The sequence below is a fragment of the Kitasatospora phosalacinea genome (assembly GCF_000717185.1).
Lineage (GTDB): Bacteria > Actinomycetota > Actinomycetes > Streptomycetales > Streptomycetaceae > Kitasatospora > Kitasatospora phosalacinea_A.
The window spans coordinates 1-55,101 of sequence record NZ_JNYE01000004.1 but is presented as its reverse complement, the minus strand read 5'-3'; the positions used below and the strand labels follow the sequence as shown (position 1 = coordinate 55,101).

The 55,101-nt window shown below is 75.0% G+C and carries 58 protein-coding genes, 1 pseudogene and 1 riboswitch (1 of these 60 only partly in view); of the genes and pseudogenes, 31 read left to right on the top strand and 28 right to left on the bottom strand.

From position 1 onward, the window contains the following. A protein-coding gene (locus tag OO57_RS02920) for an amidase (RefSeq protein ID WP_063737481.1) crosses the window boundary here: on the bottom strand, positions 1-104 show its beginning. The gene continues 1,222 nt to the left of window position 1, outside the view; the window shows 104 of its 1,326 coding nt (coding positions 1-104); the start codon lies at positions 102-104; its stop codon lies beyond the left edge, outside the window. 127 nt (positions 105-231) lie between these two features. Between OO57_RS02920 and OO57_RS02915 the strand changes: the two genes are divergently transcribed. Further along, positions 232-1,218: an aldo/keto reductase gene (locus OO57_RS02915; RefSeq protein ID WP_033250643.1), complete on the top strand. Its 987-nt coding sequence runs from the start codon at positions 232-234 to the stop codon at positions 1,216-1,218. Between the two features lie 88 nt (positions 1,219-1,306). Next, complete coding sequence (locus tag OO57_RS02910; RefSeq protein ID WP_033250642.1) at positions 1,307-2,050, top strand: SOS response-associated peptidase; 744 nt, start codon at positions 1,307-1,309, stop codon at positions 2,048-2,050. A 7-nt stretch (positions 2,051-2,057) separates the two neighbouring features. On the opposite strand, the gene OO57_RS02905 is transcribed toward OO57_RS02910, so the two are convergent. Then, positions 2,058-2,258, bottom strand: coding sequence for a hypothetical protein (locus OO57_RS02905; protein WP_033250641.1), 201 nt, complete (start codon positions 2,256-2,258; stop codon positions 2,058-2,060). A gap of 106 nt (positions 2,259-2,364) precedes the next feature. Between OO57_RS02905 and OO57_RS02900 the strand changes: the two genes are divergently transcribed. Continuing rightward, positions 2,365-3,606 carry an ADP-ribosylglycohydrolase family protein gene (locus OO57_RS02900; RefSeq protein ID WP_063737480.1) on the top strand — a complete coding sequence of 414 codons (1,242 nt, stop codon included), beginning with the start codon at positions 2,365-2,367 and terminating at the stop codon, positions 3,604-3,606. Positions 3,607-3,630: 24 nt separating this feature from the next. After that, positions 3,631-4,407 (top strand): HAD family hydrolase, encoded by a 777-nt coding sequence (locus OO57_RS02895; RefSeq protein ID WP_033250640.1) that lies wholly within the window; start codon positions 3,631-3,633, stop codon positions 4,405-4,407. A 76-nt stretch (positions 4,408-4,483) separates the two neighbouring features. Here the strand turns inward: OO57_RS02895 and OO57_RS02890 are convergent, their stop codons facing one another. The 4 genes from OO57_RS02890 to OO57_RS02875 all read right to left on the bottom strand — a co-directional run bounded on the left by OO57_RS02890 (position 4,484) and on the right by OO57_RS02875 (position 8,343). Then, complete coding sequence (locus OO57_RS02890; protein ID WP_033250639.1) at positions 4,484-4,693, bottom strand: hypothetical protein; 210 nt, start codon at positions 4,691-4,693, stop codon at positions 4,484-4,486. Positions 4,694-4,728: 35 nt separating this feature from the next. After that, positions 4,729-6,897, bottom strand: coding sequence for an MMPL family transporter (locus OO57_RS02885; RefSeq protein WP_033250638.1), 2,169 nt, complete (start codon positions 6,895-6,897; stop codon positions 4,729-4,731). Between the two features lie 107 nt (positions 6,898-7,004). After that, a complete protein-coding gene (locus OO57_RS02880; protein ID WP_033250637.1) occupies positions 7,005-7,397 on the bottom strand; it encodes a DUF302 domain-containing protein in 393 nt (130 codons plus the stop codon). Positions 7,398-7,602: 205 nt separating this feature from the next. Further along, positions 7,603-8,343 (bottom strand): metallophosphoesterase, encoded by a 741-nt coding sequence (locus OO57_RS02875; RefSeq protein WP_033250712.1) that lies wholly within the window; start codon positions 8,341-8,343, stop codon positions 7,603-7,605. Between the two features lie 128 nt (positions 8,344-8,471). On the opposite strand from OO57_RS02875, the gene OO57_RS02870 reads away from it, so the two are divergent. Beyond that, the gene (locus OO57_RS02870) at positions 8,472-9,104 is read left to right on the top strand and encodes a CGNR zinc finger domain-containing protein (RefSeq protein WP_033250636.1); all 633 of its coding nucleotides are present in this window, start codon (positions 8,472-8,474) and stop codon (positions 9,102-9,104) included. A gap of 246 nt (positions 9,105-9,350) precedes the next feature. Continuing rightward, on the top strand, positions 9,351-11,141 hold the full coding sequence (locus OO57_RS39070; protein ID WP_051776439.1) for a PxKF domain-containing protein: 1,791 nt from the start codon (positions 9,351-9,353) through the stop codon (positions 11,139-11,141). A gap of 329 nt (positions 11,142-11,470) precedes the next feature. On the opposite strand, the gene OO57_RS02860 is transcribed toward OO57_RS39070, so the two are convergent. The 3 genes from OO57_RS02860 to OO57_RS02850 all read right to left on the bottom strand — a co-directional run bounded on the left by OO57_RS02860 (position 11,471) and on the right by OO57_RS02850 (position 13,977). Continuing rightward, complete coding sequence (locus OO57_RS02860; RefSeq protein WP_033250635.1) at positions 11,471-12,862, bottom strand: FAD-dependent oxidoreductase; 1,392 nt, start codon at positions 12,860-12,862, stop codon at positions 11,471-11,473. 191 nt (positions 12,863-13,053) lie between these two features. Continuing rightward, entirely contained in the window at positions 13,054-13,692 is a 639-nt protein-coding gene (locus OO57_RS02855; protein WP_033250634.1) for an MSMEG_1061 family FMN-dependent PPOX-type flavoprotein, read from the bottom strand. A 36-nt stretch (positions 13,693-13,728) separates the two neighbouring features. Next, on the bottom strand, positions 13,729-13,977 hold the full coding sequence (locus OO57_RS02850) for an SCO4226 family nickel-binding protein (protein ID WP_033250633.1): 249 nt from the start codon (positions 13,975-13,977) through the stop codon (positions 13,729-13,731). 151 nt (positions 13,978-14,128) lie between these two features. Continuing rightward, positions 14,129-14,256: riboswitch (FMN riboswitch) on the top strand. 183 nt (positions 14,257-14,439) lie between these two features. Here OO57_RS02850 and OO57_RS02845 point away from each other — a divergent pair. From OO57_RS02845 to OO57_RS02805, 9 genes are all read left to right on the top strand, one after another. Further along, entirely contained in the window at positions 14,440-15,099 is a 660-nt protein-coding gene (locus tag OO57_RS02845) for a riboflavin synthase (RefSeq protein ID WP_033250632.1), read from the top strand. After that, complete coding sequence (locus OO57_RS02840; RefSeq protein ID WP_033250631.1) at positions 15,096-15,737, top strand: nicotinamide mononucleotide transporter family protein; 642 nt, start codon at positions 15,096-15,098, stop codon at positions 15,735-15,737. The genes OO57_RS02845 and OO57_RS02840 overlap by 4 nt, the downstream gene beginning before the upstream one ends. Continuing rightward, entirely contained in the window at positions 15,734-17,062 is a 1,329-nt protein-coding gene (locus OO57_RS02835) for a bifunctional 3,4-dihydroxy-2-butanone-4-phosphate synthase/GTP cyclohydrolase II (protein ID WP_234337194.1), read from the top strand. The genes OO57_RS02840 and OO57_RS02835 overlap by 4 nt, the downstream gene beginning before the upstream one ends. An 87-nt stretch (positions 17,063-17,149) precedes the next feature. Further along, positions 17,150-17,647, top strand: coding sequence for a 6,7-dimethyl-8-ribityllumazine synthase (gene ribH, locus OO57_RS02830; protein ID WP_033250630.1), 498 nt, complete (start codon positions 17,150-17,152; stop codon positions 17,645-17,647). Positions 17,648-17,736: 89 nt separating this feature from the next. Continuing rightward, complete coding sequence (locus tag OO57_RS02825; RefSeq protein WP_033250629.1) at positions 17,737-18,009, top strand: phosphoribosyl-ATP diphosphatase; 273 nt, start codon at positions 17,737-17,739, stop codon at positions 18,007-18,009. Positions 18,010-18,052: 43 nt separating this feature from the next. Further along, positions 18,053-18,901, top strand: coding sequence for an ATP phosphoribosyltransferase (gene hisG, locus OO57_RS02820; protein WP_033250628.1), 849 nt, complete (start codon positions 18,053-18,055; stop codon positions 18,899-18,901). Between the two features lie 56 nt (positions 18,902-18,957). Continuing rightward, on the top strand, positions 18,958-19,422 hold the full coding sequence (locus OO57_RS02815; RefSeq protein WP_418909867.1) for a PH domain-containing protein: 465 nt from the start codon (positions 18,958-18,960) through the stop codon (positions 19,420-19,422). A gap of 208 nt (positions 19,423-19,630) precedes the next feature. Continuing rightward, a complete protein-coding gene (locus OO57_RS02810) occupies positions 19,631-20,965 on the top strand; it encodes a hemolysin family protein (RefSeq protein ID WP_033250627.1) in 1,335 nt (444 codons plus the stop codon). Next, on the top strand, positions 20,962-22,011 hold the full coding sequence (locus OO57_RS02805) for a hemolysin family protein (protein WP_033250626.1): 1,050 nt from the start codon (positions 20,962-20,964) through the stop codon (positions 22,009-22,011). The genes OO57_RS02810 and OO57_RS02805 overlap by 4 nt, the downstream gene beginning before the upstream one ends. Positions 22,012-22,082: 71 nt before the next feature. Here the strand turns inward: OO57_RS02805 and OO57_RS02800 are convergent, their stop codons facing one another. From OO57_RS02800 to OO57_RS02785, 4 genes are all read right to left on the bottom strand, one after another. Then, positions 22,083-22,802, bottom strand: a complete 720-nt coding sequence (locus tag OO57_RS02800) for a DUF4230 domain-containing protein (protein ID WP_051776437.1) — start codon at positions 22,800-22,802, stop codon at positions 22,083-22,085. Then, positions 22,799-24,643 (bottom strand): AAA family ATPase, encoded by a 1,845-nt coding sequence (locus OO57_RS02795; RefSeq protein WP_051776458.1) that lies wholly within the window; start codon positions 24,641-24,643, stop codon positions 22,799-22,801. Before OO57_RS02795 ends, OO57_RS02800 begins: the two co-directional genes overlap by 4 nt. Before the next feature lie 306 nt (positions 24,644-24,949). Continuing rightward, entirely contained in the window at positions 24,950-25,573 is a 624-nt protein-coding gene (locus OO57_RS02790; RefSeq protein ID WP_033250625.1) for a uridine kinase family protein, read from the bottom strand. Positions 25,574-25,694: 121 nt separating this feature from the next. Further along, positions 25,695-26,096 carry a hypothetical protein gene (locus tag OO57_RS02785; RefSeq protein ID WP_051776435.1) on the bottom strand — a complete coding sequence of 134 codons (402 nt, stop codon included), beginning with the start codon at positions 26,094-26,096 and terminating at the stop codon, positions 25,695-25,697. 208 nt (positions 26,097-26,304) lie between these two features. On the opposite strand from OO57_RS02785, the gene OO57_RS02780 reads away from it, so the two are divergent. From OO57_RS02780 to fxsA, 5 genes are all read left to right on the top strand, one after another. Beyond that, a complete protein-coding gene (locus OO57_RS02780) occupies positions 26,305-26,745 on the top strand; it encodes an Lrp/AsnC family transcriptional regulator (RefSeq protein WP_033250624.1) in 441 nt (146 codons plus the stop codon). A 31-nt stretch (positions 26,746-26,776) separates the two neighbouring features. Continuing rightward, positions 26,777-28,384: an amidohydrolase gene (locus tag OO57_RS02775; RefSeq protein WP_033250623.1), complete on the top strand. Its 1,608-nt coding sequence runs from the start codon at positions 26,777-26,779 to the stop codon at positions 28,382-28,384. 132 nt (positions 28,385-28,516) lie between these two features. Next, complete coding sequence (locus OO57_RS02770) at positions 28,517-29,959, top strand: amidase (protein ID WP_033250622.1); 1,443 nt, start codon at positions 28,517-28,519, stop codon at positions 29,957-29,959. 123 nt (positions 29,960-30,082) lie between these two features. Beyond that, positions 30,083-31,744: an apolipoprotein N-acyltransferase gene (gene lnt / locus OO57_RS02765; RefSeq protein ID WP_051776433.1), complete on the top strand. Its 1,662-nt coding sequence runs from the start codon at positions 30,083-30,085 to the stop codon at positions 31,742-31,744. Between the two features lie 136 nt (positions 31,745-31,880). After that, a complete protein-coding gene (gene fxsA, locus OO57_RS02760; RefSeq protein WP_234337193.1) occupies positions 31,881-32,468 on the top strand; it encodes an FxsA family membrane protein in 588 nt (195 codons plus the stop codon). A gap of 169 nt (positions 32,469-32,637) precedes the next feature. On the opposite strand, the gene OO57_RS02755 is transcribed toward fxsA, so the two are convergent. From OO57_RS02755 to OO57_RS02745, 3 genes are all read right to left on the bottom strand, one after another. Further along, positions 32,638-33,012, bottom strand: coding sequence for an RNA polymerase-binding protein RbpA (locus tag OO57_RS02755; RefSeq protein ID WP_030461424.1), 375 nt, complete (start codon positions 33,010-33,012; stop codon positions 32,638-32,640). A 180-nt stretch (positions 33,013-33,192) separates the two neighbouring features. Further along, positions 33,193-34,845: a hypothetical protein gene (locus OO57_RS02750; protein ID WP_081973417.1), complete on the bottom strand. Its 1,653-nt coding sequence runs from the start codon at positions 34,843-34,845 to the stop codon at positions 33,193-33,195. Positions 34,846-34,981: 136 nt separating this feature from the next. Then, complete coding sequence (locus tag OO57_RS02745) at positions 34,982-35,176, bottom strand: hypothetical protein (RefSeq protein WP_014134294.1); 195 nt, start codon at positions 35,174-35,176, stop codon at positions 34,982-34,984. Between the two features lie 362 nt (positions 35,177-35,538). Between OO57_RS02745 and OO57_RS02740 the strand changes: the two genes are divergently transcribed. The 6 genes from OO57_RS02740 to OO57_RS02715 all read left to right on the top strand — a co-directional run bounded on the left by OO57_RS02740 (position 35,539) and on the right by OO57_RS02715 (position 40,295). Beyond that, positions 35,539-35,958 (top strand): ankyrin repeat domain-containing protein, encoded by a 420-nt coding sequence (locus OO57_RS02740; protein WP_051776428.1) that lies wholly within the window; start codon positions 35,539-35,541, stop codon positions 35,956-35,958. Between the two features lie 58 nt (positions 35,959-36,016). Then, entirely contained in the window at positions 36,017-36,523 is a 507-nt protein-coding gene (locus tag OO57_RS02735; RefSeq protein WP_033250621.1) for a GNAT family N-acetyltransferase, read from the top strand. A 245-nt stretch (positions 36,524-36,768) separates the two neighbouring features. Continuing rightward, a complete protein-coding gene (locus tag OO57_RS02730) occupies positions 36,769-38,262 on the top strand; it encodes an endo-1,4-beta-xylanase (protein WP_033250620.1) in 1,494 nt (497 codons plus the stop codon). 266 nt (positions 38,263-38,528) lie between these two features. Next, entirely contained in the window at positions 38,529-39,407 is an 879-nt protein-coding gene (locus tag OO57_RS02725; protein WP_106973882.1) for a nucleotidyltransferase domain-containing protein, read from the top strand. Then, positions 39,408-39,725 carry a hypothetical protein gene (locus OO57_RS02720; protein WP_033250619.1) on the top strand — a complete coding sequence of 106 codons (318 nt, stop codon included), beginning with the start codon at positions 39,408-39,410 and terminating at the stop codon, positions 39,723-39,725. 36 nt (positions 39,726-39,761) lie between these two features. Next, complete coding sequence (locus OO57_RS02715; protein ID WP_033250618.1) at positions 39,762-40,295, top strand: GNAT family N-acetyltransferase; 534 nt, start codon at positions 39,762-39,764, stop codon at positions 40,293-40,295. A gap of 4 nt (positions 40,296-40,299) precedes the next feature. On the opposite strand, the gene OO57_RS02710 is transcribed toward OO57_RS02715, so the two are convergent. Both OO57_RS02710 and OO57_RS02705 read right to left on the bottom strand, forming a co-directional pair. After that, positions 40,300-41,088, bottom strand: a complete 789-nt coding sequence (locus OO57_RS02710) for an alpha/beta fold hydrolase (protein WP_063737479.1) — start codon at positions 41,086-41,088, stop codon at positions 40,300-40,302. Next, on the bottom strand, positions 41,085-41,588 hold the full coding sequence (locus OO57_RS02705; RefSeq protein ID WP_051776426.1) for a MarR family winged helix-turn-helix transcriptional regulator: 504 nt from the start codon (positions 41,586-41,588) through the stop codon (positions 41,085-41,087). The genes OO57_RS02710 and OO57_RS02705 overlap by 4 nt, the downstream gene beginning before the upstream one ends. Positions 41,589-41,719: 131 nt before the next feature. Here OO57_RS02705 and OO57_RS02700 point away from each other — a divergent pair, with 131 nt between their 5' ends. Next, positions 41,720-42,535, top strand: a complete 816-nt coding sequence (locus OO57_RS02700) for an SDR family NAD(P)-dependent oxidoreductase (protein WP_033250617.1) — start codon at positions 41,720-41,722, stop codon at positions 42,533-42,535. 40 nt (positions 42,536-42,575) lie between these two features. On the opposite strand, the gene OO57_RS42145 is transcribed toward OO57_RS02700, so the two are convergent. The 4 genes from OO57_RS42145 to OO57_RS02680 all read right to left on the bottom strand — a co-directional run bounded on the left by OO57_RS42145 (position 42,576) and on the right by OO57_RS02680 (position 45,209). Further along, positions 42,576-42,908, bottom strand: coding sequence for a hypothetical protein (locus tag OO57_RS42145; protein WP_267884945.1), 333 nt, complete (start codon positions 42,906-42,908; stop codon positions 42,576-42,578). A gap of 84 nt (positions 42,909-42,992) precedes the next feature. Beyond that, positions 42,993-43,607, bottom strand: a complete 615-nt coding sequence (locus tag OO57_RS02690; protein ID WP_033250616.1) for a vitamin K epoxide reductase family protein — start codon at positions 43,605-43,607, stop codon at positions 42,993-42,995. A gap of 4 nt (positions 43,608-43,611) precedes the next feature. Next, complete coding sequence (locus OO57_RS02685; RefSeq protein WP_033250615.1) at positions 43,612-44,415, bottom strand: DsbA family protein; 804 nt, start codon at positions 44,413-44,415, stop codon at positions 43,612-43,614. Between the two features lie 155 nt (positions 44,416-44,570). Then, complete coding sequence (locus OO57_RS02680) at positions 44,571-45,209, bottom strand: hypothetical protein (protein WP_033250614.1); 639 nt, start codon at positions 45,207-45,209, stop codon at positions 44,571-44,573. Between the two features lie 655 nt (positions 45,210-45,864). Here OO57_RS02680 and OO57_RS39065 point away from each other — a divergent pair. The 3 genes from OO57_RS39065 to OO57_RS02665 all read left to right on the top strand — a co-directional run bounded on the left by OO57_RS39065 (position 45,865) and on the right by OO57_RS02665 (position 49,743). Beyond that, entirely contained in the window at positions 45,865-47,448 is a 1,584-nt protein-coding gene (locus OO57_RS39065) for a hypothetical protein (RefSeq protein ID WP_033250613.1), read from the top strand. A 156-nt stretch (positions 47,449-47,604) separates the two neighbouring features. Next, positions 47,605-48,894: a cytochrome P450 gene (locus tag OO57_RS02670; protein ID WP_033250612.1), complete on the top strand. Its 1,290-nt coding sequence runs from the start codon at positions 47,605-47,607 to the stop codon at positions 48,892-48,894. 48 nt (positions 48,895-48,942) lie between these two features. Beyond that, on the top strand, positions 48,943-49,743 hold the full coding sequence (locus tag OO57_RS02665) for an SDR family oxidoreductase (protein WP_081973416.1): 801 nt from the start codon (positions 48,943-48,945) through the stop codon (positions 49,741-49,743). Between the two features lie 23 nt (positions 49,744-49,766). Here the strand turns inward: OO57_RS02665 and OO57_RS02660 are convergent, their stop codons facing one another. Beyond that, positions 49,767-50,468: a hypothetical protein gene (locus OO57_RS02660; RefSeq protein ID WP_033250610.1), complete on the bottom strand. Its 702-nt coding sequence runs from the start codon at positions 50,466-50,468 to the stop codon at positions 49,767-49,769. A gap of 202 nt (positions 50,469-50,670) precedes the next feature. After that, a pseudogene (locus tag OO57_RS45075) lies at positions 50,671-51,022 on the bottom strand (sodium-independent anion transporter); the annotation flags it as partial. A gap of 379 nt (positions 51,023-51,401) precedes the next feature. On the opposite strand from OO57_RS45075, the gene OO57_RS02650 reads away from it, so the two are divergent. Next, positions 51,402-51,818, top strand: a complete 417-nt coding sequence (locus OO57_RS02650) for a MerR family transcriptional regulator (protein ID WP_033250697.1) — start codon at positions 51,402-51,404, stop codon at positions 51,816-51,818. An 82-nt stretch (positions 51,819-51,900) separates the two neighbouring features. Here OO57_RS02650 and OO57_RS02645 read toward each other — a convergent pair whose 3' ends face one another. The 4 genes from OO57_RS02645 to OO57_RS02630 all read right to left on the bottom strand — a co-directional run bounded on the left by OO57_RS02645 (position 51,901) and on the right by OO57_RS02630 (position 54,683). Next, a complete protein-coding gene (locus OO57_RS02645) occupies positions 51,901-52,299 on the bottom strand; it encodes a DUF1992 domain-containing protein (RefSeq protein WP_033250608.1) in 399 nt (132 codons plus the stop codon). Positions 52,300-52,506: 207 nt separating this feature from the next. After that, the gene (locus OO57_RS43500; protein ID WP_033250607.1) at positions 52,507-52,764 is read right to left on the bottom strand and encodes a helix-turn-helix domain-containing protein; all 258 of its coding nucleotides are present in this window, start codon (positions 52,762-52,764) and stop codon (positions 52,507-52,509) included. A gap of 131 nt (positions 52,765-52,895) precedes the next feature. Continuing rightward, positions 52,896-53,528 (bottom strand): DUF6368 family protein, encoded by a 633-nt coding sequence (locus tag OO57_RS43495; protein WP_033250606.1) that lies wholly within the window; start codon positions 53,526-53,528, stop codon positions 52,896-52,898. A gap of 138 nt (positions 53,529-53,666) precedes the next feature. Further along, the gene (locus OO57_RS02630) at positions 53,667-54,683 is read right to left on the bottom strand and encodes an ROK family protein (RefSeq protein WP_234337192.1); all 1,017 of its coding nucleotides are present in this window, start codon (positions 54,681-54,683) and stop codon (positions 53,667-53,669) included. Between the last annotated feature and the right edge of the window lie 418 nt (positions 54,684-55,101).

Genomic DNA, 55,101 nt, shown 5'->3' with positions numbered 1-55,101 from the left:
AGCCGCTCCCGCCGGGCGCCGTCCGCCTCCGCCCCGCGGACGAAGGCGCCCAGCGCCGCGTCCCCCGCCTCGATGCGCGCGCACAGCCCGTCGGTGATCCCCATGCCCGCCCTCCCCGGTCGCGCCCCCAGGCTGCCACACCGCCCACCGCCCACCGCCCCCTGGCGCCCGCCCGCCGCGCCGCTTAGGGTCGCCTCCCGGAACGGTCGGTTCGAACCAGGAGGACCACGGATGCGGTACCGCGCACTCGGACGCAGCGGCGTCGAGGTGTCGGAGGTCGGTTACGGGGCGTGGGGGATCGGCGCGTCCAGCTGGGTGGGCGCGCGGGAGGAGGACTCGCTGGCGGCCCTGCACCGGGCGGTCGACCTCGGGGTCAACTTCGTCGACACGGCCCGCGGCTACGGGGAGAGCGAGCGGCTGGTCGGGCAGGTGGTGCGGGAGCGGGCCGCGAACGGCGAACGGGTGCTGGTGGCGACCAAGGTACCCCCGCTGAACGGCCAGTGGCCCGCCCGGCGCGGCGTCGACCCGGCCGAGACCTTCTCCGGGGCGCACATCCGGGAGAGCCTGCACACCTCGCTGGCGGCCGCCGGCCTGGAGCGCTTCGACCTGGTGCAGTTCCACGTGTGGAGCGACGAGTGGCTCGGCCGCGGCGACTGGCTGGAGACCGTGCAGGAGCTGAAGCAGGAGGGCCTGATCGGCCTGTTCGGCGTCTCGGTCAACGACCACGAGCCGCACAGCGCCGTCGAGTTGGTGCGCAGCGGCGCCGTGGACGCGGTGCAGGTGATCTTCAACGTGTTCGACCAGTCGCCGCTGGACGAACTGTTCCCGGCCTGCCAGGAGCACGGCGTCGGGGTGATCGTCCGGGTCGCCCTGGACGAGGGCGGCCTGACCGGCCGGATCACCGCCGACTCCACCTTCCCCGAGGGCGACTTCCGGCGCCGCTACTTCCGCGGCGACCGGCCCGCCCAGGTGGCCCGCCGGGTCGCCGCGCTCACCGCCGACCTGGGCATCACCGACCTGGGCCTCAGCGACGGCCAACTCGCCGAGACCGCCCTGCGGTTCGTGCTCAGCGCGCCCGCCGTCTCCACCGTCATCCCGGGCATGCGCTCGGTGCGCAACGTCGAACGCAATGCCGCGGTGGGCGACGGGGTGCCGCTGACCGAGGAGCAGCTGAAGGTGCTCGCCGGGCACCGCTGGGAGCGCAACTTCTACTCCTGATGCTCCTGACGCTCCTGATGCTCCTGACCGCCCCCGTTCCCGGTGTCGGCGCGTGCGGTTGTCGGGGGTCGGTGGCAGGCTGGGACGCATGTGCGGCCGTTTCGTCTCCACCACCCCCTCCGCCGACCTCGCCTCCCTGCTCGACGTGACGAGCTGGGAGCCGACCGAGGCCCTCGCCCCGAGCTGGAACGTGGCCCCGACCGACCCGGTGTCCGCGGTGCTGGAGCGGGTGGACACCGACACCGGCGAGATCGAGCGCCAACTGCGGGTGCTGCGCTGGGGGTTGGTGCCGTCCTGGGCGAAGGACCGCTCGGGCGCGGCCCGGCTGATCAACGCCCGCTCGGAGACCGTCGACCAGAAGCCCTCCTTCCGCCGGGCGTTCGCGGCCCGCCGCTGCGTCATCCCCGCCGACGGCTACTACGAGTGGCGCCCGGTGCCCGCCGCCGACGGCCGCAAGGCCTACAAGCAGCCGTACTTCCTCTCCACCGGCACCCTCATGCTGATGGCCGGGCTGTACGAGTTCTGGCGGGACGCGAGCCTGCCCGAGGACGACCCGGCGGCCTGGCTGGCCACCGCGACGATCCTGACCACCGACGCCACCGACCGGGCCGGACGGGTGCACGACCGGATGCCGATGCTGGTCCCCCGCGCGGAACTCGGCGACTGGCTCGACCCCGCCAACCGCCGCCGCGACGACCTGCACGACCTGCTGCAGCGCCCCGCCGACGGCAACCTGCTCGTCCGGGCCGTGCCGACGGCCGTCAACCGGGTCTCCGCCAACGGCCCCGACCTGCTCACCGAAGCCCCCGACCCGCTGGGCCTCACCGACTGACGACCCGTCAGTCCCCGCTGCTCCGCGAGCCGTTGGAGATCCCGCGCCGCCGCCGTTCGCGCTGCGCCCGGCGCACCAGCCCGCCCGCCCGCAGCGTGGCCCGGGAGACCAGTTGCACCCAGCCGGGGCCGCCCCGCCCGGCCCACACCACGCAGGCGCAGCCGCCGACCACCAGCGCCAGGACGACCACCAGCACCGCACCGACCACGGGGGACCACCTTCCGCTCAGGGACGCACCGTTCGATCCTCCCAGACCACCGGCCGCCCGAACGGCCTTGACACCCGCCCCGTCGGCACGCTTCGGTGGGGCACGTATGACTGACTCCTCCCCGCACCGCGGCCCCGCGTTCGACGCCCTCCAGGGCCTGTCCGTCGGCGACGCGCTCGGCGCCCAGTTCTTCGTCCCCGACACCGCCCGCACCCACCTCGACGCCCGCACCGAACCGCCCGGCCCCTGGCCGTGGACCGACGACACCGAGATGGCCTGCTCGGTGTACGCCGCCCAGCGCGAACGCGGCGCGATCGACACCTTCGACCTCACCCACGCCTTCGCCCGCCGCCACGACTTCGACCGGGGCTACGGCCCCGCCGCCAACCGGATGCTGCGCCTCGTCCGGGAGGGCGGCGACGCCCGCCGCCTCGCCGCCGAACTCTTCGACGGCCAGGGCTCGTTCGGCAACGGCGCCGCCATGCGGGTCGCCCCGCTCGGCGCCGCGCACGCCGCCGACCCGGCCGCCGCCGTCCGCCCGGCCGCCGACACCGCCGTCACCACCCACACCCACCCGCAGGCCGTGGACGGCGCGATCGCGGTCGCCGTCGCCGCCGCCCTCGCCGTCCGGGCCCGCACCGAACCCACCACGCCCGCACGGTACTTGCAGGCCGTCGCCGCCCTCACCCCGCCCGGCACCGTACGCCGCGGCCTGGCCGAGGCGGCCCGGCTGACCGACCGCACCGACCCCGCCGCGGCCGCCGCCCTGCTCGGCAACGGCAGCCGCACCAGCGCCGCCGACACCGTCCCGTACGCGCTCTGGTGCGCCGCCCACTGGCTCACCGACTACCCGTCCGCCGTGTGGGCCGCGATCGGTGCGGGCGGCGACGTCGACACGGTCGCCGCGATCACCGGCGGCGTGGTCGCCGCCCGCACCGGCACCGCGGGCATCCCCGCCCACTGGCTGGCCGCCCGCGAACCCCTCCCCGCCTGGGCGTTCCCGCCGCCGCTGCGCCCCGCCCCGCGCCCGCTCGCCCCGATGCGGCTGCCCCGGCCCCACCCGGTGCCCGACCTGCTCTGGTCCGACCACCAGTGGCAGCGCTACCGCACCGGCCTGCACACCCCCCGCTGGCTGACCCGCACCGCCGAGGGCGTCCTCCACCTGCACCGCGCCGACACCGGCGACGAGACCTGGTCGCTGGCCTTCGCCGCGCAGCGCGACGGCTGGCGCCCCGTCGCCGCCCTCGTCGAGGCCCACCCCGCGCACTTCGCCGGGCCCGGGAGCCTGGTCGACGCCCTGCTGGAGATCGAGCAGGACACCGCCCGCCCCGCCGCCGGGGGCCGGTAGGGTGGCGCTCCGAGGAGGGCCAGGATGATCGACGCAGTGCTGTTCGACCTCGACGGCACCCTGCTGGACCACGACGCGGCGGCCGAGGCGGCCGTCCTGGACGGGGTCGCGGCGGAGCTGGCGGCGCTGTCCGGCCGCGAACCCGGCCGCGAACCCGGGCACGAACCCGGGCACGAACCCGGGCACGAACCCGCCACGGCCGCACCGGAGTTCGACCGGGAGGCGGTGCTGCGGTTCTGGCGCCAGGTCGAGCGCACCGAGTACGACCGCTACCTGGCGGGCGAGTTGACCGTCCAGGAGCAGCGCCGCACCCGGGCGGTCGCCCTGGCCGCGCACCTCGGCCTGGGCGCCTGGTCGGCCGAACGCGCCGACGACTGGTTCACCGGCTACCTGCGGCGCTACCGCGCGTCCTGGCGCGCCTACCCCGACGTCCCGGACGCGGTACGGGAGTTGGGCGCCGGGCGGCGGCTCGGCGTGATCACCAACGGCGAGGGCGAGATCCAGCGCAGCAAACTGCACGCCATCGGCCTCGGCGCGCTCGCCCCGCACACCACCGCCTCCGGCGAGACCGGCCGCCCCAAGCCCGACCCGGCGATCTTCCACCTCGCCTGCCGCACCCTCGGCACCGCCCCCGCCCGCACCGCGTACGTCGGCGACCGCCTCGACCTGGACGCCCGGGCCGCCACCGCCGCCGGACTGCTCGGCATCTGGCTCGACCGCACTCCCGCCCCGGACGCCGAACCGCCCGCCGACGTCCCCCGGGTGCACACCCTCGCCGAGGTCGCCGCCCTGCTCACCTGAACCCTGACCCGTGCGCCCTGACCCGTGCGCCCGGACCCGTGAGCCCGGGCTCATCTGAGCCCGGGCCCGCGCGGCGTCAGTTGCGCCGGAACAGCCGGGAGAACCAGGACCCGGCCCCGGCATCCCCGGCGCCCCCGGCCGCCTTCGCGGCCTTCGCCGCCTTGGCGTCCGCCGCGCACGAGCAGCGCTGCGACTTCGGGACGCCGGCCAGGACCTGTTCGACGTGCATGCCGCACCCGGCGAAGCTCGGCTTGCCGCAGGACTTGCAGGTGACGCGACGACACATGGGAGTGCTCCTTCTACAGAGGGGGACGAGCGGGGTCAGGAGTGCGAGAACGGGATGCGGGGCAGGACGCGGTCCAGCCACCGGGGAGTGTGCCAGGCGGCGTGCCCGGCCAGCCGGAGCAGCACCGGCAGCAGCACCAGCCGGACCAGTGCGGCGTCCAGCAGGACGGCCACGCCCAGCACGATGCCCATCTCCTTGGGCGGCAGCGGGCCGGAGACGGCGAAGGTGAAGAACACCGCGACCATGACGGCGGCCGCCGCGAAGACCACCCGGCCGGAGTGGGCGAGCGCGCCGACCATGGCCTGCTTGGGGTCGCCGGTGCGCTCGTACTGCTCCTTGGCGGAGGCGAGCAGGAAGACGGTGTAGTCCATCGCGATCGCGAAGATCATCGCGAAGAAGAACACCGGGGCCCAGCCGTCCAGGAAGCCCTGCGAGGTGAAGCCGAGCAGGGTGGCCCCGTGGCCGTCCTGGAAGACCAGCCGGGCCACGCCGAACGCGGCCCCGGTGGACAGCAGCCCGGCGACGGTGCCGAGCGCCGCGATCAGCGGGGCGCGCAGCGCGAACAGCAGCAGGACGAAGCCCAGTGCCATGACCACGCCGATCACCAGCGGGGTCTTCTCGGTCAGCAGGTGCTGCAGGTCGAGGTTCTCCACCGAGGCGCCGCCGACCAGGGTGTGGTCGGGGAGCGCGTCGCGCAGGCTGTCGACGGTGTGGCCGAGCTGCGGGTCGGAGGGGTCGACGGTCGGGACTGCCTGGACCATCGCCCAGTCGGTGCCGTCGGCGGCGCTCTGGGCGGGCATCACGCCGGCGATGCCGGGGTCGGCGGCGACGGTGCGGACGGTGGCCTCGGCCTGGTCGGCGGGGGTGAGGATCTGCAGGGTGCCGGGAGTGCCGGGGCCGAAGGCCTGCTGGACGGCGGTGTAGCCGGCCCGGGCGCTGGCGTCGCCGGGCAGCACGTCGATGGAGGGCATCGCGGTGCGCAGTCCGATCACCGGCGCGGCGAGCGCGATCAGCACGGTCAGCGCGAGGGCGCCCCAGCGCAGCGGGTGCTTCCACAGCCGCTCGCCCCAGGCGGCGAACCGCGGCGAGGTGGTCTGCTGCCGCTTGGCCCAGGGCAGGGCCACCGCGTCGACCCGGTGGCCGAGCTTGCCGAGGACGGCGGGCAGCAGGGTCAGGGTGGCGGCGAGCACGAACAGCACGGCCAGCATGATGCCGCCCGCCATCGAGCGGAACGCGGGCGCGGGCACCAGCATCACGGCCGACAGGCTGACCAGCACGGTCACGCCGGAGAGCAGGACGGCCTTGCCGGCGGTGTCCATGGTCTCCGCGACGGCCTGCGGCCCGCTCTTTCCGGCGGCCCGGGCGGCGCGGAAGCGGACCACCAGGAACAGCGCGTAGTCGATGCCGAGGGCGAGCGCGAACATCATCGCGAAGTTCATCGCCCAGATCGAGACCGGGAAGAGGTGGCTGATCAGCACCAGCGAGCCCGCCGAGGCGGCCAGGCCGGCCATGGTGAGCAGCAGGGGCAGTCCGGCGGCGACCAGCGAGCCGAAGGCCAGGACCAGGATGCCGAGGGTGACCGGCCAGGACATGATCTCGGACTTCATCATCGCGTCGTGGTTGGCGGTGTTGAAGTCGCTCCACAGCACCGAGGCACCGGTGGCGGTGACGTCGACGCCGTCGCCGGACAGGGCGCGCAGCGGTTCCTTGAGGTCGTCGGCGGCCCGGACCATGTCGTCGGGGGAGGCGTCGGCACCGGCCAGCAGGACGGCGGTGCGGCCGTCCTGGCTGATGGTGGCGCCGGGCTGCGGCGCGATGACGGTGGAGATCCGGGTGTCGGCGGCGGCGAGCGCGGTGGCCCGGTCGATGACCTGCTGGACGGCGGGCTCGGTGACGGGGCGGTCCGCGGCGACCACGATCTGGAGCGCGGACGAGGCGTTGCCCGCGAAGTGCTCCTCGGCGAGCGTGCGGACCTTCACCGAGTCCGAGCCGTCGGCCTGCCAGCCCGCGCCGGACAGTGCGGTGGTGACCTGCGGGGCGAACGCGCCCAGCCCGATCACCAGCAGCAGCCAGCCGGCCAGCACGGCCTTGAAGTGGTGCACGGACCACACGCCGAGACGGCCCAGCAGCCCCGGCCGGGCCGGGGCGGGCGGTTCGGACGGCGGCACGGTGGCCGGGGCCACCCGGGCGGGGGAGGGGTTCACTGCTCTCTCCAAGCGCGAGGGGACGAATAATACCCTGGGGGGTATAAAAGGGGGCGTACTGGGGCCCGGGGCGCCCCCGTGCGGGGGTGCCCCGGGCGGTCGATCGACTACTCGGTCAGCGAGGCGAGCGCCGCGCGCAGGCGGGCGGCGGCCTCGTCGGCGACCTCGGCGAGCTCGGGCCGCCCCGTGAACTGCACCATCAGCTGCGGGTCCATCGCCTCGACCAGGACGCCGTCGGGGACGGCGCGCAGCACCACGTTGCAGGGCAGCAGCAGGCCGATCCGGCGGTCGGCCTCCAAGGCGCGGTGGGCGATGGCGGGGTTGCAGGCGCCGAGGACCAGGTAGTCCTCCAGCTCGACGCCGAGCTTGGTGCGCAGGGTGGCCGTCAGGTCGATCTCGGTGAGGACGCCGAAGCCCTGCCCGGCGAGGGCCGTGCGGACCTTGTCGGCGGCCTCCGCGAAGGGGGTGCCGGTCAAGGTGGCGGTGATGCCGTGCGCCATGTCGTCGAACCTCTCTCGTCGATACCCCCCTGGGTATTCAACCGTACGTCCGGTGCAACCGGCGCGCGCGCAGGCGCATTCCCGCGGCGCGGCGCACGGTCCGTGAGCTGTACCGCACCGCCGGGCCGCCGGTGGTGCCGGGGGCCGCGAGCGGGGCCCGGCGGCGGCGTGCGGGGTGGCCACGGGGGGTGCCTCCGGGGAGGGGTCAGAGCACGACGCGGTAGTGCGTGGTGAGTCGGCGCTGCTCGTCCAGGACGTGGTAGGCGAGCCCGGGCGGCTGGTCGCGGCCGATGAAGTCCTCGGTCTCCCAGGGGAGTTGGAGCGTCCAGGTGACGGCGGGCCCGACGAGCAGCGGCCGTCCGGCGAAGGTCGACGCGGCGGCGGTGTGGGCGTGCCCGGTGATCAGGGCGACGACCTCGGGGTGGGCGTCGAGCAGCGCGGCGAGGTCCTCCGGCCGCTGCAGGGCGTACGCGTCGGGCAGCGGGTGGTGCAGGGCCACCGGCGGCTGGTGGAAGGCGATCAGCGCCGGGGTGCCGGACGGGAGTCCGTCCAGGGTGCGGTCGATCCAGGCGAGCGTCGCGGGCTCCAGCAGGCCCTCGTCCCGGCCGGGGACCGTCGAGTCGACCATCAGGACCGCGGTGCCGTTGACGAGGTGCGCCCGGTTGACCGGCGCGGTGTCCGGCTCCTCGCCGAGCAGCGCCCTGCGGTAGGCGGGGCGCGCGTCGTGGTTGCCCGGACAGTACAGGACGGGGAAGGGCAGGTCGGCGAGCAGCTCGGCGGCCTCCCGGTACTCGTCCTCCGCCGCGTGGTCGGCGATGTCGCCGGTGACCAGCAGCGCGTCGACGGGGCGGGCCAGGCCGCGCAGGTGGCGCACGGTGCGGGCGGCGCGTTCGGTGGCGCGGTCGGTGCCGTCGAGGTGCAGGTCGCTGATCTGGGCCAGCAGCAGGGTCACGGGGGCTCCTTCGCCAATGCCTAATGGTTGGCTTTCGATTTTGCGTTAGGAACCCTAGGCTAGGGGTGATCGGCCCGGCAAGGGAGCACGGGGCGCGGCGGCAGGAGCGAGGGGACGGACGGATGACGAACGACGGCGGCGGCGCGCAGCAGTGGCCCGCACTGGACTTGGTGGGCACCATCCGCCACGACGGCGACGGCGGCGTGCTCGACGACCTGGCCGAGCCCGCGGCCGCGGCCGCCTGGCTCGCCGAACACGCCGAAGGCTTCACCGGAACCGCCGAACTCCCGCCGCTGGACGCGGAGTTGCACGCCGAGGTGCTCGCCCTGCGCCGCGCCGCCCGCGCCCTGTTCGCCCGCGCCGTCAGCCCCGGCCCCGCCAGTCGCGCCGACGCGCACCGGCTGATGCCCGCCGACCGGGCCCTGGAGCGGCTCAACGCCGCCGCCGCGCTCGACCCCGTCGTCCCGCAACTGGACTGGGCCGCCGACGACTCCCCGGCCCGGATCCGCGCGCGCTCCACCACCGCCGACCCCCGGGCCCGCCTGCTCGCCGCCCTGGCCCGCGCCGTCGTCGACTTCCTGGCCGGCCCCGACCGCACCCGGCTGCGGGCCTGCCAAGCCCCGCGCTGCGTCCGCTACTTCGTCAAGGCCCACGGCCGCCAGGAGTGGTGCAAGACCTCCTGCGGCAACCGCGCCCGGGTCGCCCGGCACTACGACCGGCAACGCACCGCCGCCACCCCGGCGGCCGAGGGCTGAACTCCCGCCGTCCCCACTGTCCCCGCTGCGGACGATCAAATTCCGTTTGCGGAGAAAAAGAAACGGTCATCATCGATCGTCTGACGGTTCGTCAAGTTTCGTGAAGCTAGCGTGTTCAGACAGAGCCCGCCCGTTCGGCCGGGCTTCTGCGTCCCGCGAGAGGCACAACACATGGCGCTGACCACCAACCGCACGGCGATACGCCCGGGGCGCTGGCGAAGGCTGAGGCGAGCCGCGGCAGGATCAGTGGCGACCGCACTGCTCGGCACCGCCGCCGCCGTGCTGCCGACCGCGCCCGCGCACGCCGCCGGGCCGGGGCAGTTGATCTACGTCTCCAACCAGGGCACGGGCTCCGTCGCCGTCGTCGACCCGACGACCGGAGCGACGGTCGCCGCCGTCCCGGTCGGCACCTCGCCGACCGACCTGGAGCTCACCCCGGACGGCTCGCAGGTGTGGGTCGCCAACAGCGGCAGCGACTCCGTCTCGATGATCGACACCGCCACCAACACGGTCGCCGCCACCGTCCCGGTCGGCCGCACCCCCTGGGCGGTGGCCGTCTCGCCGGACGGCGCGCGCGTCTACGTCGTCCACAACGGCACCGCCGGGGTCGAGGTGATCGACACCTCCTCCCTGACGGTCTCCGCCACCGTCCAGGCCGGCAAGTACACCGCCGGGCTCGCGCGCTCCCCGGACGGCAGCCGGCTCTACGTCAGCGACTTCGGCGGCGGCGCGGTGTCCGTGGTCGACACCGCGACGCTGGCCGTCACCGCCGCCGTCCCCGCCGCCGACCCGGCCGGGCTCGCCGTCAGCCCCGACGGCGCCTACGTCTACGCCGCCAACTACAACAACCGCACCGTCACGGTGATCGACGCCGCCACCGACACGGTCGTCCCGGTCGGCCAGCAGCCGCAGGGCCTCGGCATCGCGCCGGACGGCGCCACCCTCTACGTCGGCAACCGGCTGGGCAACTCGGTCTCGGTGGTGGACACCGCGACCAACACCGTGACCGCCACCGTGCCGGTCGGCGCCGGGCCGAACACCGTCCTGGCCGACCCGGACGGCACCCGCGTCTACGTCGCCAACTCCTTCTCCGACACCATGTCGGTGATCGACACGGCGACGCTCACCGTCACCTCCACCGGGGGCTTCTCCCGCCCCTACGGCCTGGCGATGGGCAAGTCCGCCCCGCCCACCGTCACCTCGCTCGCCCCGGCCACCGGCCCGACCGCGGGCGGCACCACCGTCACCCTCACCGGCACCCACCTGACCGGCACCACCGCGGTCACCTTCGGCGGGGCCCCGGCGAGCGGTGTCACCGTCGTCGACGACAGCACCGTCACCGCCGTCGCCCCGCCGCACCCCGCCGGAGCCGTCGACGTCGCCCTGACCGCGAAGGGCCGCACCGCCCCCGCGGGCTCGTACGCCTACCGGGTCCCGGCGCCGACGGTCACCGGCCTCGCCCCCGCGGCCGGCCCGACCGCGGGCGGCACCACCGTGACCCTCACCGGCACCGACTTCACCGGCGCCACCGCGGTGGCCTTCGGCACCGTCCCGGCCGCCTCCTTCACCGTCGTCGACGACACCACCATCACCGCCACCGCCCCCGCCGCGAGCACGGTCGGTGCGGTCGACGTCACCGTCACCACCCCCGGCGGCACCAGCACCACCGGCCCCGCCGACCGGTACGCCTACGTGTACGACTTCGCCGGGTTCGCCGCCCCCGTGCGCAACGCACCGGAGGTGAACGTGGTCAACGCCGGCCGCAGCATCCCGATCAAGTTCTCGCTCGGCGGCGACCGGGGCCCGGGCGTCCTCAAGGACGGCTCCCCGACCTCGCGGGCGAGCAGCTGTGGCACCGGCACCGCCGACCCGATCGAGGTCGGCACCGCCAGCACCTCCGGCCTCACCTACGACCCGGCCACCGCCACCTACACCTACGTGTGGAAGACCGAGAAGGCGTGGGCGGGCAGCTGCCGCACCTTCCACCTCACCCTGGCCGACGGCACCGACCACGTGGCCGACTTCCAGTTCACGTAGGCCCGCCCCACCCCGCCCGCCGCGCACGACCCCGCGCAGCAGCGCAACTGCACCGCCCTGGTGGCCACCCACGGCCCGCTCGTCGTCGAAGCCGCGGGCGCGCCGGGTCGTGATGGCGAGCGGGTAGGCGAAAACCAGGGGGGCGCACCGCCAGGGGCGTGGGGAACTGCGCGCAGCGGAAGGAGCACGTCAGCAAGATCGCGAAATGGTGCAAGTGGTTGCCTGCACCGCGATCCGGCTGTGCGCGCTCACTCGGCCGCGCAGTTCCCCGCGCCCCTGTTCTCGCACCGTCCCGCCCGGCGCAGCGGGTCCCCGCGTCCCCGGGGCCGCTACCGCAGGTTGTTGCGCTCCGCGGACCGCTCGCTGCGCGAGGCGTCCAGCATCCCGACCCGCTCGACGACCTTCACCCGCTCGCGGCCCTCGGCCGCGCCGAGGGCCTTCTCGTGGGCGTCCAGGTGGTGCCAGCCTTCCCAGGTGGTGAAGTCGACGCCGCGGCTGCGCAGGAAGTCGACGACCGCGTCCTCGGCGGGTTCGGCCGCCTCGCGGAGCAGGCCCGCGCCGTGGTCGGCGACGAGGCAGGCGACGGTCTCGTTGGCGTCGCCCTTGGTGTGGCCGATGAGGCCGACGGGGCCGCGCTTGACCCAGCCGGTGACGTACACCGAGGGCAGGTGGGCGCCGTTCTCCTGGACGCGGCCGGCCTGGTGCGGGACGGTCGAGCTGAGGGCGTCGAAGGGCAGCTTGGGCAGTTCGTCGGAGCGGTAGCCGACCGCCCGGTAGACCGCCTGGACGGGCCACTCGCGGAAGGTGCCGGTGCCGACGGTGTTGCCGGTGCCGTCGAGCTCGGTGCGCTCGGTGCGCAGCGCGACGACCCGCCCGTCCTCGCCGAGCACCTCCACCGGGTTCTCGAAGAAGTGCAGGTGGATGCGGTGCGGCCGGTCGCCGACGTCGCGGATCGCCCAGTTCTCCAGCGTGGAGGCGACCATGTCGGCCTGCTTGTTGGCGCGCCGGGTGGCGATGGAGGCCTCGTCGTAGTCGATGTCCTCGGGGTCGACGATCACCTCGATGGTGGGGGAGTGGTCGAGCTCGCGCAGCTCCATCGGCGAGAACTTGGCCTGCGCGGGCCCGCGCCGTCCGAAGACGTGCACCTCGACGGCCCGGTTCGTGGCGAGGCCCTCGTAGACGTTCGGCGGGATCTCGGTGGGCAGCAGCTCGTCCGCGGTCTTGGCGAGCACCCGGGCCACGTCGAGCGCGACGTTGCCGACGCCGAGGACGGCGACCTGCTCGGCCTCCAGCGGCCAGCTGCGGGGGACCTCGGGGTGGCCGTCGTACCAGGAGACGAAGTCGGCGGCGCCGTACGAGCCGTCCAGCTCGATGCCGGGGATGTTCAGGTCGCGGTCGGCCTCGGCGCCGGTGGCGAAGACCAGGGCGTCGTAGAAGCGGTGCAGCTCGTCGAGCGAGAGGTCGCCGGGGTAGTCGACGTTGCCGAGCAGGCGGACCTGCGGCTTGTCGAGGACCTGGTGCAGGGCGGTGATGATGCCCTTGATCCGGGGGTGGTCGGGGGCGACGCCGTAGCGGATCAGGCCGAAGGGGGCGGGCAGGCGCTCGATCAGGTCGATGGAGACGCCGGGGGCGGCGGCCAGTTCGGACTTCAGCAGCGCGTCGGCGGCGTAGATCCCGGCGGGGCCGGAACCGACGATGGCCACCCGGACGGGGCGGGGCATGGGCAGGTACTCCTGTTCGACTCGGGGCGCGTACCGCTCAGCCTTCCGGCCGGCGGTCGCGCCCGGTACGGGGCTCCGGCTTATGTCGTCATAAGCCGAAGCTATGACCCCCCAAAGTTCCGCCTATGCGGAGACCCCGTGCCCTCCAGCATGCACCAGCCCCCGCCCGACCCCGCCCCGCGGTCCCCCGCTCACTCGTAGCGCAGCCGCAGCGACTCCTCCTCGGCGGCCAGCACCTGCTCCAGGGTCAGCGCGGGGTCGCCCACGTGCGAGAGGGTGATCTCGGCCGAGCTGGGCGCCGCGTCGGCGGGCAGCCACTGCCCGGGCTGCCAGGCGGCGGAGCGCAGCAGCGCCTTCGGGCAGTGCTGGTACACCTCGTCCGCGGCCACCACGATCGCGGTGCGCGGCGGCTTGCCCACCGGCGTCAGCCGCGCCAGCAGCTCCGGGTCCTCGCTGACGCAGGCCCGCCCGTTGACCCGCAGGGTGGCGCCCCGGCCGGGGACGAGGAAGACCAGCCCGGCCCGCCCGGTGGCGGCGATGTTGTGCAGGCTGTCCAGGCGCCGGTTGCCGGTGGCGTCGGGGATCGCGAGGGTGTGCTCGTCCAGCACCGCGACGAACCCGGGCGGGCCGCCGCGCGGGGTGGCGTCGCAGTTGCCGTCGGCGTCGGCGGTGGCGAGGAAGACCAGCGACGAGCAGCCGACGAACCGGCGCGCCGCCTCGTGCAGGTGGTCCACCTGCTTGCGCCGCACCAGTTCGCTCGGCTGCTCGTACAGGGCCCGCAGGCGGGCCGGCTCGCGGACCGCGTCCGCGGCGAGGGCGTCGAAGATCACGTGGCCCGACGCTACCGCCGCTTATGTCCGGGCCCGCTAGACGTGCAGCGGCACCGGGTGCACCTCGTCCGCCGGGTGCCCGGTGCGCTCGTGCACGCGCTGCACGGCCTCCCGGGTCGGGGCGGAGGACAGGCAGTAGACCGTGCCCGAGTCCGGGTCGGCCCACGCCTGCTGGAACTCCACGCCCTCCTCGCCCTGCGCCGCGAGGTCCGCCTCGTGCGCGGCCTTCAACTGCTCGGCGGTGATGCCCGCCATGCCGTGGTGGACGTCCATGAACATCGCCATTCCGGTTCAACTCCTCGGCCGGGAGCCCTCCGTACGGAGAACTATTCCCTCCCACCGTGCGCCGCCGACGTGAACCAGGCCACAGGACACGTCCTTGCGGCCCGACCACCCGCGCGTGCAACAATGTGGGTGCAGTAGATCAGTGACGTTCAGCGCACTCCGGGGTCGGTGAAAATCCGAACCGGCGGTTACAGTCCGCGACCCGTCCGCAGCCAGCGGCCGGTTGACCAGGTGAAATTCCTGGACCGACGGTTAAAGTCCGGATGGGAGGCGTGCGCGGCGGACGAAGCGTGTCAGCACCGCGGCCCACCCGAGGGCCGGGGTGCGAGAAGCAGGACGGCAGCGAACCCGTGCCTCGGCGAGGAAGCCCAGGCGCCCCGGGTGCGCCCCGTCGGGCATGCGTCCGCAGTCAACTCCCACGAGCCGCCCCGGAGTCCGCGCCCAAGCGCGAGGAGAACCCGGGTGTTCACCGGCATCATCGAAGAGCTCGGCGAGGTCGTCTCCATCGAGGAGATCGGCGAATCCTCGCGCATCCGCCTGCGCGGCCCGGTCGTGACGGCCGACGCCCGGCACGGCGACTCGATCGCGGTCAACGGCGTCTGCCTGACCGTCCTCGACGACAACGAGCAACTGGCCGAACGCAGCGGCGAGTTCAGCGCCGACGTGATGCGCGAGACGCTGCAGCGCTCCAGCCTCGGCGTGCTGCGCCCCGGCTCCCGGGTCAACCTGGAGAGGGCGATGGCGCTCGGCGCCCGGCTCGGCGGCCACCTGGTGCAGGGGCACGTCGACGCCACCGGCACGCTGCTCTCCCGCGCGCCCGGCGACCTCGACGCGGACGGGAACCCGCGCTGGGAGGTGCTGCGCTTCAGCCTGCCGCAGCCGATCTCGCGCTACCTGGTGGAGAAGGGGTCGATCACCGTGGACGGAGTGAGCCTGACCGTCGTCGAAGCGGCCCCCGACTCGTTCACCGTCTCGCTGATCCCCGCCACCCTGGCCCTCACCACGCTGGGCGCCAGGCAGGTTGGCGAGCCCGTGAACCTCGAGGTGGACGTCCTCGCCAAGTACGTCGAGCGGCTGCTCGACGCCCGTGCACTGCCCGACACCCTGGGGGGTACCAAGTGAGTGCGTTCGCAGACCTGTCCTTCTCCGCCTTCGGGCAGGACGTGAAGGTCGCCGACATGGTCGGCAACCTGATCGGCCTGGTCGGCCTGGCCCTCGGCTGGCGCCGCTCGGTGCTGACCTGGCCCGCCCAACTGCTGGCCGGCGCGGTGCTGATCACCGCCTTCTGGGGCAGCCACATGCCCGGCCTGATCGGCAAGCAGGCGATCGTCGTGGTCGCCTCGGTCTGGGGCTGGGCGCAGTGGAACCGCGGCCGCCGCGACACCGGCCAGGTCGAGGTGCGCTTCGCGAGCTGGACCGAGCGGGCCGTGCTGGTCGCCGCCACCGCGGTCGGCACCGCCGCCGTCGCCTGGCTCTTCCACATCGAACCGAAGCTGTCCTACGCGCCGCTGTTCGACGCCTACATCTTCGTCGGCACGCTCGCCGCGATGTACGCCCAGGCCCGCGGCTGGGTCGAGTTCTGGTTCGCCTGGCTGGCCGTCGACCTGATCGGCGTGCCCTACGCGTACAACCACGGCTACTCCTTCACCGCCCTCACCTTCACCGTCTACTTCGTCCTGGTGGTGGCCGGCCTGGCCAACTGGTGGACGAAGGCCCGGGCCACCCGAACCGCCCCGCTCGCCAAGGGAGCCGCCGCATGAGCACCGAGCCTGCCGCCACCGAGCCCGCCGCCACCGAGCCCGCCGCCACCGAGCCCGCCGACCGGCCGCTGCCCGCCGCCGAGCCGCTCGCCCTCGACCCGGTCGAGCGCGCGATCGCCGACGTCGCGCTCGGCCGCGCCGTGATCGTGGTCGACGACGAGGACCGCGAGAACGAGGGCGACATCGTCTTCGCCGCCTCCGCCGCCACCCCCGAACTGCTGGCCTTCACCGTCCGCTACTCCTCCGGCGTGATCTGCGTGCCGATGACCGGCGAGGAGCTCGACCGGCTGGAGTTGCCGCCGATGACCCGGGTCAACGAGGACCGCAAGGGCACCGCCTACGCCGTCTCGGTGGACGCCCGCGACGGCGTCTCCACCGGCATCTCGGCCGCCGACCGGGCCCGCACCGTCAAGCTGCTGGCCAGTGCGGGCACCGAACCGGCCGACCTGACCCGCCCCGGGCACGTCTTCCCGCTGCGCGCCGTCGACGGCGGCGTGCTGGTCCGCCCCGGCCACACCGAGGCCGCCGTCGACCTGGCCCGCCTCGCCGGGCTCGCCCCGGCGGGCGGCATCGCCGAGGTGGTCAACGACGACGGCACCATGGCCCGGCTGCCCGAACTGCACGCCTTCGCCCGCGAGCACGGCCTGGCGATCATCTCGATCGAGGACCTGATCGCCTACCGCCGCCGCACCGAACTGCACGTCGACCGCGCCGCCGTCACCCAACTGCCCACCGAGCACGGCACGTTCACCGCCGTCGGGTACCGCGGCACCATCGACGGCACCGAGCACCTGGCCCTGGTCGCGGGCGGCCTGGGCGCGGACGGCCGGCTCCCCGACGGCGAGGACGTGCTCGTCCGGCTGCACTCCGAGTGCCTGACCGGCGACGTGTTCGGCTCGCTGCGCTGCGACTGCGGCCCCCAGCTGCAGGCCTCGCTGGCCGCCGTCGCCGAGGCCGGCCGCGGCGTGGTGCTCTACCTGCGCGGCCACGAGGGCCGCGGCATCGGCCTGGCCCACAAGCTGCGCGCCTACCAGCTGCAGGAGCAGGGCCTGGACACCGTCGACGCCAACCTCGACCAGGGCCTGCCCGCCGACGCCCGCGACTACTCGATCGCCGCGCAGATGCTCACCGACCTCGGCGTGCGCTCGCTGACCCTGCTCAGCAACAACCCGGCCAAGCAGACCGCGCTCACCGAGCACGGCCTCAAGGTCGCCGCCCGCCGCCCGCTGCCCACCGCCGCGGGCGAGCACAACCTGCGCTACCTGCGCACCAAGCGCGACCGGATGGGCCACGACCTGCCGTGGCTCGACGACGACGGCAAGTAAGCGACGACGGCAAGCAAGCACCGCAGCAAGACCCCCGAAAGCAAGACCCCCGAACGCACGTCAGCAACCGAACAGAGGAAGACGAACATGGCCGGCCACGGAGCCCCCGTCCTGTCCCCGGAGAACCTGGAGAACACCGCCGACCTGCGGGTCGCGGTCGTCGCCGCCCAGTGGCACGAGCAGGTGATGAACGGCCTGCTGGACGGCGCCCAGCGCGCCCTGAAGGAGCTCGGCGCGGACGGCGGCGCCACCGTGGTCCGCGTCCCCGGCACCTTCGAGCTGCCGGTCGCCGCCAAGCGCCTGGCCGACGCGGGCTACGACGCGGTGGTGGCGCTGGGCGTGGTGATCCGCGGCGGCACCCCGCACTTCGACTACGTCTGCCAGGGCGCCACCCTCGGCCTGACCCGGGTGTCGGTGGACACCGGCGTCCCGGTCGGCTTCGGAGTGCTCACCTGCGACACCGAGCAGCAGGCGCTGGACCGGGCCGGGCTGCCCGGCTCCGCCGAGGACAAGGGCCACGAGGCGGTCACCGCCGCGGTGGCCACCGCGGCCGCGCTGCGCGCCGCGGCCGCCCCGCGGAGCTGACCGGCCGTCCGTCCGGTCGTCCATCCGACTGTCCACGGTGCGAAACCGTTTACCGTCCGTCAGCCCGCACCCCGTAAGGTGAGCCCATCATGGCTTCCAAGACATTCGAGGAGCTCTTCGCCGAGCTCCAGCAGAAGGCCGCCACCGGCGACCCCGCGACCTCCCGTACCGCCCAGCTCGTGCAGCAGGGCGTCCACGCGATCGGCAAGAAGGTCGTCGAGGAGGCCGCCGAGGTCTGGATGGCCGCCGAGTACCAGTCGCCCGAGGAGGCGGCGGAGGAGATCTCCCAGCTCCTCTACCACGTCCAGGTGATGATGCTCGCCCGCGGGCTGACGCTCGAAGACGTCTACAAGTACCTCTAAGCCCCACCCCACAATGATCGCCAACGCGAAGGGTTCGCCTCTCATGCTCCGCATCGCCGTCCCCAACAAGGGTTCGCTCTCGGGTCCCGCGGCGGAGATGCTCCATGAGGCCGGCTACCGGCAGCGCAAGGAGGCCAAGGAACTCGTCCTGGTCGACCCGGACAACCAGGTCGAGTTCTTCTTCCTGCGCCCGCGCGACATCGCCGTGTACGTCGGCTCCGGCCGGCTCGACGTCGGCATCACCGGCCGCGACCTGCTGCTGGACTCCGCCTCGGAGGCCGAGGAGGTGCTCGCGCTCGGCTTCGCCGGGTCGACGTTCCGCTTCGCCAAGCCGGTCGGCACCGAGCTCTCCGACGTCCGTGACCTGGACGGCCTGCGGATCGCCACCTCGTACACCGGCCTGGTCGAGCAGCACCTCGCCGAGCACGGCGTGAAGGCCACCGTCACCAAGCTGGACGGCGCGGTCGAGACCGCCGTGCACCTGGGCGTCGCCGACGTGATCGCCGACGTGGTGGAGACCGGCACCAGCCTGCGCAACGCGGGCCTGGAGGTGTTCGGCGACCCGATCCTGGTCTCCGACGCCGTGGTGATCCGCTCCAAGGGCGCGGGCGAGGACGCCGCGGTCGAGCAGTTCCTGCGCCGCCTGCAGGGCGTGCTGGTGGCCCGCCGCTACGTGCTGATGGACTACGACATCCGCGCGGAGAAGGTCGGCGAGGCCGTCGCCCTCACCCCGGGCCTGGAGTCGCCGACCGTCTCGCCGCTGCACACCGAGGGCTGGGTGGCCGTCCGCTCGATGGTGCTCCGCAAGGAGGCCCAGCGGATCATGGACGACCTGTGGGCGATCGGCGCCCGCGCCATCCTGGTCACCAACATCCACGCCTGCCGCATCTGACCCGCCACCGGACGGGGGCCGCCGCCCGCGGCCCCCGCGCCACCCTGGAGCCACCCGTGCCCGTGCCGCCCGCCGCCGCCGCCACCGCCCTGCCCGTGACCTGGGCGCCCCGCCGCAACCGCGTCGTGCTCTACGCGCTGTGCGCCGTGATGGTGGTGCTGTTCTCGGTGCTCGCCGTCGTGCTGCCGGAGAGCTGGCAGTTCAACGACCGGGCGATGATGGTCGGGTCCGGCCTGCTGTTCGCCGCGGTCGGCGTGATGCTGGCCCGCCCCCAGGTGGTCGCCGACGAGGCGGGCCTGACCGTGGTCAACTTCGTCCGCAGCCGGCGGTTGTCCTGGGCCGAGGTGGTCCGGGTGAACTTCCGGGCGGGCGACCCCTGGGTGGTGCTCGACCTCGCGGACGGCACCGCGCTGGCCGCCGTCGGCATCCAGCCCGGCGGCGGGCGCGAGCAGGCCATCGCCGCCGCCCGCGCCCTGCGCGACCTGGTCGAGCAGCGCGGCACCGGGGGGCAGCGGCCCTGACACGCCCCCGGACGGACGGGTCGAACAGGGGCCCCGGAAGCGTTCGGGTATCGTCTACGCTGGTAAAACCGCGGCAAAGCCCACCCGAGAACCGGGCTCCCCGCGTCCGCCCGCGACCAGAGGAGTGACACCTCCCCTCGATGGACGATCCGTCCGGTAGTACCCGCGCCGCCGCGCACGTTTCCAGTCAGGGAAGGCGGGCGGCCCGATGACCACCGCCTGGCTCCTGCTGCTCGCGGCATTCCTGCTCATCCTCGCCAACGGCCTGTTCGTGGCCGCCGAGTTCGCGTTCGTGACCGCCGACCGCGGCACGGTGGAACGCGCCGCGGCCGGCGGCGACCGCAAGGCCAAGAGCCTGTCGAAGGCCCTGCACAAGCTGTCCTTCCAGCTCTCCGGCGCCCAACTCGGCATCACCATCACCTCACTGGTGGTCGGCATGCTCGCCGAACCGGCGCTGTCCGTCCTGCTCACGCCGGTGTTCACCGCCGTCGGCCTGCCCGAGTCGGCGGCCCGCGGCACCGCGGTGCTGGTCGGCCTGGTGCTGGCCACCGTGATCCAGATGGTGATCGGCGAGCTCGTCCCGAAGAACTGGGCGATCTCCCGGCCGATCCAGGTCGCCTACGCGGTGGTCGGCCCGCAGCGCGCGTTCTCCGCCGCCTGCCGACCGCTGATCGCGTTCCTCAACGGCTCCGCCGACCGGATCGTCCGGGCCCTCGGCGTCGAACCGCAGGAGGAGCTCGGCCACGCCCGCACCGCCGACGAACTCGTCGCGCTGGCCCGGCACTCGTACCAGGCCGGCGTGATGGACGAGCAGTCCGCGACGCTGTTCGTCCGCACCCTGGGCCTGCGCGAGCTGACCGCCGAGTCCGTGATGACCCCGCGGATCGACGTCGCCGCCCTCCAGGAGGACGCCACCGCCACCGACGTGCTCAACCTGACCCGGGCCACCGGGCTGAGCCGCTTCCCGGTGTACGCCGAGAGCCTCGACGAGGTCACCGGCACCGTCACCCTCAAGGACGCCCTCGCCGTCCCCGCCGGGCGGCGCGACCACACCAGGGTCCGCCACCTGGCCGCCCCGCCGCTGCTGGTGCCCGAGACCATGCCCGCCGAGCGGCTGCTCGACCTGCTGCGCGGCCGCGAACCGATGGCCGTGGTGGTCGACGAGTACGGCGGCACCGCGGGCGTCGCCACCATCGAGGACATCGTCGAGGAGGTGGTCGGCGAGGTCCAGGACGAGCACGACCCCGCCGACACCCCCGACCTGCGCCCGCTCGCCCCGCGCGACGGACTGCCGGTCTGGGACGCCGACGGCCGGGCCCGGCTCGACCAGCTCGCCAAGATCGGCCTGAACGCCCCCGACGGCCCGTACGAGACGCTCGGCGGCCTGCTCGCCGACCTGCTCGGCAAGCTCCCCGCCGTCGGCGAGCACGCCCACCTGCCCGGCTGGGAGCTGACGGTGACCGCCGTCGACCGGCACCGCACCAGCCGGGTCGAGGTCCGCCGGGTGCACGACGGGCACGACGACCTGGACGGCCACCGATGAGCGCCCTGCAACTCGCCTTCTCCCTGCTCCTGCTGCTCGGCAACGCCTTCTTCGTCGGCGCCGAGTTCGCCGTCATCTCGGTGCGCCGCAGCCAGGTCGAACCGCTCGCCGAGGCGGGCGACAAGCGCGCCCGCACCGTCCTGCACGCGCTGTCCAATGTCTCCGCGATGCTGGCCGCCGCCCAACTCGGCATCACCGTCTGCTCGCTGCTGCTGGGCGCGCTCGCCGAACCCACCATCGCGCACCTGCTGGAGCCCGCCTTCCACGCGCTCGGCGTGCCCGACTCGGCGATGCACCTGCTGAGCTACGTCATCGCGCTGAGCATCGTGGTGTTCCTGCACATGGTGATCGGCGAGATGGTCCCGAAGAACCTCGCCCTGGCCGGGCCGGAGAAGGCCGCGCTCTGGCTCGGCCCGCCGCTGGACCGCCTGGCCCGCCTGCTCGCCCCGTTCATCGCCTTCCTGAACGCCTTCGCCAACGGCGTGCTGCGGCTGTTCCGGGTCGAGCCCAAGGACGAGGTCGACTCGGTCGCCACCAGCGAGCAGCTGCTGCTGATGCTCACCGACTCCGGCGAGGCCGGGCTGCTCGACGACAGCCGCCGCGAACGCCTGGAGGACGCCCTGGAGATGGGCCGCCGCCCGGTCACCGAGGTGCTGCTCGACCCCGAGCAGCTGGTCACCGTCGGCCGCGAGGTCACCGGCGAGGAGATCCAGCGCCTGGCCGTGCGCACCGGTTTCTCCCGCTTCCCGGTCGCCGACGAGCAGGGCACCGTCCTCGGCTACCTGCACGTCAAGGACTCGCTGGAGGCCGACGACCTCGCCGCGCCCGTCCCGGCCCGGCTGTGGCGGCCGATCACCGTGCTGCGCTCCGGCCTGCCGCTGGACGACGCGCTCGCCGCGATGCGCCGCGCCGCCGCCCACCTGGCCGCCGTGGTCGACCCGGACGGGCGCCAGCTCGGCCTGGTCGCCCTGGAGGACGTGCTGGAGGAACTGGTCGGCGAGGTGCACGACCCCGACCACCGGCCGCCCGCCGCCGCCCAGCGCTGACGGCGCGGCCCGCGACGGCCGCGGGCCGACCCCCGCCCGGGGGCCGGCCCGCGGCCGTCGCGGCCGTCGCGTCAGGCCACGGTGACCGTGACCTGGGTGAAGCCCAGCGAGGTCAGCAGGCCCGTGAGCATCGCCTTGGTGTTGGTCTCCGCGGTCGCCGTCAGTTCGGTGTCCTTCGCCGCCTTGTCGATCTTCTCGACGGCGAGCATCTCCACCTTGTGCTGGTCCTCGGCGGTGCTGTCCGAGAACAGGTCGCCGAGCCGGTCGAACAGGCCGCGCTCGTGCGAGTACATGTAGGAGCGCTCGACGTCCAGCGCCGCCCCGGCGAGCTGCGCGTGCGGGATGGTGACGGACGCCGTCCGCCGGTCCTCGGAGACCTTCACCGAGTCCGCCCCGAGCTTGCCGAGGTCCACGTACGCCTCGACGCTGCCCGAGCCCACGTACAGGCTGCGGGAGCCCAGGATCGCCGACGGCAGGAACTTCGCCTCGTTCGCGAGGTCCACGATGACCTGGAAGTCGCCGGTGGCCGCGTTGTAACGGCTCATGTTCTGCACCGACTTGAGGACCGCGGGCTGGCTGCGGTCGACCGTCTTCTCGCCGAAGGGGTTGGGGATCCCCGGCAGCCAGCCCAGGTTCCCCATCGCCAGGAACAGTGCCAGGATCACGGCCAGCGTGACCGGCAGGGAGACGTACCAGGGCACCCCGCGGCGCCCGGCCGTCCGCTCGCCCGCGCCCTTCGGCGCGGGGACGTCCTCCGACCGCTGCGGCCGGGTCCGGCGCGGCCCGCTCACTGGCGGCCGTCGATGAGCTCCCCGTACGCCTGCAGCAGGTCCGGCAGGCGCAGCGTCGCCAGGTCCTCCCGGGAGGGGGCGCCGCGCTGGCCGGACAGCCGCAGGTCGCGGTAGGCGCAGGACTTCTCGTACAGGGTGCGGACGAAGCGGCCGTTGCCGAGCTGGTCGATCCAGCCCTCGGTGACCACGTAGCCGCAGAGCGAGGAGAGTTCCTCGGTCGCGTCGACGTCCCAGACGTCGCCGTCGGCCTGCGCCAACTTCAGGCCGATGTCGGTCAGTTCGGCGGGCCGGTAGGAGGGGAAGTCGACCCGGGTGGTGAAGCGGGAGTTCAGGCCCGGGTTCGTTGCCAGCAGTCGATTCATGCCGTCCGGGTACCCCGCGAGGATGACGACCAATCTGTCCCGATTGTCCTCGGCCCGCTTGAGCAGTACCTGCAGCGCCTCGTCGCCGTACGCGTCGCCCTTGCTGTAGCCGGAGTTGGCCAGCGAGTACGCCTCGTCTATGAACAGCACGCCGTCCAGCGCCGAGTCGATCAGCTCGTTCGCCTTCACCGCCGTCTGGCCGAGGAACTCGCCCACCAGGTCGGCCCGCTGGGCCTCCACCAAGTGGTCGCCGGAGAGCAGCCCGAGGGCGTGGAAGACCCGGCCGAGGATCCGGGCGACCGTGGTCTTGCCGGTGCCCGAGGGGCCGGAGAACACGAAGTGCCGCTTCGGCGGCTGCACCGGCAGCCCGCGGTCCGCGCGCAGCCGGGCCATCCGCAGCTGCGCGGACAGCGCCCGCACCTGGCGCTTGACCGGGTCCAGGCCGACCATCGCCTCCAGCTCGGCCAGCGCCCGGTCCAGCTCCGGCCGGGCCGCCGGGCCCGGGTTCGGCCCCGCGGGCGGAACGGCCTGCGCCGCGGGCCGGCCGGCCGGCCGCGGCGGCGGCGCCGGGGAGCCCGCGGCCCGCTCGGCCAGCTGCGCCCGTCCCGGCCCGGCGGCGGCCCCGCCGTCGTCCTCCTCGGCGCAGGCCTCCTCGCTGACCCCGCCGGAGCCGCCGCGGAACTCCACCGGCTCCAGCTCCTCCAGCTCCTCCAGCGCACCGGCGCCCGCCGCCGCGCCCCGGTACTCGCCGAACGCCTCGCCGTCCAGCAGCCCGTCCTCCGCGGCGATCGCCGCCAGCCGCTGCTCGGTGTCCATGAACGCCGGGTCCGCCCGGTGCACCGCCCGGTACAGCGGCAGCGCCGCCGCACTGCGCCCCGCGCCCTCGTACGCCCGGGCCAGCCAGTAGCGCAGCTCCTTGCGCTGCGGCTGCTCGGAGCGGCAGCGCGCCAGCGAGGCCGCCAGCGGGCGCTGGGCCTGCGCGCACATGTCGAGCCGGACGCGGGCCATGCCCGCGAACAGGCCCGCCTCGATGCCCAGCAGCGGGTCGTCCAGCAGCCGGTCGGTGTCCCGGACCAGCTGCTCCCAGTCCTTGAGCAGGTAGGAGCGGCAGGCGTGCAGGAAGCGCACCGCGGGCTCCCGATCGGGCGGCGGACAGGCCGTCAGGGCCTGCTCCAGCTCGGGCAGGTGACGGCCGTCCAGCCAGTGCGAGGCGTGCGCGAGCGCCAGGTCCTGCGGGGTCTCCAGCACCGGCTGCACCCACCAGCCCAGCCAGTACCAGGAGCTGAGCGGGCGGCGGTGGCGCTCGCGCTGCTCGCCGAAGCGGTCCCGGTGCCGGTGCATCGCCAGCAGGGCGCCCGCGGTGTCGCTGCGCAGCGCGTGCAGGCCCAGCCAGGCGTCGGCCATGCCGGGGTCGACGTAGACCGCGGCGCGGAACTCCTCCTCCGCGCGGGCGTACGAACCGGCCGTGTAGGCGTCCATGGCACGCGACCAGGCGCGGTCGGCGTCCGGATCCGGACCCGCCGCGGCGGGACCCTTCCCGCCGGAACTCTCCACCGTCACTGACGCCCCCCGCCAGACCTCGGGGCGCTCCTCTGCGCGCCTGCGTGGCATGGTACCGGCGCGGCGCTGATCCGTAAGGGTGCCGCGCGGCTCGAATGGCGCGAGACGATCGCTCACCGGCGCGCGGGCGAGGAGGCAGGACGGCGCCTCCGGCTCACGGGGGAACAAGCCGGAGACGCCGTGTCTGTGGTTGCGGATTCAACTGCTTTCCGCGACACGCAGAACTTAAATCCTGTTGATGTTGCAGGTCAAGAGGGGTTCGAACGGTTCACTCAGGGTGCTCCGAAGGATTCGCCCGGTGACCCCGTCGACCCGGACGTGCGCGTGCGGACGGCTCGGGTCCGCCGCGAAGTGGGCTTCCTCCGCACACGCCCAACCCGCCCAGAACTCGGCCAGTTCCGGACCGTCCCGCAGCTCCCCGCGGGCCCGCGCGGCCGCCTGGTCCAGCTCCATCCACAGCAGCGCCGCCAGCTGCGGGCGCACCGCCCGCCGGCCCGCGCCCACCCCCTCCAGCAGCACCACCGGCGCGGCGGGCACCTCCCGGGCGGCGCCGAACCCCCGCGCCGTCCAGTCGTACACCGCGTGCCGGGCCGCGGCCCCGCGCGCCAGCGGCTCCAGCACCTGCGCGCGCAGCCGCCCCGTCCAGCCGAACGGCTCCCGGTGGGTGGCCAGGTCGTCCAGGTGCACCACCGGGGCGCCGCCGAGCGCGGCCGACAGCCGCCCGGCGAAGGTGGTCTTGCCGGAGCCCGCGTGCCCGTCCACCGCGACCAGCCGCACCGGCCCGAGCGAGGGCGGCAGCGCGAGCAGGTCCGCGGCCAGCGCGGACAGGTCGGGGGAGTCGGCGTCCATCCGGCCAGGGTACGCGGGGGCCGGGGCCGTCATCGTGGGGTGATCCCGGAGGGCACCGCGCCGCGGCGCCCTCGTCGGGACGTCGGGCCGTCGGGGACGGCCCGGCTCCTCGTGCGCGGACTCAGGCCGCGCGGCGGTCGCGCTGCGCGGGCAGGAAGGCGCGCACCGCGCGGTGGGCCCCGGCGTGCGAGAACGGCTGGGTGCGCCAGTCCAACGCCGTCGGGAGCACCACCAGGTTGTCCAGGCCGCCCTGGTCGAGCTGCTCCTCGCACTCGGGCAGGTCGGCGGTCGGCGCGCCGGTGCCCCGGCAGATCGCGGGCTGGAAGGGGTTCCACGCGGAGGTGAGCACCGCGTGCTGCGGCAGGCGCTCCTCGTCCCCGATCAGGGCGATCGGGCGGTCGCACTCCGGGCAGTGCACCCGGACGATCTCCCAGGTGTCGGCCGCGCCCGGGTCGGCCCCGAAGGGCGCCTCGGACGCGCCGGGTTCGTCCTCGACGTCGGAACGCTGGTCGGTGGAAGGCATTCTGATCCCCCTAGGATCGGGCCGGAGCCTCTCGTTGTCCGGGCCACCAGCAGCACTTCCCCATGACGGGACGTCATAACCCTGCACTCCGGCGCACGGTGATGCATTCCCTGTGTTCCTCGCCACATTCCCTTGGCATGTGCCCCCCGGATGCGCCCCCGGTGAGCTGTCTGCACGGCCCGGCCGCGATCGAGTAGGTTGACGCCTTGTGGAGGAACTCGACCAGCGCATCGTCCAGCTGCTGCTGCAGGACGGACGGATGAGCTACACCGACCTGGGCAAGGCCACCGGCCTGTCCACCTCGGCCGTGCACCAGCGGGTGCGCCGCCTCGAGCAGCGCGGCGTCATCCGCGGCTACACCGCCATCGTCGACCCGGAGGCGGTCGACCTGGCGCTCACCGCGTTCATCTCGGTCAAGCCCTTCGACCCCAGCGCCCCCGACGACACTCCCGAACGCCTGGTCGGCCTCGCCGAGATCGAGGCCTGCCACAGCGTCGCGGGCGACGAGAACTACATCCTCAAGGTCCGCGTCCCCGGCCCCGGCGACCTGGAGGACCTGCTCGCCCGGATCCGCTCCGCCGCGGGCGTCTCCACCCGCACCACCGTCGTCCTCTCCACCCCGTACGAGGCCCGCCCCCCGAAGCTCTGACCAGGCACTCCGGGGTGCGAGACTGGACGCCATGACCGAACGCACCGACCGGACCGTGCTGCTGCGCGGCGGCAACGTCTACAGCCCCGCCGACCCCTTCGCCACCGCCATGCTGGTCGAGGGGCAGCACGTCGCCTGGGTCGGCAGCGACGGGGCCGCCGAAGCGTACGCCGACACCGCCGACGAGATCGTCGAACTGGACGGCGCCCTGGTCACCCCCGCCTTCGTCGACGCCCACGTGCACGCCACCTCCACCGGCCTCGCCCTCACCGGGCTCGACCTCACCGACAGCGCCTCGCTCGCCGAAACCCTGCGGCGCACCGCCGAGTTCTGCGCCCCCCGCACCGGCGGCGCGCAGATCGGCCACGGCTGGGACGAGACCCGCTGGCCCGAGCACCGCGCCCCCGCGCTCGCCGAACTCGACGCCGCCGCCGGGCCCGTCCCGCTCTACCTCTCCCGCACCGACGTCCACTCCGGCCTGGCCAGCAGCGCGCTGCGCGCCCTCGTCCCCGGCCTGGACGCGCTCCCCGGGTACAGCGCCGACGGCCCGCTCACCCGGGACGCCCACCACGCCGTCCGGCAGGCCGCCCTGGCCCACCTCACCGCCGGGCAGCGCCGCGCCGCCCAGCTCGCCACCCTGCGCCGGGCCGCCGAACTCGGCATCGGCACCCTGCACGAGTGCGCCGGGCCGCAGATCTCCTCCGCCGAGGACCTCGCCGCGCTGCTCGCCCTCGCCGCCGAGACCGACGGCCCCGAGGTGTACGGCTACTGGGGCGAGACCGGCCCCGAGGGCGTCGCCACCGCCCGGCGCCTGGGCGCGGTCGGCGCGGGCGGCGACCTGTTCGTCGACGGCGCCCTCGGCTCGCACACCGCCTGCCTGCACGACCCGTACGCCGACGCCCCGCACACCGGCGCCGCCTACCTGAGCGCCGCCGAGATCGCCGACCACGTCACCGCCTGCACCGAGGCGGGCCTGCAGGCCGGGTTCCACGCCATCGGCGACGCCGCGATCGGCGCCGTCGTCGAGGGCGTCCGGGCCGCCGCCGACAAGCTCGGCCACGACCGGGTCAAGGCCGCCCGGCACCGGGTCGAGCACGCCGAGGCGCTCACCCCCGAGACGCTCGCCGCGTTCGCCGAACTCGGCCTCACCGCCTCCGTCCAGCCCGCCTTCGACGCCGCCTGGGGCGGCCCCGACGGCATGTACGCCGCCCGCCTCGGCACCGAGCGCGCCGCCGCCCTCAACCCGTACGCGGCGATGCTGCGCACCGGCGTCCCGCTGGCCTTCGGCTCGGACGCGCCGGTCACCCCGCTCGACCCGTGGGGCACCGTCCGGGCCGCCGCCTTCCACCGCACCCCCGAGCACCGGATCTCGGTGCGCGCCGCCTTCACCGCCCACACCCGCGGCGGCCACCGGGCGCTCGGCCACGACACCGACGGCGTCCTCGTGCCCGGCGCCCTCGCCTCCTACGCCGTCTGGGACACCGCCGACCTGGTCGTCCAGGCCCCCGACAGCCGGGTCGCGGGCTGGTCCACCGACCCGCGCTCCGGCACCCCCGGCCTGCCCGACCTCACCCCCGGCGAGCCCCTGCCCACCTGCCTGCGCACCGTCGTCCGCGGCCGCACCGTCCACCGGGCCTGAGCGCCGGTCCACCGGGCCTGAGCGCCGGTCCGCCGGGCCCGGGCACTGCTCCGCCGGGCCGGACATTCGTCCAAGACCCGGGGCGGACGGGACGCGCAGGGTGGGGGCACCACGCCAGGAGAGGACAGCGCGATGCCCACCGACCCGTTCGACCCGTTCACCCCGGCCCTCGACCTCGCCGCGGCCGTCCGCCGCCGCGAGCTCGGCCCCGTGGAGCTCGCCGAGGGCTACCTGCGGCGCGCCGACCGCCTCGACCCGGTGCTCAACGCCTTCTGCTTCCGCGACGACGGGGCCGTGCTGGCCGCCGCCCGGGCCGCCGAACGGCGGGTCCTGGCGGCCCGGGCGGGCGAGCGGCTGCCCCCGTTCCTGGGCGTGCCGCTGCCGGTGAAGGACCTCGCGGACGTCGCCGGGTGGCCCACCACGTACGGCTCGCTCGCCACCCCGCGGGAGCCCGCCGCCGCCACCGACCCGGCGGTGGGGAGGCTGCTGGCCGCCGGGTTCGTGCCGATGGGCAAGACCACCACCTCCGAGTTCGGGGCGCTCCCGTTCACCGAGAGCCCCGCCCTGGGCGTCACCCGCAACCCGTGGGACACCGACCGCACCCCCGGCGGCTCCTCCAGCGGCGCGGGCGCCGCCGTCGCCGCCGCCCTGGCCCCGCTCGCGCACGCCGAGGACGGCGGCGGGTCGATCCGCATCCCCGCCTCCTGCACCGGCCTGGTCGGCCTCAAACCCACCCGCGGCCGGGTCGCCGGGGCCACCGTCCTGGTCGAGGGCCTGGCGACGAGCGGCGCCGTCACCCGCACCGTGGAGGACACCGCGGCCGTCCTGGACGCGCTGGCCCGGCACGACCCCGGCAGCTGGTGGTCCCCGCCCGACCCCGCCCGCCCGTACGCCGCCGCGCTCGAACAGGCGCCGCCGACCGGCCTGCGGATCGGGCACCTCACCGACTCCCCGGTCGACGGGATCGCCGTCGACCCGGCCTGCCGCACCGCCGTCGACGCCGCGCTGCGCGCCCTGGAGCACGCCGGGCACCACCTCGTCGACACCCCGCTGCCGCTGCCGCCCGCCGCCGAACTGGTCGCCGCCTTCACCGCGGTCTGGAACACCGGCGCCGCCGCCGTCCCGCTCACCGACCCCGAGCTGGTCGAACCGCACAACCGGGCGCTGCGCGAGGCCGCGCACGCCGTCGACTCCTGGGCGTACGCGCGGGCCGTGCAGAGCGCCCAGCGGCTCTCCCGCCGCCTGGTCGAGGGCTTCCTCGCCGGGTTCGACCTGCTGGTCACCCCCACCATGGCCTGCCTGCCGCCGCGGATCGGCGCCTGGCGCACCGGCACCGCCGCCGATCCGGGCGCCGCCGTCCGCAACTCCTACCCGATGGGCGTCTTCACCTCGGTGTTCAACGTCACCGGCCAGCCCGCGATCTCGCTGCCGCTGCACCGGGACGCGGCCACCGGCCTGCCCGTCGGCGTCCAACTGGTCGCCGCCCCCTGGCGCGAGGACCTGCTCCTGCAGGTCGCCCGCACCCTGGAGGAGGCCCTGCCGTGGGCCGGGCACCGCCCGCCGGTCGGCCGCTGACGGGCCGTCGGCCGGACGGGGCGGCCGGGGGAGTGAGGTACCTTTCCTGGGACGTCGAACGAGGTCGGACCCGCGCGCCCGGCGCGCGCGGGGACGGCCCCGAGGTAGAGAGGTGGTGCGCAGGTGGCACTGCCGGTTTCGCACGAGCAGCCCGAGCAGCAGGAGCAGCCGGTGGCCGAGGAGGGCCCGCAGCCCGCGGCGGCCGCGCCCGCGCCCGGCCGCCGCAAGGCCTGGTGGGCCCGGACCGGCCTGGCCGCGCTCTCCGGACTGGCACTGGCCCTCGCCTTCCCGCCGTTCGACGTGTGGCCGCTGTCGATCCTCGCGGTGGCCGCCCTGGCCCTGCTCACCCGCGGCCGCACCGCCCGGCACGGCGCCTGGCTCGGCTTCGCCTTCGGCGTGCCGTTCTTCGTGCTGCTGCTGTCCTGGCTGCGCCCGGTCGGCTGGGACGCCACCGTCGGCCTGTCGCTGATCGAGGCGCTGTTCCTGGCCCTGATGGGCGCGGGCCTGGCACTGACCTCGAAGCTGCGCGGCTGGCCGCTGTGGGGCGCGGTGCTCTGGGTCACCCAGGAGTGGATGCGCGACCGGCTGCCGTTCGGCGGCTTCCCGTGGGGCCGGCTGGCGTTCGCCAACACCGCCAGCCCGCTCACCCCGCTGGCCGCGCTCGGCGGCGCCCCGCTGGTGACCTTCGCGGTCGCGGGCAGCGGCACCCTGCTGGCCTGGGCGGCGCTCGCCGCCGTCCGCGCCCGCCGCACCGACACCGAACTGCCCTGGCGCACCGCCGTCGGCGCGGTGGGCGCGCTCGCCCTGGTGCTGGTCGGCTACGCGGTGCCGGTGCCGACCTCGGCCGACGACACCGTCAAGGTCGCCCTGGTCCAGGGCAACGTGGACCGCCCCGGCATGGACTTCCTGGGCCGCCCGATGGAGGTGCTGGACAACCACGCCACCGCCACCGAGAAGCTCGCCGCGGACGTCGCGGCCGGGAAGGTCGCCAAGCCCGACGTCGTGATCTGGCCGGAGAACGCCTCCGACCTGGACCCGTTCACCGACCCCGCCGCGTACGCCCGGATCGACGAGGCGGTCAAGGCCGTCGGCGTGCCCACCCTGGTCGGCGCCCTGGTCGACGGCCCCGACGAGCAGCACGTCCAGAACGAGGGCATCGTCTGGGACCCGGCCACCGGCCCCGGCGCCTCCTACACCAAGCAGCACCCGGTGCCGTTCGGCGAGTACGTGCCGTTCCGCGAGGAGCTGTCCAAGGTGATCAGCCGCCTGCAGCGGGTCGCCCGGGACTTCTACCCCGGCGACCACAACGGCGTGATGCAGCTCGGCCCGGCCCGGATCGGCGACGTCATCTGCTTCGAGGTCGCCTACGACGAGATCGTCCGGGACGCCGTCAACCAGGGCGGCCGGGTCATCGTCGTGCAGACCAACAACGCCACGTACAACAACACCGGGCAGACCGAGCAGCAGCTCGCGATGTCCCGGCTGCGGGCCGTCGAGCACGGGCGGGCGGTGCTGATCGCGGCCACCAGCGGCGTCTCCGCGGTGATCAACCCGGACGGCAGCGTGCAGCAGCGCACCGGCGAGATGGAGCAGGCCGTGCTGAACGCGGTGGTGCCGCTGCGCGACGGGAAGACGCTCGCCGACCGGGTCGGCGCCGGGCCGGAGTGGGTGCTGGCCGTCGGCGGCGTGCTGGCCTGCGCGTTCGCGGCCACCGGCGCGGTGCGCCGCCGCCGGGCGGAGCGCCGGGCCGCGGACGGGGAGCGCGAGCCGCAGCACACGGCCTGAGCAGCGGCGGGCCGACGGCCCCGGGCGCGCGCCAGGAACACGGCGGCCCCCGGGGCCGTTGTGCTGGGTGGTGCCGTGGACGCGGCCGGGCAGGCCGGCCGCCGCGGAGAGCACCGCGATGGAGTGGATCCGTACCGTGTCCCAGCAAGCAACCCCGGCCCGCCCGGCCCGCCGAGGCAGGCTCGCCCGCGCCGTGCCGCTGCTGGCCGTCGCCTGGCTGGTGCTGGAGATCTGGCTGCTCACGGTGGTGGCCGGGTGGATCGGCTGGTTCCTGACGCTGCTGCTGCTGGTCGCCGGGGTGTTCCTCGGCGGCACGGTGATCAAGCGCGCCGGGGCCCGGGCCTTCCGGGCGGCCGTCGAGCTGTCCAAGGACCCGCAGTCCGCGCAGCCGCAGACCGGCACCTCGATGACGGTGCTGGCGGGCGTCCTGCTGATGGTCCCCGGCTTCCTGTCCGACCTGCTGGCCGTGACCTTCCTGCTGCCGCCGACCCGCGCGCTGTGGCGCGCCGTCGGCCGTCGGATCAGCGGCTCGGTGCTGCGCTCCACCTCCCCGGTCGGCGCGGACCGGTTCGCCGACGCGATGCGGCTGCAGGAGCAGCTGCGGATCCACCGGCCCGACGGCAAGGTCGTCCAGGGCGAGGTCGTCGACCCGCCCGCCGGGCCGGGCGGCCCCTCCGGCCCTTCCGGCCCGGACACCGGGTACCGGCCGCCGATCACGCCCTGACGGGCTGTCCACCGCCAGCTGTCCACCGCTACGCGGCCGTCCGTCGCCAGCAGGCGGCCGTCCGTGGCCGGGTGGGAGCGGGAACGCCGAAGGGCCCCGGCGGGGAACCGGGGCCCTTCGGCGTTGGTGCGTCGTGCTACTCGGTGCGTCGTGCTGCGGTGTCCGGCCGTCAGGCGGACTTGCGGGAGTCGCGCGGGTGGATCGCCAGGTTCATCCCGCCCGAGCGCAGGACGGCCAGGCGCTCGGCCAGGACCTCCTCCAGCTCCTCGCGCGTCCGGCGCTCCATCAGCATGTCCCAATGGGTGCGGGTGGGCTTGGTCTTCTTCTCCTCCGGCTCCTCGCCGTCGAGGAGGGCGGCCTCCTGACCGCAGAAGCGGCACTCCCACACCGAGGGAATCTCCGCCTCGACCGAGAACGGGACCTCGAAGCGGTGTCCGTTCTGACATGCGTACTCGACGGTCTGGCGGGGTGCCAGGTCAATGCCGCGGTCGGTCTCGTAGCTGGTCGCCCCGAGTCGCGTGCCGCGGAGAGCTCGCTCGCTCATGAATCGTGCCTCCCGGGCTTCTTGCCCACAGGACTAGTGGTCGCTGTCTTCGTCGTTGGGTCCAACGCTCGACCTCCGACGAAGATTCCCGTCGGGACATACGTCGCCTGTCGTGCCGCCCCTGTTTGTACCCATGGTGGCCCGTTTTGTCACATCTGAGCGGTGTTATCACCCGGCGTGTCACATTTTGTGCACTTCTGGCCGGGCCAGGTCCATGGCCAGACCACTGGTCAGGTCCTTGGCCAGTACCTCGGCCGGCACCTCGACCGGCACCTCGGCGCGCCCCTTGACCAGGTCCGCCCCGGCGGGCTCCACCAGCTCGGCGGCCAGCGGCGCCGGGGCGGCCGCCGCGGTGCGGGCCTCGCGGTGCGGCAGCAGCGCCATCACCGCGTCCCGCAGCGGGGCCGGGGCGTCCTCGTCCAGCGGGTCGACGGTCACCGGGACCTGCAGCCGGACCGGGGCGGCCGTGCCGATCCGGGCGTAGCCGCGGCCGGGCGGGGTGTGCGCGGCGGGCGCGATGTCCAGCGGGCCGCCCAGCGCGGCCGCGCCGGACTCGGCGTTCACCGGGCCCAGCACCACCCGGGTGCGGGTGCAGGCGCGCACGGTGGGGGAGATCCGGTCGCGGGCGTCCAGCGCGTCCGCGAACACCACCGTCACCCGGGCCGCCCGGCCGTGCCGCAGCGGCACCTCCAGCAGCTCCTGCGGATCGGTGCGGCCCTCCGCGTGCGCCAGCTCGGACAGCTCGGTCAGCCGGTCGAGCAGGATCCACAGCGGCCGGGTCACGTCGGAGGGTGCCGCCAGCCCGTGGTGCCGGGCCGCGTTCAGCGCCACCAGCCGCCGCTCGGTCTCCTGCGCGCACCACTCCAGCGCCGCCAGCGCCCCGTGCAGGCTGGTCTCCACCGTGTGCACGCCCGGACGGTTCACCAGGCAGGCGTGCTCGCCGGTGCTCGCCCCGTCCACCACCACCAGGTCGCCGAGCGGCAGCGCCTGCAGCGCGATCGAGCGCAGCAGCGTCGAGGTGCCGTGGCCGGGCGCGCCCAGCGCCAGCAGGTGCGGCTCGGCCGAACGCGGACCGACCCGCCAGACCACCGGCGGCTGCTGCTCGGTCACGCCGCCCTGCTCGACCGGGATGGTGCGCTGGCTGCCCGCGCCGTCGGTGAAGCCCAGCACGATCTCGCCCGGCGCCGTCACGAAGCGCTGCGCCGCGACGTCCGCGGGCAGCGGGGCCAGTGCCGACACCCGCAGCCGGTTCAGCTCCTCGTCCCAGTCGAAGCGGTACTCCCGCGACCGCCCCGCCTTGCCCTGCACCACCTGCTCGATCCGGGCCCGGGCGGCCGGCTCGGTGTCGGTGAAGTACGCCGGGTAGGCGATCTCCACCGCGGCCAGCCGCCCGTCCGCGTCGAACTCCCAGCCGCCGAACGCCGCCTTCCAGTCGCCGTCGACCCGGTACAGCGCGCCCGGGTCGTCGTAGCCGCCGAAGTACGGGGTGAGCGCCGCGTACAGGGCGGGCAGCTTGACGTCGGCCGGGTCCGGCGCGGGCTCCGCCGGGGCCTTGGGGGTGCGGCCGACCCAGGCCGCCGAGGCGAGCAGGGCGACGATCGCCAGCAGCGGGCCGTGCGGCAGCAGGAAGACGCCGAGCGCCACGGCCGCGCCGACCAGCAGCGTCGGGCCGCGCCGCTCCTTCGGGGTGGCCGCCCAGCGGGCCTTGGCCCAGTCGGCGTGGCGGCGCAGGCCGCGGCCGATCAGCGCCAGCGGTGCGAACACGTCGGCGGCGTGGTCGCCCGCGCTGCGGGCCAGGTCGCGGCCCCGGGTGAGGTGGCGGGTGAGGGACATGCGGGCTCCGGAGGGCAGGGAGGGGACGGGAGCGGGATCGGCCGGGGGACGACCGGCCGGGGGGGGGGGGGGGGGGAGGCAGAAGGCCCGGGGCGGTGGGGAAGTCCGCGCCCGGGCCGTGAGGAGCAGGGACCGCTCAGAACTTCAGGCCGCCGATCAGGCTGGCCAGGCTCGCGCCGCCCGCCTGGATGCTCGGGGCGATCGAGGAGCCCGCGACGTAGAAGCCGAACAGTGCGCACACCAGGGCGTGCGAAATCTTCAACCCGTCCCGGCGGAAGAAGAGGAAGGCGATGACGCCGAACAGGACGATGCCGGAGATGGAGAGAATCACGGGATTGCTCCTCACGAGGGGCGGGGACGGTGCAACGGGGGGTGTAACGGAAAGTGCCTCAATGGTGACAAGAAGTAATAGATGATGGGGTGCGGCAAACGGGTGGATCTCACCCGGACACCCGGATCGGCGGTACACGTCCCGTGGTTCGGCGACGCACGGGGCCAGTGGATCGCACCGGCGCAGTCAGGCGTCCCCGCGCCGGGCGCGGCCGCGCCCCGCGCACCCGGAATTCGCCCGAACGGCCCCGCCGCACCGCGCCGCGCCGTGCCGCCCGGCGCGGCACTAGCATTCGCGTGGCACGACCAGGACGAGCCGCGGCCCCGCACGGCCGCCCACCCGGAAGGCGGAACACCGACCCCATGACCGACCCCACCGCGCAGGACCACGCCGCCGCGCAGCCCGACGCCGAGGTCATCGCCCTGGCCGGCCGGCTCTTCGACGCCGCCCGCACCGGCGACGCCGCCCTGCTCGCCGCCTACCTCGACGCCGGGACGCCCGCGAACCTCACCAACGACCGCGGCGACACCCTGCTGATGCTCGCCGCCTACCACGGCCACGCCGCCGCCGTCACCGCCCTGCTGGAGCGCGGCGCCGACGCGGACCGGGCCAACGACCGCGGCCAGACCCCGCTGGCCGGGGCCGTCTTCAAGGGCGCCACCGAGGTCGTCGACGCGCTGCTCGCCCACGGCGCCGACCCGCTGGCCGGGGCGCCCTCCGCGCTGGACGCCGCCCGGATGTTCGGCAAGGACGACCTGGTCGCCCGCCTCACCCGCCCGTGAACCCGGGGTACGGGCCCGCACCCCGGCGGCGGGGAGCGGGCCCGTACCCTTGGGCGCCATGGAGATCCGCACCACCGGCTTCGGACACCCCGACGCCCAGCAACTCGCCGCCGACGTCCAGCAGGAGTACGTCCGCAGGTACGGCGACGGCGACCAGACCGCCATCAGCACCGACCACTTCGACCCGCCCGCCGGGCTGTTCGTGATCGGCTACCAGGACGGGCGGCCGGTGGCCTGCGGCGGGTGGCGCGCCAAGGAGCAGGACGCGGACGGGCTGCGCGACACCGACGCCGAGCTCAAGCGGATGTACGTCGTCCCCGGGGCCCGCGGCAAGGGCTACGCCCGCGCCGTGCTGCGCCACCTGGAGGCCAGCGCGGTCGCGGCCGGGCGCACCCGGCTGGTGCTGGAGACCGGCACCCTGCAGCCCGAGGCGATCGCGCTCTACGCCTCCGAGGGCTACGCCGAGATCCGCAAGTTCGGCTACTACAAGGACCACGAGCAGAGCGTCTGCATGGGCAAGGAACTCGCCGCCGTTCCCGCGGCGCAGCCCGCTGACGTGCGGTAGTGCTGTAACTTTCGCATCCGCGAGGCCAGTTGGAGCGGCCGCGGACCCGGTGCGCCGGGCCGCGGCCGCTGCGTCGTTTCGGGATCCCGCCGCAGGTCGGGGCGGGGGGCGTCGAAGAACAGTCGAACGGCCGCCGAAAATTTCGGCCCCGGGCGGGTGGGGGACCCCTTCCGGGCCTCCGTTGCCGGGCCCGCACGGCCCGCCGTACGGTCCGTGCACCCCCACCCACCCCGGAAGGACGAACCATGGCTGCACAGTTGCGCGCAGCACGCAGGCCCGGGCGCGCCCTCGCGGCGCTCGCCCTCGCCGCCGCCGGCGGACTGCTGGCCGCCGCCACCGTCGGCAGCGGCCCCGCCGGAGCCGCCGGCACCACCCTGCGCGACCTGGCCGAGGCCAAGGGCAGCTACTTCGGGACCGCCCTGACCCAGTCCAACCTGAACAGCTCCACCATCACCGCCATCGCGGGCACCCAGTTCGACATGGTCACCCCCGGCAACGAGATGAAGTGGGACACCACCGAACCCTCCGCCGGGAACTTCAACTTCGGCCCCGGCGACCAGATCGTCTCCTTCGCCAAGGCCCACAGCATGCGGGTGCGCGGCCACACCCTGGTCTGGCACAGCCAGCTGCCCAACTGGGTCAGCAGCCTGCCCACCGCCCAGGTGCAGGCCGCGATGGAGAAGCACGTCACCACCGAGGTCACCCACTACAAGGGCCAGGTCTACTCCTGGGACGTCGTCAACGAGCCGTTCAACGAGGACGGCACGCTGCGCACCGACGCCTTCACCAACGCCATGGGCTCCGGCTACATCGCCGACGCGCTGCGCACCGCGCACGCCGCCGACCCGAACGCCAAGCTCTACCTGAACGACTACAACATCGAGGGCCTCGGCGCGAAGAGCGACGCCATGTACGCGCTGGTGTCCTCGCTCAAGCAGCAGGGCGTCCCGATCGACGGCGTCGGCTTCGAGAGCCACTTCATCGTCGGCCAGGTCCCCAGCAGCCTGAAGGCCAACATGCAGCGCTTCACCGCGCTCGGCGTCGACGTGGCCATCACCGAGCTGGACGACCGGATGCCCGTCCCGGCCAGCGCCGCCAACCTCGCCCAGCAGGCCACCGACTACGCCTACGTGGTCAACTCCTGCCTCGCGGTGAGCGGTTGCGTGGGCGTCTCGCAGTGGGGCGTCGGCGACCCGGACTCCTGGATCCCGGACTTCTTCTCCGGCTACGGCGCGGCCACCATGTACGACAACAACTACCAGCCGAAGGCCGCGTACAACGCGGTGGTGACCGCGCTCGGCGGCAGCACCGCCTCGCCGTCCCCGTCGGTCTCCTCCTCGCCGTCGGCCTCGCCGTCCTCCTCGCCGTCCTCGTCCTCCTCGCCGTCCTCGTCCGCCTCGCCGTCGGTGCCGCCGACCGGCGCGGCCTGCAAGGTCACCACCCAGGTCAGCTCCTGGAACACCGGCCTGACCGAGAACGTGACGGTCACCAACACCGGCGGCAGCGCCGTGAACGGCTGGAAGCTGGCCTTCACGCTGCCCGGCGGGCAGAGCGTCACCAACGCCTGGAACGCGACCGTCAGCCCGGCCACCGGGCAGGTCACCGCGAGCAACCTGTCGTACAACGCGGCGATCCCGGCCGGGGGCTCCACCAGCTTCGGATTCCAGGCCAACCACACCGGCAACGCGGCCGCCGCGAGCGGCTTCACCCTCAACGGGGTGGCCTGCGCGGCAGGCTGAGCCGAGCCGACCGGTCCGGGGCGCTCCGCCCCGGACCGGTCGAACCAGGGCCGGACGGGAGCGGGGCCGTGTACGACGGGGGCGGCCCCCGGGACCGTCCGGGTCCGCGCCGGACACCTCGCGGGTGGCGTCCGGCGGCGCGGTGGGGGCGGTGCGGCGCCCCCGCCGCGCACTTCCGCGTTCCGGGGCCGGGCCCGCCCCGGGGCTGTGCCCGTCCGGCGAAAACGGCTGGCGGCGGGGGCGGCGGTGCGGCATCGTGGCGGACGATGACTGATCACGGTGAGGGTGCGGCGGCGGTGGCGCCGGTGGCGGCGGAGCTGGGCGAGGGGGAACTCGGCCGGATCGCGGGGCGGCTGGCGCAGGTCGGCGGGATCGTCGGGGTCTGCCTCGGCGGCAGCCGGGCGCGCGGGGCGCACCGGCCCGGCTCCGACTACGACCTCGGCCTGTACTACCGCACCGGCGAACTCGACACCGGCGCCCTGCGGGAGCTGGCCGCCGAACTGTGCGGGCGGCCCGTCGAGGTCACCGAGCCCGGCGGCTGGGGCCCCTGGGTGGACGGCGGCGCCTGGCTGGACGTCGGCCCGGTCCGGGTCGACTGGCTGTACCGGGACGTGCACCGGGTGCGCCGGTACGCCACCGAGGCCCGTGCTGGCCGTTACACCAGCGGCCAGCAGGCCGGGCACCCGTACGGCGTGCCCTCCTACGCGTACCTCGGCGAACTCGCGCTCGCCCGCGTACTGGCCGACCCCGCGGGGGAGTTGAGCACGCTGCGGGCCGAAGTCGCGGCGTTCCCGCCCGCGTTGGCGCGGACGCTGGAGGCGGACGCGGCCTGGGAGGTGCCGTTCGCACTGGCGAACGCCCGCAAGGGGGCCGCCCGGGGAGACGCCGGGTACGTCGCCGGGTGCCTGTTCCGGGCCGTCGGGCTGCTGGGGCACGTGCTGCACGCGCGGGCCGGGCAGTGGCTGGTCAACGAGAAGGGCGCGATCGCCTCGGCCGGGCGACTGCCGTGCGCACCACCGGAGTTCGAGCGGCGGGCGCAGCGGCTCTTCGCCCCCGGCGGCACCGGCCCGGCGGCCCTGAACGCCACCCTGGACGCGGCGGACGCGCTGGCCGCCGAGGTGCTGGCCGGAGCGGGGCGCGACTGAATGGGCGTCGAGATCGAGCTGTACGCCGAACGGCCGACCCGCCGCTCCCGGCCGCTGCGCGGCTCGTACGGGCACGGCGGTCCGCTGGCTTCCGTCCTGGCCCGACTGCCGCCCGGAGAAGGCCGGTTGGGGCGGATCGACCCCTATCGGGACACCCCGGTGAACGAGCAGGACGCGGGCGCGGCCCTCGCCGAACTGCCCGCCCTGGAAGCTCTCGCCGCCTCGCCGCAGCAGCAGGAAGCCGTCCGGGACCTGGGCCGGATGCTCGCCGACTGTGCGGCCACGCCCGGCAGTTGGCTGCTGTTCGTCGGAGACTGAGCTGCGGCGGACGAGGAAGGAACGGAGGGTTCCGGCATGAAAGTCGTCGAACTGGCCACGCCCCGGCTGCTGTTGCGCCAGTGGCGGGACGAGGACCTGGACCGGTGGGCGGAGTTGAACGCCGACCCGGAGGTGCGCCGCCACTTCGGGACGCTGCTCGACCGGCAGCAGGCGGCCGCCGCGCTGGAGGGCTTCCGGGCGGAGCTGGCGGAGCGCGGCTGGGGCTGGTGGGCGGTCGAACTCCGCTCGGAGCGGCGGTTCCTGGGCTTCGCCGGGCTCGACCCGGTCGACGAGGAGATGCCCTTCGACGGCGTCGAGGCGGGCTGGCGGCTGCACCGCGACGCCTGGGGGCACGGCTACGCCACCGAGGCCGGGCGGGCCGTACTCGACCACGGGTTCCGGGAGTTGGGGCTGCCGGAGATCCTGGCGGTGATCGCCGAGGCGAACGCGCCCTCGCGGGCGGTCGCGCGGCGGCTCGGCATGGTGCACGACCCGGCGGCGGACTTCCTCGACCCGCAGGTGCCGCCGGGGCCGGGGCAGCGCGCGGTGGTGTACCGGCTGCGGGGCTGAGCGTTCAGCCCGCCTTTGGCCGGAGCAGGTGGTGGGCGCGGCGCAGCAGGGCGGCGAAGCGGTCCGGGTCGGTGAGGCTGAGCAGGTGGCCGCCGCGGGTGTGGAAGAGCCGGGCGGGGGTGCCCGCGGTGCGGACGGCGGCCAGGAAGCGGCGCTCGTCGGCGCGGAACGGCAGGTCGGAGCGGCCGTTCAGGAAGAGCACGGGGGTGGTCAGCCGGGCGGCCAGGGCGAGGAAGTCGTGGCGGCGCAGCTCGGCGACGCCCTGGGTGAGCGCGGGCAGGTGGAAGCCCCCGGCGAGCACCGCCTCGGCGGACTCCGGCGGCAGCATCCGGCGCATCGCCCGGGCCTGCAGCCGGGCCGCCCGTTCCGGCCCCAGCCGGTCGTTCAGCCGCCCGGCGGCGGCGTAGACGGCGGGCACCGGGCCGCTGGTGCGGGCGGTGCAGCCGTGCAGCAGCAGCGCGGCGACGTCCTCGGGGTGGCGGGCGGTGTGGGCGAGCGAGACGTACCCGCCGAGGGAGAGGCCGACCAGCAGCGGCCGCCGCCCGGTCGCCCCGCGGGCCTCCCGGACGGCCCGGTGGACGGCGGCGACGGCCGCGTCCAGGGTGAACGGGTGCTCGGCGAGGGCGCCGTGGCAGGGCAGGTCGGGGGCGCTGACCCGGAAGTCGGGGGCGAGGCGGCGGGCGTGCGGGCGCCACATCGTGGCGGACAGCCGGATGCCGTGCACCAGGACCAGCGGGGGAGCGGTGTCCGGGCCGGACACCGTGAGCCCCGGTGCGACCCGACGTTCCGTCACGCGCTCCTCTCCGGGTGTCCGTCGGTGGGGGCGGCCGCCGACATGTGCTCCTGGACGAGGCCCAACACGTCGGCTGCGCGCCCGAGTCGGTCGGACGGCGTGGCGCCGAAGACCTCGGCGAGCAGGCCGCAGCGGGCCGCCCGGACCCGGGCCAGCACCAGGCGGCCCTCCTCGGTGATCGCGATCACGCCGGAGCGGCCGTCGGACGGGTCGGTGCGGCGGACGACCAGCGCGTCGGCGCGCAGGCGGCGCAACTGCAGCGAGGCCGTCGAGACGTCGACGCGCAGGCACTCGGCGATGTCCGACACCCGCATCGGGCCCGCCGCCGCGAAGTGCTCCAGCAGCCGCAGCGCGCTGGACGGCAGGTCGTACCCGGCGAGGCGGGCCACCTCGGCGCGGACGTGCCTGCTCTCGCTCCACCGGACCAGCGCGGACAGCGCGGTCTCCAGCCGCGCCAACTCCGGGGCGGGGGTGGGCGGTGGGGCGGGGGTCGCGGTCATCCGCCCAGCGTACCGGGCCGGGCGGCGGGCACCTGGCGGCCGGACAACTCGCGTACCGGCCGGGGGAGTTGCCCGGCCCGACGGGCAGATGCTTTGATGGCTCAAACCATTTGGGGTCGCGGAGGGGAACCATGGCCACGGCAGTGATCACCGGCGGCACGGACGGCATCGGCCGCGCCCTCGCCACCACCTACCTGGAACGCGGGCACCACGTCCTGGTGGTCGGCACCGACCCGGCCAAGGGCGCGGCGTTCCGCGCCGACGCCCACCGGCGCGGCGCCGGGGAGCGCGCCCGCTTCCTGGCCGCCGACCTCAGCCTGGTCGCCGAGAACCGCCGCCTGCTCGACCACGTCGCCGCGCACCACCCGGCCGTGGACCTCCTCGTCCTCGGCGCCCGCTACCACCGCTCCACCCGGGCCGAGACCGCCGACGGCCTGGAGAGCAACTTCGCCCTCTTCTACCTCAGCCGCCACCTGCTCTCGCACGGCCTGCTGCCCCAACTCCGGCGCGCCGAAAGCCCCGTGGTCCTCAACTTCGGTGCCGCCGGCCTGGGCGGCCCCGTCCGCTGGGACGACCTCCAGCTGCGCCGCGACTACCCCGGCACCGGCGCCCTCGGCCACGCCGGGGCCCTCTGCGACCTGCTCGCCACCCACCTCGCCCACCAGCACCCCGACGTCCCCCAGGTCGTCAACCACCCCGGCGTCACCGCCACCGGCTTCGCGGGCGAGTACGACCCCGCCACCGCCGCCCACGTCCACCGGCTGCGCACCCGCGCCAAACCCGCCACCGAGGCCGTCGCCCAGATCCTCCCCCACCTCGACGCACCCCCGGCCCCCCTCACCGCCGTCCACGAGGGCCGCCGCGTCCCCACCGACACCCCCGCCTTCGACCCCGCCGCCGCGAGGCGCCTGCACGCCACCACCGAACGGCTGCTCGCGGCGCTGTGAACCCCGGCCGCGGCCGCCCGGGCCGCCCGGGCCGTCCGGGTCAGGTCCGGGCGTAGACGGACTGCTCCACGTCCTCGCCGATGACGGTGCAGTGGTGCTCGCCGCGGCAGATCGCGGCCGTCAGGCCGGACCGCTCGATGTCGAACACGTGCAGCGGCATGCCGTGGTCCCGGGCGAGGACGAACGCGGACCGGTCCATCACCCGCAGGTCGTCGTCCAGGACGTCCTGGTGGGTCAGCCGGTCGTAGCGGCGCGCGCCGGGGTCGGTGCGCGGGTCGTCGTCGTACACCCCGTCGACGCCGTGCTCGGCGCCCAGCAGCGCGTCGGCGCCCATCTCGACGGCGCGCTGCACGCTCGGGTAGTCGGTGGTCAGGAAGGGCCGACCGGTGCCGCAGGCCAGGATCAGCAGCGCCCCACCTGCGAATGCACAGGTGGGGCGCTGGTGCGTGCGGGGCGGTCAGAGGAGGGTCGACCAGTAGTACCAGAAGCGGTTCAGGATCAGCAGGGCGATCACCAGGCAGGCGGCGGCCGGGACGAGCCACTGGAAGCGGAGGGCGGCGAGGCGGCGCAGGAGGGGCGGGGCGGGGAGGGTGCCGGTGCGGAGGTTGTGGACGGTGGTGTACCAGGTGGCGGTGATGACCACGGCCCAGACGGCCATGCAGTAGGGGCAGAGGGCGCCGATCTCGTAGAGGGCCTGGTCGATCAGCCAGGCGACGAAGCCGAGGCCGAGCAGGGTGCCCGCCTGGAGGGAGAGCCAGAACCAGCGGCGGTGGGCGGCGCCCGCGACCAGGCCCGCGCCGATGGCGGCGAGGGCGCCGAACGCGGCCAGGCCGATCAGGGGGTTGGGGAAGCCGAAGGCCTCGGCCTGGGCGGTGCGCATGATCGAGCCGCAGCTGATGACCGGGTTGATGTTGCAGCTGGGCCGGTACGCCGGGTCCTCCAGCAGCTTGAGCTTGTCGAGGGTGAGGACGGCGGAGGCGGCCAGGCCGATCAGGCCGGTGACCAGCAGCAGCCAGGAGTAGCCGCGGGTGGCGGGGACGGGGGTGCGGGCGGTGGTGGTGGGGGTGGTCACCGGGTCACCCGCCGATGGTCTGCCGGACCAGGGCGGTGAACTGCTCGCCGGTGAGCGGCTTGCCGTCCTGCCCGATCACGGAGAGCCGCTTGCCGTCCAGCTCGACCGTCGGGGTGCCGGAGACGCCGCTCTTGTTGAACGCGGTGGAGACCTTCGCGGCCCAGCCCTTGTAGGTGCCCTCGGTGACGGCCTTGGTGAAGGCCTCGGTCTTCAGGCCGGGCACCTGGCCGGCCAGGTCGAGCAGGTGGTTGACGTCGCCGAAGCCGTCCTCGGTCTCGGCGGGCTGGTTGGCGTACAGGACGTCGTGGAAGGCCTTGAACTTGTCGACGCCCTCGTTCAGCGCCGCGCCCGCCGCGGCCAGCGCGGCCTTGGAGCCGGTGCCGCCCAGGTTGTCGTCCAGGAACGTGGCCAGGTGGTACTCGATCTTGTAGTCGCCCTGGTCGGCGAGCTGCTGGACGCTCTTCCCGGCGGAGGTCTCGAAGGCCTGGCAGACCGGGCAGCGGAAGTCCTCGTACACGGACAGGGTGTGCGGGGCGTCGGCCCTGCCGTACACGACGACGGTGCTGTCGGTGGCGGAGGCGTGGGCGGGCGCGACGGCGGAAGCGGAGGAGCCGTCGTCCTTCGCGCCGGTGGAGACCGCGAGGGCGGTGCCGCCCGCGACCACGGCCACGGCGGCGGCGATCGACACGCCGACGGTCAGGCCGCGGCGGCGCCGGGCGGTCCGGGCCTCGGCCTGCCGGGCCTGATCGATGCGCTCGCGGGCGGTGCTGCGGGGGGCGGGGTGCTGGTTCTTCGGGGTGCTGGTCATGGTGTCCGTCGTCTCCTCGGCACCTCGCGGCGGCGCCCGGCGCGGCCCGTACGAGGACGGGGGCGGGGCGGGGCGCGGCACGGCGGGGTGCTGGTTCGGGAAGGGGAGGGGCGCGCGCGGGCGCCCGGGACGGAACGCGTCCGGGTGACGGTCCGTCAGCTGGCGAAGGCCGGCTGCGGGGGACCGCGACGCGGAGCGGGGGAGCGGAGGAGCGCCTGCGGACGGCGCGGTGCGGGCTCGGCGCCCGGGGACGGCAGCAGCGCGGCCGGGCAGCCCGGGCGGGCGGCCAGCAGCAGGGCGCGCCACGGGGCGGGCAGCAGGCGGGCCAGGGCGGTCAGCGCCTCGGCGACACCGGCGACCGCCGCGTCCGCGAGCCGCAGCCAGGCCGCGGCGGCCAGTGCCAGCGCCAGGTGCACGGCCAGCACGAGCAGGCGCACCAGGCCCGCCGAGCCGTGCGTCCACTGCGCGAACAGCTCCGAGCCGCTCACCGAGTCGCCGCCGCAGACCAGCAGGTCCACGCCCCGGGCGGGCCGCGCACAGGCGTCCTGGCCGAGGTTGAACGCGGTGTTCAGCAGCAGTTCCACCGGCACCAGCACGGAGGACAGCAGCAGGAAGCGGCGGCGCGCCCCGTCGAGGAGCACCGCCAGCAGGAAGACCGCGACGCTCGCCGCCGCGACCAGGACGAGCGGCAGGGCGCGCCCGGTGATCGCCACCTGACCGAACGCGGCCAGCGGCACGGCGAGCGCGGTGAACACCGCGCCCCGCAGGGCCTTGGTCGCGTGGATGCCGGTCATGGTGTTGGAGTATGGCACGCCGAAGGTCCCGGGGACGAGGGTCCAACCGTCCCCGCCGCGACCGCCCGATCCGTGAATAAGCCCTGCATAAAGGGGGTGTGGGGCGGGTGGGACACGGGTGACGCGGGGCCCGGCGCCCGGCGGCCGCGGCGTATTCCGCCGGGCTGCCGGGGCGCGCTGAGACATCTCTCACCCGCGGCGGCGGTCGTGGCGGCAGTCACGGCGATGGGCGCGGCGGCGGTGGGAGGCAGCCGGGGGCAGCGGTGGGAGGGGCGGCGGACGGTGTTCCGGTCGCGGCGCGGTTCTCGGCGGCCCGGCCCGGACGGTCGGGGTGCGCCCGAACGGGAGGCTGACGTGGTGCGATCGTCCGACCCGGCGGCCGTCGGGAGCGCCCCGGGCGCGGGTGCGCAGCGCGAGCAGCGGGGGTGGGTTCGCGTGGTGGTCGGCGCCGTCCTGCTCGACACCCGCGCCACCGCCGCCGCCGACCACCTCGCGGGCTGCCGCGTTCTTCGCCGTCGGCCCGGTCGTCACCCTCCTGCGCCACCGCCCCGGCCCGCCTCGTGCCGCACGGCAGCGAGGAGCCCGCCGACCACCCGCGACCGGTGGCCGGCGGCCGACCACCCGCGACCGGCGACCGGTGTGGCACCATGGCGCGGTGACCGAGGGGGAAGCACCGCACGCCGACCTGCTGCGCGGGATCGCGGCCAACCCCGCTGCCGGGACGGCCGTGCTGCGCAGACTGCTCGTTCCCGCCGGGCGGCCCGCCTGGCCCGGGTTCGGGCTGCGGCCGCTGCCCGCGGACTTCGTCGACCTGGCGCTCGACAGCGCCGAACGGCGCGTGCGCAGCGGGGTGGCGGGCAACCCCTGGCTGGCGGACGCGCACTGCCTGCGGCTGGCCCGTGACCCGGTGGACCTGGTGGCGCTCCAGGCGGTGGCCGGCCGGAGAGTCCGGCTGCGCCCGCGGCCGCTGCCCGACGAGGCGGTCGAGCTGGTGCTGCTCGGCACCTTCCCACGGGAGACGGAACTGCTCACCCGCGACGAGATCCTCAGCGAGGTGCACACGATGGGCGTGCTCCCGAACGCCTTCCGCCGCCGGATGGCCGACCACCCCGAACCCGAACTGCGGCGCCAGGTCTGCCCGTACATCAACGCACTGCCACCGGCGCAGCGGGCCGCGCTGCTCGCCGACCCCGACCCGGGCGTCCGGGCCGCGGCCGAACGCGCCGTCGGCCCGAGGCACTTGACGCCCCAGGAGTGGGAGGAGCAGGCCACTTCGGAGCGGGCGCGGTACTACTTCTACCAGGTCAGCGTCCTGCCGCCCGAGGTGCTCGCCGACGCGCTCGCCGAGCGCGACCTCCTCCCGGCGCTCGCCCGCAACCCGCACCTGCCGCCGGAGGCCGTGCGCACCCTCGCCGCGGACGTCGACCCAGGCGTCCGCGCGGTGACCGCCCGACACCCTCTGCTCACCCCCGAGTTGATGGCGCAGCTCGCGGCCGACCCCGACCCCGGGGTGCGCCACCGGCTGGCCGGGCACCCCGCCCTCACCCCCGACCTGATCGGCCTCCTCGCCGCGGACCCCGACCCGGTGGTCGCCGCCCGGGCCGCCGCCGACCCCGCCCCGCGCGACCCCGCCCGCGGACGGGTGCTGGACGAGACCACGCCCCGGGAGAGCCCGCACGGGTACCGGCGGATCGACTTCGGGACCGTCGACGAACCCCTCGACGCCCCCGCGGTCGAGTGGTACCAGGCCTGCGCCGCCTCGCCGTTGCCGCTGCTGCGCCGGGCCGCCGCGACCTGCCCCCACCTGGACGGACCGGCGGTCCGCCGACTCGCCGCGGACGAGGACGAGCAGGTGCGCGACCTGCTCGCCCTGCACCACCTCGGCGCGCCGCCCGCGCTGCTGCTGGACGCCTACCTCCGCCACCTCGGGGAGCGGGAGCGCCTGCGGCTGCGCCCCGCCTTCCCGCGGGCCGGGCTGCCCGTCGGGCTCGCCCGCCACGCCGACCACCAGGTGCGCGAACTGGCCGCCGCGGACCCGGAGTTCGACGGCGACCCGGAGGTGCTGCTGGCCGACCCGCACCGCACCGTCCGGCTGGCCGCCGCCGCGAACCCGCGGCTCGGGCCGGAGCGGGCCGCCGAACTGCTCGCCGACCCGGACCTGCGCGAAGGGGCTGCCGCCAACCCGCAGTTGGGCGAGGAGCGGCTGCACGCACTGCTGGACGAGGTGCTGGGGGAGTAGCGCCGGGGCTCCCGAGCTGCCGACCGGTGTGCGCGGGGTGCGCGGGGTGCGCCCCGCGGGCTCCCGGTGGGGCGGCGGGACGGGCGAAGGTTGCCTGACGCGGCACTAGGGTGGTCGGTGTCCGTACAGTGCAGCCCCGCACGGCAGGAGAGCGCCTTGGCCACGGCCGCGACCAGTGTCCTTCCCGAACTCGACGCCGAGGCGTTCGCCCGTTGGCGGGCCGGGGGCGGAAAGGTGGTCGAACTGATGGCCGCCGCGCGGGAGTTGGGGCCGGTTGCCGGGTTCAGGCTGGGGGAGCGGAAGGTCGTCCTGGTCACCGGGGCGGCCCAGGTGCAGCAGGTGCTGGCCAAGCAGCCGGACGAGTACGTCAAGCGCGGGCACCGGGTCAAGCCGCTGCTCGGGAGCGGGCTGCTGTGCGCCGCGGGCGAGCCGTGGCGGCGTCAACGCAAGCTGCTGCAGCCGCAGTTCACCGGCCGCGGGATCCGGGCGTACGAGCCGCAGATCCGCGCCGGGGTGGCGGCCGCCGCCGCGCGCTGGCGGGAGGCGGCGCGCAGCGGGGAGGCCCGGGAGATCGACGCCGACCTGCGGTACTTCTCGCTGGACGTGATCTGGCGCTCGCTCACCGCGCACCCGCTCGACCCGGAGACCCACCGGCGGCTGGCCGCCGCCAGCGAGGGCTTCGCCGCGATCCCCGCGTTCGCGCCCGCCACCGGTGACGCCGTCGTCGACTTCACCGAGGCCAACGAGCACGTCGACCGGGTCGCCGAGCACGCCATCGCCCTGGCCGGGGAGGCCGAGGAGCCCGGACTGGTGCAGGTCCTGCTCCGGGCGGCCGCCGAACTGCCCGACTACACCGAGCGGTTGGTGCGCGACGAGCTGATGACGCTGGTGGTGGCCGGGTACGAGACCACCGCCACCGCGCTCAGCTGGCTGTTCCTGCTGCTCGACGCCCACCCCGAGCAGCGGGCTTGGGCCCTGGCCGCCGGACCCGCCGGGTCCGCCGAGCGGACGGCCGCGATCCGGGCCCTGGTCGACGAGACGCTGCGGCTGTACCCCGTCGCCTGGCTGATGCCCCGCTACGCGGCCGAGGACGGGGTGCTGGACGGCTTCCCGATCGAGGCCGGGACGACCGTGCTGCTCTCCCCCCACCTGACCCACCGCGACCCGCAACTGTGGCCGGAGCCGGAGGAGTTCCGCCCGCAGCGCTTCCTGGACGCCGAGCGGCGGCCCGCCCCCGGCGCGTACTTCCCGTTCGGCCTCGGGCCGCGGGCCTGCCTGGGGGCGCAGTTCGCGGTCCGCGAGATGGTGCTGCTGCTGGAGGAACTGCTGCCCGCCTACCGGGTGGAGATCACCGAGGCACCCGCGGAGACCGCGTACCGGCTCACCGTGCACCCCGACGGGCCGGTCCGGGCCCGGCTGCACGCCGAAGGGGGGCAAGGGGAGTAGGGAGTAGGGGGAGGACGGGGAAAACGGTTTGTCAGGCGGGCTGACCAACTGTCAGGATCGGCGGCCGTGGAAGAGACGACGCACGAGCCGACCCGCCCCGCCCGCCCCATCGCCCTGGTCACCGGCGTCGGCCGGACGGTCGGCATCGGCGCGGGCATCGTCGAGCGGCTCGCCGCCTCGGGGTGGGACATCGCGTACAGCTACTGGACGCCGTACGACACCCGGATGACCTGGGGCGTCGAGGACGGGGCGGTGGAGGCCGTCGGCGCGCTGATCGGCGCGCACGGGGCGCGGCACCTCGCGGTGCCCGCCGACCTGGCCGACCCGGCCGCCCCCGGGCAGCTGTTCGACCGGGTCGAGGCCGGGCTGGGCCCCGTCACCGCGCTGGTGATGAGCCACGCGGAGTCCGTCGACTCCGGGCTGCTCGAGACCACGGTGGAGAGCTTCGACCGGCACTTCGCGGTCAACGCCCGGGCGAGCTGGCTGCTGATCCGCGAGTTCGGCCTGCGCTTCACCGGCGAGTTCGGCACCGGCCGGATCGTCGCCCTGACCAGCGACCACACCGTCGGCAACCTCCCCTACGGGGCCAGCAAGGGCGCCCTCGACCGGATCACCCGCGCGGCCGCCCGCGAACTCGCCCACCTCGGCGTGACCGCCAACGCGGTCGACCCCGGCCCGACCGACACCGGCTGGATGAGCGAGTCCCACCGGGCCGACATGGTGGCGTACACCCCGCTGGGCCGGCTCGGCACCCCGCGGGACGCCGCCCACCTGGTCGACTTCCTCTGCTCGCCGCAGGGCCAGTGGGTCAACGGCCAACTCCTGCAGAGCAGCGGCGGGTTGAAGTAGCCAGACCAGAAGGAGGCCGGGCTTCAGGCGGGTTGCTCGGTCACGGTGCGCAACTCGCTCGTGCGGGCGGCCAGTTGCTCGGCGGTCAGCTCGCCGGTCCGGTCGAACAGGACGCCCATGGTGTTGCCGTCCGCCCAGGCGCAGGCGGCGTACTCCTCCCCGGGCCCGCCGAGCGTCGCGCAGGCGAGCGCGCCGTTCAGCGGGCCGGGCGGGTAGGTCCGCATCCCGTCGACCGGGGTGCCGTCGCGCAGCGAACCGCCGTCGGGCGAGTAGCCGCCGAGCAGTTCGGTCGCGGCCCGGGAGGCGTCCGGGACCGAGCCCCGGCTCTCCATCGCCACGGCCACCAGCTCGCTCTCCCACAGACCGGTGGCGCCCGGCTGCCCGTACCCCTGCACCTGGACCTTCCACGGGACGTAGTGCCTGGCGTCCTGCCGCTCGTAGGAGGCCCGGAGGGTGGCCAGGTCCTGGGCCTCGGCGACCCGGGGCAGGCCCGCGAACTCGGAGGGCAGCGCGACCTCGTGCCGTACCGTGCCGGAGTCCACCGACCGGATCGCCAGGTACCCCGCCAGCAGCGCGGCCAGGCAGCCCGCCGCGACGCCAACCTGTACGCGCGTCAGCCGCCGGTACCAGGGCGGCACCGGCTGCGGCTGCCCGCCCGCCGCCCAGATCGACCGCAGGCTGTCGAGCGACTCCGGTCTCTTCCCGTCCTGCTCGGTGCTCGGCACGGTGCCCCCTCGCGTATCGGAATGCGATCTTCCGGTTGATGTCCGCGAGCACCCTACCGCCGCCCCGGCCGGGGCCGTCGCCGACCCCGGTGCCCACGAACCGTCGCAGGCCGCAGCGGGCGGGGAGGCTTCCGGGTGCGGATTCGGGTGCGGATTCGGGCGCGGGACCGGACGTGGCCGTCCGGAACGGCCCGATTCTTCGGTGCGCGACGGCGAGTTCGCCGCCGAGGCGCTCGTGCAGGGCCGCGCTCGGGTGGTTGAGGCCGGTGATCTCGACGGTCTTGCCGCGCCGGGCGTACTTGGCGCGGACGGTGTGGAGGGCGGCCACCGAGGAGGCGTCCCGGACGTGGGCGGCGGACAGGTCGACGGCCACCGTCACCGCGGTGACGGCCAGCTCACCGGCCGGGAGGCGGCGCAGGGGTGCGGGGGCGACCGAGTGCCAGTCGAAGGTGTCGAAGGGGACCGTCACCACGACGGCGACCAGCGCGGCCATCGGGATGTGCGACACCACGGGGCCCGAAGACCAGGCGGAGCAGCAGGAACGCGCCCGGCAGCAGCGGGTGCACCGCCCACGGGACATGCGTCAGCTCCAGCAGCCAGGCCAGGGAGGCCGGGTGGCCGAGGCCGTGCTCCCGGTTCGACGGCCCGGTCACCAGCGCCACCGCGCCCGTCGCCGCCGAGATGGTCACGGCCATCGGCGCCGACGCGAACAGCCCGATCTTCGGACCGGAGCACCAGGCGGGCAGGCGGGCAGGCGGACGGAGCGGGGTGCGGACGGGGGAGAATGGAGGAAGGACCCGAACCCTACCCTGACGTGAGGGTAGGGTTTGCCCGGCGAGCGGAGGAAGGCGCAGCGTGGACGAGGACAGGAACCGGGCCGAGGACGCAAGCGGCAGCGGAAACGGGAGCGGCAGCGGGGGCAAGGGCGGGCACATGCAGATCGGCGAGGTCGCCGCCCGTACCGAACTCTCCCTGCGCACCATCCGCCACTACGAGGAGACCGGTCTGGTCGTCCCCTCCGCCCGCTCCCGCGGCGGCTTCCGCCTCTACACCGAACGCGACGTCGCCCGCCTGATGGTGGTCCGCCGGATGAAACCGCTCGGCTTCACCCTCGACCAGATGCGCGAACTCCTCGACGCCACCGACCGCCTGGACGCCGACGGCCCCTACGACGACCCCGGCGACGGGACCACCGGCGGACGCCCCGCCCTGCTCGCCCTCGTCCGCGGCTACGAACGCTCCGCCGCCGAACAGGTGGACCGCCTGCGCGTCCAACTCGCCCGCGCCGAGGAGTTCGCGCACGACCTGCGGACCCGTCTGGACGCGCAGGCCGGGCTCGCCGGAGGCTGAGGGCGCGGGACGGTTCGGCGCGCCAGGAACCAGCCGGCCAGGAACCAGCCGGCCAGGAACCAGCCGGTCAGGGGGCAGACGGTCAGGAGTGGGTGTGGCGCCATTCGGTGACGACCGTCTCGACGTCCACCGGGGACAGGCCCAGCGGCGGGCCCTCGACCGGGCGGCGCAGGGCGGCCTCGATGCGGGCGTTGGCGTCGGCGAGGCGGCTGCGCAGCAGGGGCTCGGTGGGGGCCAGCCGGGCGGTGTCCAGCGCCTCCCGGAGTTCGGCCCGCAGGGCGAGGGACGGCGGCAGGTAGGAGAGGCCCTCGCGTTCCATCTTCTCCCGGATCCACCACATCTCGTGGTACGGCTGGTCCTCGTTGGCCAGCGGCTTGCCCGTCCCCGGCAGGTCGTCGAACGCGCCGCGCTCGGCGGCCTCGCGGATCTGCCGGTCGACCCAGCTCTCGAAGGTCACGCCGGGGGGCTTGCGTTCCGTCATGCGGTGGTCCTCCCGTACCAGCAGGGGCGCCCAGCAGAAGGCTCGTCCCCCCGATCCTACGGGAGCCCCCGCCCGCCCGGGGGCCGGGGACGGGGAGCGCGGAGGGAAAGGGGCGCAGCCGCGGAGGACGAGGGGCGCGCCCGGTTCCCCGCGCCCGGGCTGGAAGCTGGTGGGGTGGGGTGGGGTGGGGCGGGGCGGGGCGGAGGATCAGGCGGTGTCGAACCGTCCGGCGGTGGTGGCGGTGACGAAGGCGGCCCAGGCGGCGGGGGCGAACTCCAGGACGGGGCCGCCCGGGACCTTGATGTCGCCGTCCTCGACCCGGGACAGCGTGCTCGGGGAGAAGCGGACCTCCCCGGCGAGCCGGGCCGGGGCCCAGCCCCGGTCGGTGCGGAGCCGTCGCGTCTCGGCGCCGTAGAAGTGCCGGGCGCTCCGGTGCGGGGCCACCTCGCGTTCCTGCCAGCCCACGGCCGCCCCTTCCCCTGCCGGTGCGCGATGTTGCGCGACGTTGTGCGCGGCGGCGCCGCTCAGCCCGCACGTTGCGGCTTCGGTTCCCAACGTGTCGGCGCTTCTCGGCCCCGCAGCGGGAAAGGCCCGCGCTACTTGAGCAGCCGGAAGCCGGGGTGCCCGGCCCAGGCCCGCAAGAACTCCGCCGTGCCCAGCACCGTCCACCCGTCGTCCGTGATCCCCAGCACTCCCGGGAGGTCGGCGACGACCGACGCCTGCCCGTCCAGCAGCTCGGCCTTGGCCACACCGCCGATGACGTCCATGACGGCGGCGGTCAGCAGTGCTGTCGCCACGTGGTCGGTCCCGCCGTTGCAGCAGGCGCTGACGTTGACGGCATGGGTCGGCCTGAAGCCGAGGACGGCCTCCACCTCGGGCTCGGCCTCGTGCTCGGCCGTGAAGACGTCCTCGTCACCGATGCCAGGCCCCATCAGGTAGACGAGGAAAGGCCGATGCCGGTCCTCGCGCTGCGGATCGAATCCCACCAGGGCCGCGAGTCCGTCATCCACGGCGGTACCGCCGAGGAGGGGGAGCGGAAACGGCTCTCGCCGGTCCTCCTCCCGGCCGTCCACGACACCCAGTCGCTCGGCGGGCACGTTGACGTCGAAGAACCCGGGGCGCTCCTCCACGAAGCGGGAGGCGAGCCCCAGCATCAAGGCGCGGAACTCCTGCAGTGCAGGCGGGGGGACGGGCTCCGCCAAATCGATCACCAGCGTCGGACCGGACATGCCGGAAGCCTAGTGTTTCGACCCGCTCCGCCACCGCTCGATTCTTCCGCACCGACTCCGTGCGGTCCGAGCGTTGCCGTCGCGCCCCGCCCCCGCTGGGTGCGGGGCAGGGCGCGGGCAGGGGCCGGGGCCCGGGGCTCAGGGGTGGGCGGGGAGGTGGGGGAGGGCGAGGGCGGCGGCGCCGATGAGGCCGGCGTCGGTGCCGAGGCGGGCGGGGTGGAGGGTGAGGTGGCGGGTGAAGGCGAGGGTGGCGTAGTCGGCGAGGTGGCGGGCGAGCGGGTCGAACAGGACGCGGCCGGCCTTGGCGACGCCGCCGCCGACGACGGCCGCGTCGAGTTCGACCAGGGTGGCGGTGGCGGCGATGCCCGCGGCCAGGGCGCGGGCGGCGGCGTCGAAGGCGGCGAGGGCGAGCGGGTCGCCCTCGTGGGCGGCGCGGGCGACGGCGCCCGCGGTGGTGTCGCCGTCGGGGCCGGGGCGCCAGCCGAGTTCGGCGGCGGTGCGGGCGATGGCGGTGCCGGAGGCGAGGCCTTCGAGGCAGCCGCGTGAGCCGCAGGGGCAGGGGCGGCCGTTGTAGTCGACGGTGATGTGGCCGAGGTGCCCGGCGTTGCCGGTGGTGCCGGGGTGCAGGGCGCCGTCGAGGACGAGTCCGGCGCCGACGCCGGTGGAGACGACCAGGCACAGGGCGTTGCGGTAGGGGCGGGCGGCGCCCTGCCAGTGCTCGGCGGCGGTCATCGCGACGGCGTCGCCGCCGAGGGTGATCGGCAGGTGGGCGGCGGCGGGGTGCTGTGCGGTCTCGTCGCGCAGCGGGAAGTCGCGCCAGCCGGGGATGTTGACCGGGCTGACGGTGCCGCGGGCGGTGTCGACGGGCCCGGCGCTGCCGATGCCGAGGGCCTGGACGTGCGGCCAGTGGGGATGGCGGGCGAGGTCGTCGAGGACGTGGTCGACGGCGGTCATCAGCTCGTGCCGGTCGCCGGTGGCGGGGGTGGGCACCTGGAGCTGGTGGTGCAGGGTGCCGTCGGTGCCGACCAGCCCTCCGGCGATCTTGGTGCCGCCGATGTCGAGGGCCGCGATCAGCGGCCCGGGGGCGGGGGCGCCGTCCGGCGTGGACCCGTGGGGTCCGGCTGCGACGGCGGTACCGGCCATGTCGTAACTCATTGTGACGTCTCCGCGGGTGTGGCAGGGGAGCGCCACGGTGCTGGGCAGGGCGCTGCCGGGTCGTACCCGGTGATTCTGACTCGCTCTGACAACGTTGTCCAGCGATTCCCGGTCGCGGTCCGATAACGAACCTGATCGGCCATCTCGTTAAGCAAAGTTTTAGTAAACCGAGCCTTGTTCGGCAACAAAACTCGTGGATATCAATGTTGACCGCTCTATGGACATGGCCGGGATGTGACGTCTACGTTAAGCAGCCAAGCAGCCTGGAAGGTCGGTCACGCCCTGTCGGCTGTCGCTTCCCCCGTGTCACACGAACGATCAGCGTGAAGGATGAGCGAGATGCGCAGAGGATGGCTGGCCGTCGGGGCCGCTTCCATGGTGGTGCTCACTGCCTGTAGCAGCAGTGGTGGCGGCGGGA

Coding starts and splice junctions, on each gene's coding strand:
- OO57_RS02915 (WP_033250643.1), top strand. CDS start 232: ATGCGGTACCGCGCACTCGGACGCAGCGGCGTCGAGGTGTCGGAGGTC.
- OO57_RS02910 (WP_033250642.1), top strand. CDS start 1,307: ATGTGCGGCCGTTTCGTCTCCACCACCCCCTCCGCCGACCTCGCCTCC.
- OO57_RS02900 (WP_063737480.1), top strand. CDS start 2,365: ATGACTGACTCCTCCCCGCACCGCGGCCCCGCGTTCGACGCCCTCCAG.
- OO57_RS02895 (WP_033250640.1), top strand. CDS start 3,631: ATGATCGACGCAGTGCTGTTCGACCTCGACGGCACCCTGCTGGACCAC.
- OO57_RS02890 (WP_033250639.1), bottom strand. CDS start 4,693: ATGTGTCGTCGCGTCACCTGCAAGTCCTGCGGCAAGCCGAGCTTCGCC.
- OO57_RS02880 (WP_033250637.1), bottom strand. CDS start 7,397: ATGGCGCACGGCATCACCGCCACCTTGACCGGCACCCCCTTCGCGGAG.
- OO57_RS02870 (WP_033250636.1), top strand. CDS start 8,472: ATGACGAACGACGGCGGCGGCGCGCAGCAGTGGCCCGCACTGGACTTG.
- OO57_RS02860 (WP_033250635.1), bottom strand. CDS start 12,862: ATGCCCCGCCCCGTCCGGGTGGCCATCGTCGGTTCCGGCCCCGCCGGG.
- OO57_RS02850 (WP_033250633.1), bottom strand. CDS start 13,977: ATGGCGATGTTCATGGACGTCCACCACGGCATGGCGGGCATCACCGCC.
- OO57_RS02835 (WP_234337194.1), top strand. CDS start 15,734: ATGAGCACCGAGCCTGCCGCCACCGAGCCCGCCGCCACCGAGCCCGCC.
- ribH (WP_033250630.1), top strand. CDS start 17,150: ATGGCCGGCCACGGAGCCCCCGTCCTGTCCCCGGAGAACCTGGAGAAC.
- OO57_RS02825 (WP_033250629.1), top strand. CDS start 17,737: ATGGCTTCCAAGACATTCGAGGAGCTCTTCGCCGAGCTCCAGCAGAAG.
- hisG (WP_033250628.1), top strand. CDS start 18,053: ATGCTCCGCATCGCCGTCCCCAACAAGGGTTCGCTCTCGGGTCCCGCG.
- OO57_RS02810 (WP_033250627.1), top strand. CDS start 19,631: ATGACCACCGCCTGGCTCCTGCTGCTCGCGGCATTCCTGCTCATCCTC.
- OO57_RS02805 (WP_033250626.1), top strand. CDS start 20,962: ATGAGCGCCCTGCAACTCGCCTTCTCCCTGCTCCTGCTGCTCGGCAAC.
- OO57_RS02795 (WP_051776458.1), bottom strand. CDS start 24,643: ATGGACGCCTACACGGCCGGTTCGTACGCCCGCGCGGAGGAGGAGTTC.
- OO57_RS02790 (WP_033250625.1), bottom strand. CDS start 25,573: ATGGACGCCGACTCCCCCGACCTGTCCGCGCTGGCCGCGGACCTGCTC.
- OO57_RS02785 (WP_051776435.1), bottom strand. CDS start 26,096: ATGCCTTCCACCGACCAGCGTTCCGACGTCGAGGACGAACCCGGCGCG.
- OO57_RS02775 (WP_033250623.1), top strand. CDS start 26,777: ATGACCGAACGCACCGACCGGACCGTGCTGCTGCGCGGCGGCAACGTC.
- OO57_RS02770 (WP_033250622.1), top strand. CDS start 28,517: ATGCCCACCGACCCGTTCGACCCGTTCACCCCGGCCCTCGACCTCGCC.
- OO57_RS02755 (WP_030461424.1), bottom strand. CDS start 33,012: ATGAGCGAGCGAGCTCTCCGCGGCACGCGACTCGGGGCGACCAGCTAC.
- OO57_RS02750 (WP_081973417.1), bottom strand. CDS start 34,845: ATGTCCCTCACCCGCCACCTCACCCGGGGCCGCGACCTGGCCCGCAGC.
- OO57_RS02740 (WP_051776428.1), top strand. CDS start 35,539: ATGACCGACCCCACCGCGCAGGACCACGCCGCCGCGCAGCCCGACGCC.
- OO57_RS02735 (WP_033250621.1), top strand. CDS start 36,017: ATGGAGATCCGCACCACCGGCTTCGGACACCCCGACGCCCAGCAACTC.
- OO57_RS02730 (WP_033250620.1), top strand. CDS start 36,769: ATGGCTGCACAGTTGCGCGCAGCACGCAGGCCCGGGCGCGCCCTCGCG.
- OO57_RS02725 (WP_106973882.1), top strand. CDS start 38,529: ATGACTGATCACGGTGAGGGTGCGGCGGCGGTGGCGCCGGTGGCGGCG.
- OO57_RS02720 (WP_033250619.1), top strand. CDS start 39,408: ATGGGCGTCGAGATCGAGCTGTACGCCGAACGGCCGACCCGCCGCTCC.
- OO57_RS02715 (WP_033250618.1), top strand. CDS start 39,762: ATGAAAGTCGTCGAACTGGCCACGCCCCGGCTGCTGTTGCGCCAGTGG.
- OO57_RS02705 (WP_051776426.1), bottom strand. CDS start 41,588: ATGACCGCGACCCCCGCCCCACCGCCCACCCCCGCCCCGGAGTTGGCG.
- OO57_RS02700 (WP_033250617.1), top strand. CDS start 41,720: ATGGCCACGGCAGTGATCACCGGCGGCACGGACGGCATCGGCCGCGCC.
- OO57_RS02685 (WP_033250615.1), bottom strand. CDS start 44,415: ATGACCAGCACCCCGAAGAACCAGCACCCCGCCCCCCGCAGCACCGCC.
- OO57_RS02680 (WP_033250614.1), bottom strand. CDS start 45,209: ATGACCGGCATCCACGCGACCAAGGCCCTGCGGGGCGCGGTGTTCACC.
- OO57_RS02650 (WP_033250697.1), top strand. CDS start 51,402: ATGCAGATCGGCGAGGTCGCCGCCCGTACCGAACTCTCCCTGCGCACC.
- OO57_RS02645 (WP_033250608.1), bottom strand. CDS start 52,299: ATGACGGAACGCAAGCCCCCCGGCGTGACCTTCGAGAGCTGGGTCGAC.
- OO57_RS43495 (WP_033250606.1), bottom strand. CDS start 53,528: ATGTCCGGTCCGACGCTGGTGATCGATTTGGCGGAGCCCGTCCCCCCG.
- OO57_RS02630 (WP_234337192.1), bottom strand. CDS start 54,683: ATGAGTTACGACATGGCCGGTACCGCCGTCGCAGCCGGACCCCACGGG.